The organism is Pseudomonas sp. MF6755 (assembly GCF_016405635.1).
Lineage (GTDB): Bacteria > Pseudomonadota > Gammaproteobacteria > Pseudomonadales > Pseudomonadaceae > Aquipseudomonas > Aquipseudomonas haemolytica.
On the sequence record NZ_JAEKDA010000003.1, the window covers coordinates 1 to 55208 of the forward strand.

Consider the following 55208-nt stretch of genomic DNA (forward strand, 5'->3'; position numbering starts at 1 on the left):
GAGTGGGGTCCGGGTGGCGAAAACGTAAGAAATACTCGTCGAATTGATTGTTTTTTGATCATTTGGCGAGTTTAAAAGTTGCGCTAGGTGGTATGCCGGGGAAATACATGGCTACTTCAGACCATCCCTAACGTCGTGGAATTTGATAAAGCGGTTTTTGTCTTGACTGAAGAAAACTCCGAAACCCGCGGTTTTTTAATCAGCTGTATCTACAAAACAGTGGATGAAAGGTATCTGAAAATGAGGCCAAATACTGGGAATAGGCATGATGAGATTATGTGGATTGTCAGGCCTTCTTCATGGAAGAGGTCGGGTGATTTTTCATCAACAAGAATTTTGGTGTGTGCGGACAAGGCCGAGCGCGGATGTGCATTTTTTTTAAAATGACGAAATGGGGGAGATAAGCTCTGGCCCTTTGTTCCGCACGTTGCCTACAGCTGTGCCGACCTTGAACCACTCGAATACCTCGGAAGGTTCGCCCTGGTGAAGTAATATCTGCTCGGCGCGTTCTTTGGGCGTCGCGGGGTCAAGCCATTCCCGGGCCACGCCTGCAGTCAGTACTACTGGCCGGCGGTCATGAATGTCCACCATGCCGCCGGCACTTTCGGCTGTGATGATCACGAAGCCGTCATCCTCGCCTGGGCCTTCATCGGCGTCTGGTAACTTCCCGATGGCAGCACAAAATATAGGGGCACCATCTCTGCGGCGGATCAGGTAGGGCTGCTTCCTGGGGCTACCCGTATCCACCCACTCAAACCAGCTGTCGATAGGCGTGATTGCCCGGTGCGGCCAGATCGCGCGGAAGAACGGGCCGTGGGCGACTTTCTCAACGCGTGCATTGATCGGTGCGCCGCGATCTTTGGCCCAGTGCGGCCGCCATCCCCAGCGCACCGGATCTGCGTGTAGCAGGTCGCCCTGCAGGTGCAGCAGCGCAACGGCGGTCGTGGGTGCCACGTTGTACTGCTCGATAGGCTGATCACCCACAGAGTTCGCCAGGGCGTTGGGCATACTCAGCGCTGCAACGAAGTCGTGGATTCCCCGGTATTGTGAAAGTCTTCCGCACATGATCAGGCCCTCTAGTCATCCAATCAGACTAGCTGCCACTCGGCGCTTGAGCCTGATGAATTTCTTCGCCACATCCGCTCCGTTTCAATCAGTTCATCGATCGAGGTTTTGACTTGTCGCGATTGAGCCGACGATCTATAGGTGGAGTGGGATTGGCGTTAGTTCTGCAGGAGGCCTGGGAGGATAATTGCGGAGCGGATTCTAAAATTGCGGAGCAGAAAAGATAAGGGCCTGCTCAGGTTTCCCTGGCAAGCCCTTGATATCTATGGTGCCCGAACCCGGAATCGAACCGGGACGCCCTTACGAGCGGGGGATTTTAAGTCCCATGCGTCTACCAGTTTCGCCATTCGGGCGGTAGCGCGGTGTAGCAGGGTTGGGAATATATAGATCCAGGCGCTTCGGCGCAACCTCCAAACGCGCTTTCCTGCACACGGATACTCAAGAAAAAACGTGGCAGATCAGTGATCTACAGGGCCGCCGGGTTAGGTCCTGATGAATTCACGCGGCGTAGGAACAAGCCTCATAAATGACAGTCATAGCGATATGCCATCCCGGCAAATCGCAAAGGAATTAATAGATGCTCAGTGTCCGTAGGCGTTCTTGGATGATGGCCGCAGGCGTAGCGGGGCTGTTGGGTGTGGCAATGGCTGGCCCGCTGCAGGCGGCGAGTGCGGTGCGATGGGGGGAGTTCAGTGCGTCGTCGACAGACAGGTTGACGGGCGCCTCGGTGGAAGCGGGCAATACCTATGTGTTGAAGTCGTCGAGTATTTCCATCGGCGATATCGAGGCGCTGCAAGCTGGGCAGAAGCGTAGCGAAAGCGAGCTGCAAAGCCTGAAAACTACAGTTGAAGGCCAGGATCGGGCGTTTGACGAGTTAAAGCGTAAGGACGGGTCGAGCTCCAGCAGCAGTGACAGTCAGCTGTCGAGCCTCAAGCGCACGTTGGATGAGCAGAAAAGCACGATAGCGCGGCAGAAAGATGAGATCGACGGCCTCAAGCGCAGCCTGGACGATTTGAAACGCAGTGTGGAGACGTTGAGCAATAAGGTGAAGTGACATCGAGGTCAAAGCACTGCTAAACGGGAGCAAGCTCCCTCGCCACGGTGAGCTTGCCTCGCTTTGGGATTTACACGAAAGGCTGTCCGCTGAAGCCCCGCGGCAAACGCTGCAGCCCCGGAAGATCTGTGAGGCGCTGGGTCCAGGCGCTGCGCCAGTCCGTGCTGGTGTGGACCTTGGCTTTACGCGAGGCGCGACGGGTGGCGTTGCGTTGGGTGCGGCGCGCTTCTTTGTAGGCTTCGGTATTGCGGCAGGTACGGCATTTGACTCGATTCAGCTCGGTGCTGGAGGGGAGGTTGGTGCCGTGGTGGCCGCAGGCTAAGTGCCCGGCGACCTTGAAGTGAATGACCATGTAAGCGTCTCCTTCTTATGGGGTGCGCGCATTGGTAAACCTACAACGCACGCGGTGAGGGCGGGCTGCGAAAAATCCCGGCACCTGTAGTTACGACCTCGCGGGCGGAGCGGCGTTCGCTTGATACAGGCCTACGCCGTGTTCAATCAATCAGCGCCAGTAGGTCGGTAGTACCGACATCCACGCCCGCCTGGGTCAGCAGCGTCGTCACCTGGCCCCGGTGGTGGGTCTGGTGGTTGAAAAAATGCACCAGCAGGCCAAAGAACGGCTTCTCGGCGCCCACACCGCGCATGTTGTGATAACGCAGGCGCTGATCCAGATGGGACTCGTGCAGGCTGTTGGCCCAATCGACGATCAGTTGATCCAGCCAGGTGCGATGGGCCGAGAGCTCACCCAGGTTGGCGAAGGCCAATTGCTTGAGATCGGCGGGCGTAGCGATGGTACGTAACGGCACCAATGCCGAAAAGTCAGCCGGGTGCTCGGCAAAGCGCTTGAGCCAGACCGTGTCGCCCAGCATCAGGTGATTCAAGGTGCCTAGGATCGAGCCGAAGAACGCCTTTCGGTCCAGCGCTAATTCCTCGTCCGTCAACGTGCCGGCCGCGTCATAGACCTTGCGGTTCATCCATTGGTTGTAGTGGGCCATCAACGCAATGTGCTCGATACGGTTCACCTGGGTACTCCCTCGACGGTGTGGTGGCGCAATCATAAAGCTTGCCCGCCCGGCGGTCATGGTGTTCCATCTGGGGCGGGCTATGTTTGATAAACGCCACTATTGCGCCCCGGGAGGGCGACACCATGAATACCAGCGATCTACTGGAACAACTGTTGCGTGCAGGGCAGCAAGGCGGTGGCGCTTCGGGCGGCGGCCTGGGCGGGTTGCTCGGCGGTTTGTTGAAAGGCACCAGTACCGGCAATGCTCCGGCCGGTGGCGGCTTGGGTGGATTATTAGGTGGCCTGGGTGGTTTGCTGGGCGGTGCACCGACCGGCGGCACCACCCAGACGCGTAGCGGTGGAGGGATGAATTACGCGGCGCTGGCGTCCCTGGGGATGGCGGCTTTCCAGGCGTATCAAGCCTGGCAACGTCAACAAGCCACTGCCCCGCAGCAAGCCATCCAGACCGTTGACCAGCTTGACGGCCCTGAGGCCGAAGCCCACAGCCATGGTGTATTACGCGCGTTGATCGCGGCGGCCAAGGCGGATGGCACTATCGATGCGCAAGAAAAGCAGATGATCTCCGCCGAGATAGGCCGTCATACCGACGACCCCCAGCTACAGCAATGGCTCGACGCCGAAGTCGCCAAGCCCTTGAATGCCGCAGACTTTGCCGACTATGCCAATGACCCGGCGCTCGCCGCGGAGATCTACCTGGCCAGCGTCATGCTGGTCAATGATCAGCAGGACGCCGAGCGCGAATACCTTGACGAACTGGCCGGGCAGTTGCACATCGACCCGCAGTTGCAGGTACACCTGGAGCAGCAGGCCAAGGCCTAGAACCTCAGCGTCGCCCCAGTGGTCAGCCACTGGGCGCGTTCCCCAATCAGGCTGCGCCCGACCACCAGGTCCACGTCGACAAGTTTGCCGACGTGGAATCGCGGCCCAGCCTGCCATGCCTGCTCGCCGCCTTCCTGGCCATAGCGTTCGCCAATCAGGGTCAGCCACTCTGCAAGCTGATATTCGAAACCCGTGCCCCAGGTCAGGCGATGTTTTTGATCACCGTCGTTATAGGCGTGGCTCCAGCCAGCATTCAGGTTCAGGCGTAATTGTGCCAAGGCCTGCCAGGTCAAAGGAACCTTCAAATCGGCCCCGTCAAACCCGTGCTGGCGATCCAGGGCCACATGCGCCCCGGCTGCAATTGCCAGCTCAAGACCCAAGTCCTCTCGTGACAACACCTGCGCCTTCACCTGCGGGCTGATCTGCGTCTCGCCTTTGCCTGCGGCCGTGGCCCGTGACAACGCGGCGCCCCACTGCACGGCGGGCATGGCGCTGAACGTGCAGGCGGGCGACAGGGTAGCGTTATGGGTACTGCCCGCGTGCCGATTGGCGCTGTACCAGGCGTCGACATTGCATTCTCCCGGGGCGTTGACGGCGCCGTCGTCGACCACATAAGCACCGCCTGCGGCATGGGCTTTTGAAAATAGCGCGATAAGCAAGACAGCGCCCAGGGTCGCACCGATAAAGATCAGGTTGCGCTGCAATGCACGGCGCTTGGCCGGTGGCAACAACAGCAATGTGTGGCGCGCACCGCGATAGTGACGCGCACGGTATTTGGCAAAGCCGTCCTGCCGCTTTGAGTGGTATTTTTTGTGCATGATGCACCTCGCTTGAATTCAGCTTTCTACGGTCAGCACCGAAATGCCGCTGGCTTTGGCCTGGCACACCAGCTCCGAGGTATCGTCACCACCGGGCAGGGCGATGATCACGTCGGGGCGGCTGTCGGCCAGCATGAAGTGGTTGCGCTGGCGTTCCGCCTGTTTGCCGTGGCGTTGCCAATTGGGTGGGTAACGCACCACGTCGATGCCGATTTCCCGCGCCCATTCCTCGATCTCGCTGCCGAGAAACTGGTTGCCGCCGTGGATCAATACCTGCACTGGGTGCAGGCGGTGGTAAGCGTCCAGCACATGGCGGGACTTTTTGGTGTCGGCGTAATGACGACCTGCACAGATCAAGACGCGCATTGGGAGCATCCTTGTATTTCGCGGTGGCGGCCGGGCGACCGCCACCGTTTGAACGGCGGGGCGACCGCCACCGTTTGAACGGCGGGGGGATCAGTACCACTGCTTGAAGCGGCGGATGTAGATCGTCTTCATCAGTTGGGCCACGCAGCAGTACGCCAGCAGAGTGCCCACCAGCCATGGGAAGTACGCCATCGGCAGCGGTTGCAGGCCCACCAGGGTGCCCAGTGGCGAGAACGGCACGTAGATGCCCAGGGCGATCACGATGCAGGTCATCATCAATACCGGCCAGGCAGCGGTGCTCTGGAAGAACGGAATCTTGCGGGTGCGCAGCATGTGCACCACCAGGGTTTGCGAGAGCAGCCCCTCGATAAACCAGCCGGACTGGAACAGCGTCTGCATTTCCACACTGTTGGCCGAGAACACGTACCACATCAGGGCAAAGGTGGTGATGTCGAAGATCGACGAGGTCGGCCCGATCCAGATCATGAAGCGACCAATGTTTTTCGCATCCCACTTACGTGGCTTGGCCAGGTATTCCTTGTCCATCTTGTCCCACGGCAGGGCCAGCTGGGAGATGTCATACATCAGGTTCTGTAGCAGCAGGTGGATCGCCAGCATCGGCATGAACGGAATGAACGCGCTGGCTACCAGCACCGAGAACACGTTGCCGAAGTTGGAGCTGGCGGTCATGTTCAGGTACTTCATGATATTGCCGAAGGTTTCGCGGCCCTTGAGCACGCCTTCTTCCAGCACCATCAGGCTCTTTTCGAGCAGGATGATGTCGGCCGACTCCTTGGCGATATCCGTACCGCTGTCCACCGAGATACCCACGTCGGCATCCCGCAGCGCCGGTGCATCGTTGATGCCGTCGCCGAGGAAGCCAACAGTGTGGCCGTTGGCTTGCAGCGCCTTGAGCACCCGCGATTTTTGCAGCGGCGTCAACTTGGCGAACACCGTGCGTTCCTCTACGCGGCGCAGCAGTGTGGCGTCATCCATCGCTTCGATTTCCACGCCCAGCAGCGGCTGGCCTGGCTCGAGGCCGACCTGGCGGCAGATCTTGCTGGTGACCACCGCGTTGTCGCCGGTCAACACCTTGATCGCCACGCCGATCTGTTGCAGCGCTGCAATCGCCGGGCCTGCGGTTTCCTTCGGTGGGTCCAGGAAGGTCAGGAAGCCCTGGATCACCAGGTTGCGTTCATCGGTGGTGGTGTACTGCTGGCGTGCCAGCGCTTTGGGGATATTGCGGGTCGCCACCACCAGCACGCGGAAACCATCTTCGTTGTAGTCATTAGCCAGTGCCAGCAGGTCCTCGCGCCGGCGATCATCCAGGGGCAGGGCTTCGCCTGCCTCCATGACGTGAGTGGAAATGCTCAGCATCTCTTCCACCGCGCCCTTGCACACCAGCAACTGGTCGCCGGCAGCGTCCTTGACCACGATCGACAGGCGACGGCGCACGAAGTCGAACGGCAATTCATCGACCTTGCTGTAGGCAAATGGCACCTGGAACTTGGGGTTCTGTTCCGAGAACTGCACCACGGCCTGGTCCATCAGGTTCTTCATGCCGCTCTGGTGAAAGCTGTTGAGCCAGGCCAGGGACAGCACCGCATCATCGCGCTGGCCGAAGGCGTTGACGTGATGCTCGAGGATGATCTTGTCCTGGGTCAGGGTGCCGGTCTTGTCGGTGCACAGCACGTCCATCGAGCCGAAGTTCTGGATCGCATTGAGGCGCTTGACCACCACTTTGCGCTTGGCCATGGCCGTGGCGCCCTTGGCCAGGTTGGCGCTGACGATCATCGGCAGCATTTCCGGGGTGAGGCCCACAGCCACCGCCAGGGCAAACAGGAAGGCATCGCCCCAGTCACCTTTGGAGAAGCCATTGAGGAAGAACACGATGGGCACCATCACCAGCATGAAGCGGATCAGCAACCAACTGACGCTGTTCACCCCACGGTCGAAGGCGGTTTGCACCCGCGAGCCGACAATCGCTTTGGCCAGGGAGCCAAAGTACGTGCGCGGCCCGGTGGCGATCACCACGGCCTTGGCACGACCACTGACCACGTTGGTGCCCATGAAGCAGATATTCGGCAGGTCGAGCAGGTTGCCTTGGTCGGCGGCCAGGGCCGAGGCGGATTTTTGCGTGACATCGCCCAGGGTGTCGTACTTCTCCACCGGCAAGGCTTCGCCGGTCAGCACGGCCTGGCTGATAAACAAGTCACGGGACTCGATCAGGCGGATGTCGGCGGGAATCATGTCACCGGCCGACAGTTGCACGATGTCGCCGGCCACCAGCTCGCGCATCGGCACTTCGCGCAGGGTGGGCTGGGCGCCGACCTGTTCGCGGCGCAGCACGGTGGCGGTGGTGCGTACCATGGCCTTGAGGGCTTCGGCGGATTTCGCCGAGCGGTGTTCCTGCCAGAACCGCAGCAGGCTACTGAGCAGGACCATGGTCATGATGATGATGACTTTGGTCAGGTCGACTTCCTCACCGGCCTGCAGCGGCAACCAATAGTCGGTGACAAAGCTGATCCCGCCGAGGGTCAGCAGCACGTAGATGAAGGGGTTGTTCAGTGCCTGCAGGAACTGGACGATGGCGTGTGGCGGCTTGTCATGGGCGACTTCGTTATAGCCTTCCCGTTGCAGACGCGCCGAGGCGTCCAGTTCGGTCAGGCCATCCTGGGTGGCGCGCACATTGGCGAGGGTGGCCGCCAGGCCGTTCTGGGCTTCACGGGCGGCGCGCATCGACAGTTTGGTGTCGGCTGCGGTGCCATTTTTCTTGTGCAGAGGCGTGTTTTTTACGGCGCTCATTGTCTGTACTCCTGTCGCCAATTCTCGACAAAACATACCCGGTACTTACCTGCATACAGGCGAGCGAAAGCATGCCGAGCCGCGGACTTCGCGATCGGTTTAAATAAAGTGTTCAAGTAACTTTTACAGTGCCCGCTAACAGCGCGTTAATTAACGTGCGCGCAGCGGGCTACTACTGGACGTGTTCATAAAGAACTCCAGGGTATTAATAAGAAAGTTGCTGTTTCCAGCCAGGTCAGGCGGCGCGAGCGCTCACGTAAAGACCGAGCATCAAGCTAGCTTGCGCCAGGCTGGAAACCTTGGGTCTCTGCGGGTCTTGAGGGTCGGCGTGATCCCAGTGCTGCACCAGTTGGCCGCTGTCAGGGCAAATACGCCAGTGCGCCAGCGGTGGTGCCGGGCGCACTTGGGGGGAGGGTGCAACAAAGGCCGAGCGAGTGGGCGAAAAGCCCACGGGCGCGCGGCACAGCTTGGCGCGCAAGGCTGCGGCCAGTGTCGGTACATCGGGCAAAGCAATGAGTGGGAAGGTCATAACACACCTCGGGACCGGACAAGCGACCGGTGAGGCAGTTACGGTGGAGCATCGAGCTCTAGCGCAGCTTACCGGACCTGGAAGGCGAGTCCTGTCATATTCTGGGTTTGGCGCCCGATGCCCGCTGATGCGGCGCTCGGACAGCGACTAGATACTGTGTCCATTGGCTTCTTTTGTGAGGTTTAAAAAAGGCCCCAGTTGCGGGCACGGGCAATCTACTCAGACCGTAACAGAATGTCAACGCATGATTAATTAAATTAACCCGTGTTCAGAGTTCATTCAGATTAGAGGCACTCGGAAGTTGCTGGATATATAACTTCATATACCCTGGGCGGCGAGTATTGCCAGGTAGATCAATACCAAACCGCAGGCCGCATAACTGACACGCTGCCACATCGGTGATGCGTTCTTGCGCAGCAGGTTCACCAGCGCGGCGATCAGAAAACACGAGAGCACGGACGCCAGCATGAAACCGGCAAAAAACATCAGGGTCTGCCCGTGGCTGGGCGTGGCGCCGACGATGCCGGACAAGGCACTCCCCAGGGCGCCCCAGTACACGATGTTCTTCGGATTGGCCAAGGAGATCGCGGCGCCGACGGCCAACGCATTTTGCCGGGTACTGGCCGGTGCGTCGTCAGCTGCGGGCAACTGCCAGGCATCGATCAGGCTGCGGATGCCCAGCCACGCCAGGTACAGCGCACAGACGATCGTCAATGGCACCCGCACGGCGTCATGCTGGATCAGCAGCGCGATACCGGTGAGGCCAATCACTGCCCAGACGGCGTCGCCCACCAGCGAGCCGAACTGCACCAGCAGCGCCGGTGTGAAACCGTGGAGCAAGCCACGACGCAGCGTTTCTGCCAGCACCGCGCCGGGGGAGAGGCAAAATACAAAACCGAATACCAGTGCGTAGAAAAAGATCGTCAGCATGCCCGCGTCCTTTCAGGAAAGTGCGAAAGCATACGTCAGCGCGGGGTTAGGAAACCATGCAGATTTGAATGGCCCACAGGGTGATCCAGATTTCTTTCAGGTTCGACTTAAAAACTGTTCGCTTTCAAGGCGATACGCTCGAGTTCAACCTTCAATTCATCCGTGCTGAGGCTTGCAAAGGGCAGCGCAAAAAATGTCTTGCAGCGAACGGCGATAATGTCGAGGGTGGCTTTGAATGCAGCGTCTATCTGGGCTTCATCACCGCGCATGTGCGAAGGGTCTTGCAGCCCCCAATGCGCTTTCACCGCCGCGCCAAAATACACTGGGCATGCTTCCCCGGCCGCGTTGTCGCACACGGTAATGACTACATCCGGCGGGCTGCCTTCAAAGGCGTCATTGCCCTTGCTGTATAAGCCTTCGACGCTGATACCCGCCGACTGCAGCGTGCTCAGGCTGCGGGGCAAGACCTGGCCTTTAGGGAGGCTGCCCGAGCTGATCGCCTCAAAGCCCGCCGGCGCCAAATGGTTGAATACCGCTTCGGACAAAATGCTGCGGCAACTGTTGGCGGTACACATGAACAGCACTTTCATTGCAGTCTCCTTTAGACGCTCAGGCGCAGGGCAAGGGCGGCGAGGGTGATCAACAGCACCGGTAAGGTCAGTACGATGCCGACCTTGAAGTAGTAACCCCAGGTAATGGTGATGCCTTTGCGCGCCAGGATATGCAGCCATAGCAAAGTCGCCAGGCTGCCGATAGGAGTGATTTTCGGGCCCAGGTCGCTGCCGATCACGTTGGCGTAGATCATTGCGTCCTTGATCACGCCCACGGCATGGCTGGATTCGATGGACAATGCACCGATCAACACCGTCGGCAGGTTATTCATCGCCGATGAGAGCAGCGCCGTTAGTACGCCAGTGCCTATGGCGGCGCCCCACACACCGTAGGTGGCGAAGGTGTCGAGCCAGGTCGCGAGGTAGTCGGTCAGGCCAGCGTTTCGCAGGCCGTATACCACCAGGTACATGCCCAGTGAAAAGATCACGATCTGCCAGGGCGCTTCCTTGAGGACTTTGCGCGTAGAAATCTTGTGGCCTTTGGCGGCAATCACCAGCAGCAACACGGCACATGCTGCGGAAATCGCACTGATGGGAATGCCCAGCGGCTCCAAGGCAAAACAGCCGACCAGCAAAATGCCGAGTACCCACCAGCCGGCGCGAAAGGTCGCACGGTCATGGATGGCGCTGGCGGGGTCGTCAAGGTCGGCCGGGTCGTAGGTCTGTGGAATATCCCGGCGGAAAAACCACAGCAGCACCGCCAGTGTCGCGGCGACGCTGACCAGGTTCACCGGCACCATCACGGCGGCATATTCGTTGAAGCCGATCTTGAAATAGTCCGCCGAGACGATGTTCACCAGGTTCGACACCACCAGCGGCAGGCTCGCCGTATCGGCGATAAACCCGGCGCCCATGACGAATGCCAGGGTCGCCGCCGGAGAAAAGCGCAAGGCCAGCAGCATCGACATCACGATGGGGGTCAGAATCAGCGCCGCGCCGTCGTTGGCAAACAGCGCCGATACCAGGGCACCGAGCAGCACCATATAGGCAAACAACCGCCGGCCGCGGCCACGCCCCCAACGCGCCACATGCAGGGCGGCCCAGGCGAAGAACCCGGCCTCGTCGAGTAGCAGGCTGATGATGATCAGCGCGACAAAGGTGCCGGTGGCGTTCCAGATGATGTGCCACACCACCGGAATGTCCGCCAGGCTGATCACCCCGCAGCCCAGGGCCAGGATCGCACCCAGGCTGGCACTCCAACCCACGCCCAGGCCCTTGGGCTGCCAGATGACCAGCACAATGGTGATTAAGAAAATCGCACTTGCGACAAGCATGAATAAACGCTCCGATGGCTCAGCAGCAGGTGCTGGTCCGTTGTGGTCTGTCGCCCATTGCATCCAGACGCAGCGCGTCGTTCTGCAACCATGGCTGGTTGGCTTGCAGGGTGGTGTCCAGCACCTGTGTGACCCAGGTGGGCAGGGCCGGATTGATGCGGTAGTAGATCCATTGCCCTTGGCGACGGTCCAGCAGCAGCCCGCAACTGCGCAATTGCGCCAGGTGGCGGGAGATTTTTGGCTGGCTGTCGTCCAGGGCATGGATCAGTTCACACACGCAAAGTTCGCCTTCGCGCAAGATCAACAGGGTCAGCCGTGCGCGGGTGGCATCGGCCAGGCATTTGAACAAGGAGGGAGGAGAGAGGGAATCCAACATGGCCAAGGCCTATATATATGGTTATCCAAATATACGTATTTCCATATATTTCAGTCAAACCTTGTTTCATTTGATATGGATCAAATGCCCTGGAAACAGCCACAACTGTTTGAAATTAAACTGAAACACAAATGTCCTAAAGTGCCCGCCCATTGCTGAAGAAGGAAGAACCCGCGTGACCCGTGCCACTCGCAACCTGCGCAAGACCCTGGATTCCGTCGCGGAAAATAACGAAACCGCGGCGTTCGACCTGATGCGTGCCGTCGAAAAACTAAGCGATGAAGTGCTGCGTCAACGCCTGCTCCACACCATCCACCGGCTGAACCAGGATGCCTACGAACTGCGCGAAGCGCGGGATTCGGTGGAGCAGGTTTCGGTAAAGCTCGCCTGAGCAAGATCGTTCAAGACAAGCGCTTTAAGGTGCTGGCATGCTTGTCGACTGTCTGTCGATGAGCCGTTTCCATGCCCACTGCATTACCTCATTACGCCTTCACCCGCGGCGCCATCGCCGTCATTCCCTTGTCCCTGGCCTGCGCGCCCTGGGGATTGCTCGCCGGGTCCATGGCCATCGACGCGCAATTTACCCCGCTGCAAGCCCAAGGCTTGTCCGCCATTGTGTTTGCCGGTGCGGCGCAGTTGGTGGCAATCGGCATGGTCAAGAGCGGCGCCAGCCTGATTTCCATTGTGCTGACCACCTTGTTGCTGACCTCCCAGCATCTGCTGTATGGCATGCACATGCGGCCCACGTTGTCTTCGCTCAATACCCGCTGGCGCATGAGCCTGGGTTTTCTGCTGACCGATGAGTTCTTCGCGCTGGTCAACCACTATGACCGCGAGACCTTCAATCGTTGGTACGCCCTGGGCGTCGGCCTGACGTTTTATATCATCTGGAACCTCTTCACCCTGGCTGGCATTGTGCTGGGTAAAAGCATTCCCGGCCTGGACCAGTTGGGCCTGGAGTTCTCGATTGCCGCGACCTTTATCGCCTTGATCACGCCAGTGGTGCGCGATGTGCCCACGGTGGTGTGCGTCGCCGTTTCGCTGCTGTGCTCGGTATGGTTGAGTTACCTGCACTGGGAATCGGCGGTGGTGGTTTCGGGGGTGTTGGGGATGAGCGCAGGGTTTGCCTGCAAGCGCCTGGGAGTGGGGCAGCGATGATCTACTTGATGATTGTGGCCATGGGCCTGGTGGTGTTTTTCAACCGCTATGTGTTTCTCGAACCGCGCCTGCCGGTGCGGCTCAATCGCGGCGCCCGTGAGTTCCTGGGTTTCGCCGTGCCGGGCATGCTCACGGCGATCTGCGGGCCGATTATTTTTCTGGCTGACCATCAGCTCAACCTGAGCCCGACCAACCCTTACTTGCTGGCCGGTATCTGCGCCGTGGCGTTGATGTTCTGGACGCGCAGCGTGTTGATCACCGTGTTGCTGAGCATGGCGCTGTTCTATCTGTTTCGTTGGTGGCTCTGACACCCAGGCAAAAAAAAGCCCGCGGGAGGGCGGGCAGAAGGGACGCTTCTTGAAAATGAGCTTGGCCACTATAGTCGGCGAGTTCGCGCTTCACAGTGAAACAAAGTTCATGGGCGCGTCAGTTGGCGCCAGCACAATGGTAGAGTCACGGTTTTTCCAAGGAAGCAATGGCATGCACAAGGTGGTAATTGGCGCATTGGTACTGGCAGCACTGGCCGGTTGCGCGGGCTCGAAGATGAAAGAGGCACGCGCCGGCAGCCCCTACAAGACTTTGGCATCGGACAAGACCACCCTGGTGGTTGCCCAATGCATCCAGTTCGGCTGGCAGGATGAAAGCGTGTTTGGCATTGACGCCGGCGGTTTCAAGGAGCCCACCGAGGCTGGTGGTTTCACGGTCTACACCACGGGTGGCGACTACTTTGTGGATGTACACAGCACTGGGGCGGGTTCTACCGTCAAGTACTATGCAGCCGAAGACAATATGCCAGCCAAACGCCGCTTGGCTGCCCTCGCCACTTGTCTGTAATACGTTGCCTTAGTCATATTCCGAAACGCCTGGCAGGACAGCCGCCGGGCATTGTCTTATGATTCACTCGCTCGCTCGACGCGATGGCTCTTTACCGGTACACGGATGTCGAGGCTTAAACGTCGGGCGAGCACCTCTTTGTTTCGCCTCAGCGTGGCATGAAACCCAGTTGCCAGCGGCGCGGAATCATCAGTGTCACCAGCCCCAGTAATCCCGCTAATGCACCACTGACCCACAGTGCGCGCAAGCCCATCTGCTGCTCCAGCAGCGCCCCGATCACCGCGCCGATAAACATTCCGGCCCAGGGAATCAATTGCACGCGCCAGCCATTGCGGCGTTCGCCCAATAGCCAGCGCCCCAGCCCGCGACCAAAGCGTGAAAGCGCGCCGGTGACGTAGGTGAGCCCCACTGGCAAACCGTTCACTTCCTCGACGGCCGCGTTGAGCATGCCCATGGCGATAATCGCCGCCAGCAAAGCGGGCAAGGTCTCTGTCGATGGCCACAGCGCCGCGCCGCAGAGCAAGGCACCGATGCACAGCAACAGTGGCAACGCGTGGCGCTTGCTGAAACGGCTGACCACCACGCCCAATGCGTTGCCGACCACAAAGGTGGCGACCAGCAGCACCAGGCGCCCGGTGAGCCCGAGGTCGCCAGCGCTGATGGCCACCGCCAGGCGCGTGGTGTTACCACTCATGAACGAGACAAAATCGCCGCTGGCCATAAAGCCGATGGCATCGGTCATGCCCGCCAGCACTGACAGGCAAGCCACCAGCATCATGCCCACCCGTCCACGCCAGCGCTGTCGATGGGCGAGCGTGACATTGGTGTAAGGCTTGCGGGACGAAGGCAGCATGGGGCCGGTTTCCTCGATGAGATTATCCGGCCACTACCGTAGGACGCTTTGCGTGGGCGCGCAATGACCTCAGGCATGCTCCAGTTGCCAGCCGGTGCTGTACCACGTCAAAAGATGAGTCGGCTCGAGCGCCTGTAGAAACGCCTCGTCGTGGGAAACCGCCAGCATTGCGCCGCTGAAGCCTTTCAATGCCTGTTCAAAGGCGAGCACCGATTCCAGGTCCAGGTGATTGGTGGGTTCATCCAACAGCAGTAACTGCGCGGGTATCTTCCGCCAAAGGGCAACGGCCATCGCCGCTTTCAGACGCTCGCCGCCGCTGAGTTGCCCCATCGGTTGTGTGACCCGCAAGGCATCCAGTTGCAGCAAGGCCAGGCGCGTACGCAGTTCGGCTTCGGCCAGCGGGGTGTCGAGCCGGTTGAGTTGCACGATGATGCTATGCCGGTCGTCCAGCAGCGCCAGGTGCTGATCGAGATAGGCGCCGGGCACCGCCACCGTGCACCCGCCACTCACGGCCTGCCATTGACCTGCGAGCAACTTGAGCAAGGTGGACTTACCGCAACCGTTGGGCCCGCGCACGGCGACACGCGCAGGCCCCGCCAGGTTGATCGTCAGATAGCTTGCGGGCGCCAGCGGATCGAGCCAGGGCAGTTGCGCACGCTCCAGGGCCAGTACTTGCCGGCCATTGGGTACTGCCGAGGCTGGCAAGGCGAGCAGGGTGGGCGTTTCATCCACCACACGCTCGTAGGCGTGGCGCACCTTTGCATCGAGTTGGTTTTTGTGCTCGTGGTGAGCACTGCGCACCGTGCTGACGATCTCCGTAGCGGCGCCTTTCCAGCGCGCTTTGGTAAAGCGGTCGACGTTGGCAGTCTCGGCGTGTTTGCGCGAGCGTGCGGCGTTGCGCTGCAGGCTGTCATGGTCTTTTTGCAGGCGCCGACGCTCACGGCTACGTGTCTGGCGCGCATGCTCCCAGGCGGCGATGGCGGCCAGCTGTTGCGTCTCCCGTTGCTGGCGATAGGCGTCGTAATTGCCGCCGTAGACCTCTACGCCAAGAGGCGACAATTCGATGATGCGCCCCATGGCATTGAGTAACTGCCGATCATGGCTGACCATCACCAGGCCGCCGCGCCAATCGCCCAGCACACGGAGCAGCCAAGCGCGCCCGGCACTGTCGAGGTGGTTGCTGGGCTCGTCCAGAATCAGCAACTGCGGCGCCGCCAGCAACGCACCGATCACTGCGACCCTGGCCAATTGGCCGCCGCTGAGCTGATCGGCCTGTGTGTTGGCGTTGACAGTTGGCAAACCCGCCGCATCCAGTGCCAGGCGCAAGCGCTCGGCCAGGTCCCAGCGATCGTCGATCAGTTCCAGGTCACCGACTTGCGCTTGACCTTGGGCCATACGCTCGAGCGCGGCCAGGGCGGGGGCGGTAGCGGTGATATGGGCAACCGTTTCTCCCGCTTGGACCCTCAACGCCTGGGGCACATAGGCGACGTTGGCGGGTGTTTTCAAGGTGCCGGAGGAGGGCAGCAGTAGTCCGGCCATCAATTTCGCCAGGATACTTTTGCCACGCCCATTGCGCCCGACAATGCCGGTGGGGGTGTGATCAATGGATAGGTTCAGGTCCTCCAGCAAGGTTTCGCCATTGGCGAACTGGAAAGACACGTGTTGCAGGGAAACAAGCGCGGGCAGCCGGTTGACGTCAGTCATCAGCACCTCCAAAAAAATGTCGAACAGGCCAACAAGCGCGCCAGGCGGCTCGTTGCAGATACATTTTGGAAGGCTTAGTTGTTCACGTCGGCGGTCATCCCGTGAGTCAGAAGGGACGCAGAGGCTAACCCACCTTGGCTTTATGCGGCAAGTCTTCGGCCAATTTTTCCAGGAACATCGCCAGGGCCACTTCCTCGGCTTTCAGGCCTTTGCGCACCCGCGGCTTGGGCAGCTTCGACAACTCACCGAGGCTGAAATGCTCAAGCACCGCAGGGTGGATATAGCACTTGCGACACACAGCCGGCGTATTGCCCAACTGCCGGGAGACGTCCTTGACCATCGCCACCACATGCCGCTTGGCGTCGGACTCCGGCTGCCACGCCAACTCACGCAATACCGCCAATGCCATCGCCGTGCCGGCCCAGGTGCGGTAGTCCTTGGCGGTAAAGTCTTCGCCGGTCAGCTCGTGCAGGTAGGCGTTGACGTCTTGGGAACTGACGGTATGCCGCTCGCCATCTTCATCCAGGTACTGGAACAGGTTCTGCCCAGGCAGCTCCATGCAGCGCTTGACCACCCTGGCCAGGCGCCGATCCTTGACGCTGATTTGATGCTCGACCCCGCTCTTGCCACGGAACTGGAACTGGATTTCGCTGCCCTTGATGTCCACATGCCGATTGCGCAGGGTGGTCAGACCGTAGGATTTATTCTCGCGGGCGTACTGGGTATTGCCGACGCGGATCAGGGTGGCGTCGAGCAACATCACCACGGTCGCCAGCACCTTTTCGCGAGTAAACCCCGGCTCGGCGATTTGCGCTTCCAGCTGTTTGCGCAATTTGGGCAACGCAGTGCCGAAGGCCTGCAACCGCGAGTACTTGTCGCTGTCACGTACTTCGCGCCAGCGTGAGTGGTAGCGGTATTGCTTGCGGCCACGGGCATCGCGGCCGGTGGCTTGCAGATGGCCGCGAGGGTCGGCGCAGATCCACACATCGGTGTAGGCGGGCGGCACCGCCAGGGCGTTCAGGCGTTTGATTTCATCGGCATCGGTGATGCGTTCACCTTTTGCATCCAGGTACTGGAACTTGCCCCGCAGCTTTTTGCGGCGGATGCCAGGCTGGGTATCGTCAACGTAATGCAGGTCGCGGGGCAGGTCGGCGGGCAGCGAAGAGTCAGGCATGGTGCGGGTTCCTAGGCAACAAATCAGGCCGGTATGTCTGATTGACCGCAGCCTCTGGCGGTCGTGCCAATTGGTTACGCCAGCACTGCCACCGCCTTGATTTGCGCCCACAACGCTTGGCCCGGATGCACGTGCAACTGGTCCCGGGAGAAACGTGTGATGCGTGCCAGCAATGGCGTGCCGCCTGCGTCCAGGCGCACCAGCACATGGGCACTGTTGTCCGCGGCAATGTCCTGGGTGACGGTCACCGGCAGCCTGTTGAGGATGCTGCTGTGTTCCTCCGCCTGCTGGCTGAGGCTTACATCCCGTGCCTGGACCTTGACCCGCAGCTGTTTACCCACCGCCAGCGGCGCATGGGCCACGCGGATCTGCAACGGACAGTCGGGTAGTTGCAAGGTCAGCAACTGATAGTGCGCGTCATAGGCAATCACGCTGCCGGTGATCACCACGCCGGCATCGTCGCCGAGGGCCAGTGGCAGGTCGAGGCGCGCCAGGGTTTCGCCGATGGGCCCACTGGCCAGCGCCTTGCCGTCGCTGAGCAAGACGATATGGTCGGCCAGCCGCGCGACCTCATCCTGGGCATGGCTGACGTACAGCACCGGGATATCCAGTTCGTCGTGCAGGCGTTCCAGGTAAGGCAGGATCTCGCTTTTGCGTTTGCTGTCCAGGGCCGCCAGCGGTTCATCCATCAACAGCAACCTGGGGCTGGTGAGCAGGGCGCGGGCGATGCCGATGCGTTGGCGTTCGCCACCGGACAGGTGTTGCGGGTGACGCTCAAGCAGGTGGCCGATGCCCAGCAGTTCGGTGGCCTGGGCCATGTCCACACGCCGTTGCTGGCGTGGAATGCGCTTGAGGCCGAACTCCAGATTGGCACGCACCGACAGATGGGGAAACAGGCTGGCCTCCTGGAACACATACCCCAAGGCGCGTTTATGCGCTGGCACAAACAGGCCTTTCTGGCTGTCCTGCCAGACCTTATCGTTGATTTTTACAAAACCCTCGGCGGCGTGCTCCAAACCGGCGATACAACGCAGGCAGGTGGTCTTGCCGGAGCCGGAATGCCCGTAGAGAGCGGTCACGCCACGGCCGGGCAATTGCAGGTCTACATCCAGCGCGAAGGCGGTGTACTTCAGGTGCAGGCGTACATCCATCATCGCGATCAGCTCCAGCCCATCTTGGTTTTACGGCTGGAATACAGCGCCAGCAACACGAGGAACGCGAACACCACCATGGAGCCGGCCAGCCAATGGGCCTGGGCATATTCCATGGCTTCGACGTGGTCATAGATCTGCACTGAGACCACACGGGTCTTGTCCGGGATATTGCCGCCGATCATCAGCACCACGCCGAACTCGCCGACGGTATGGGCAAAGCCAAGAATCGACGCGGTGATAAACCCCGGGCGCGCCAGGGGCAGGATCACCGTGAAAAACGTGTCCCAAGGGTTGGCGCGCAAAGTCGCGGCCACCTCCAGCGGGCGTGTGCCGATGGCGCAGAAGGCATTCTGCAACGGCTGCACCACGAACGGCATGGAGTAGATCACCGAGCCGATCACCAGCCCGGCGAAACTGAAGGTCAGGGTGCCCAGGCCCAGCCACTGGGTGAACTGGCCGAAGTAACCGTTGGGCCCCATGGTCAACAGCAGGTAGAAACCTATGACCGTTGGCGGCAGCACCAACGGTAATGCGACCACTGCACCAACGGGGCCGCGCCACCACGAGGTGGTGCGCGACAGCCACAGGGCAATCGGAGTGCCGATGAGCAACAGGATCACGGTGGTCAGTGACGCCAGCTTGATGGTCAACCAGATCGCGGAAAAATCAGCACTCGATAGGGGCATTTACAGCTCGTAACCGTAGGATTTGATAACCGCAGCAGCTTTCGGCCCTTTCAGGTAGTCAACCAGGGCCTTGGCGGCGGCGCTGTCTTTGCCCTTATTGAGGATCACGGCGTCCTGTTTGATCGGGTCATGCATCGATGCTGGAACAATCCACGCCGAACCGCTGGTGACTTTGCCGTCTTTATAGATCTGCGACAAGGCAACAAAGCCCAACTCGGCATTGCCGGTGGACACGAACTGATAGGCCTGGGTGATGTTCTGCCCCTCGACGAGCTTGTCCCTGACCTGCTCGGTCAAACCTTCCTTGGCCAGCACTTGGGTGGCGGCCAGGCCGTAAGGTGCGGCTTTGGGGTTGGCGATAGACAGGTGCTTGAACTGGTTTTGCTTCAGCACGTCACCCTTGGCGTCCACGTAGCCTTCCTTCGCCGACCACAGCGCCAGGGTGCCGACGGCGTAAGTGAAGCGTGAACCCTTGACGGTATCGCCTTCGGTCTCGAGTTTTTGCGGGGTGGTGTCATCGGCGCCGAGGAATACTTCGAACGGCGCGCCGTTCTTGATCTGGGTGTAGAACTGCCCGGTTGCGCCGTACGCTGCAACCAGCTTGTGGCCAGTGTCTTTCTCGAAGTCGGCGGCAATCGCCTGGATCGGTGCGGTGAAGTTGGCGGCCACCGCCACCTGTACTTCATCGGCATGGGCCGACCCCAAGGCAAAGATGGCAAACAGGGGGGCCAGGCGTGAGACGCGGGTCATCATGAAGCAACTCCTTGGGGATGTACGGTGTGTTCAATTAGAAGGCTTAACCGCTATGTATAGGAATATATAGCGGTTGGCCATTGCCGGTACAGAGCAAAGTTGTCCCTGACGTCAGTTACGCGTCAGCCTGGCCAATGCCTGCTCGGCCAATTCGCGGGTCAGCTCATAAGTGGACAAGTCTTTGCCCAGGCACAGGGCCTGGCCCGCCCACAGGTTACTGAAGCCTGCTTCATCCTTGGCCTTGAGCGGTATCAATGCACCACCGGCTGTGGGGAACGCCGGGGCGGCCAGGTTGATCGCGCCGAGCTCAAGCATCACGCGGTTGACGATGCCCCGGGCCGGGCGCCCGGTGAACAGGTTGGTCAGTGCGGTTTCGCTGGCCTGGGCATGGCGCAGCGCGTGGTGATGGGCGGCGGTCACGCTGGCTTCGGGAGTGAACAGGTACGCCGTGCCAATCTGCACCGCCGAGGCGCCCAGGGCCATGGCCGCGACGATACCGCGCGCATCGCCGATGCCGCCTGCGGCAATCACCGGCACGCTGACCGCATCGACAATCTGCGGCACCAGGGCCATCAAACCGATCTGGCTGTTGAGGTCGTCGCTGAGAAACAGGCCTCGGTGCCCACCGGCTTCAATGCCCATGGCGATAATCGCGTCGCAGCCGTGCTCTTCCAGCCAGAGCGCTTCCTCGACAGTGGTGGCCGATGACAGCACCTTGGCGCCGGTGGCTTTTACCCGGTCCAGCAAGGATTTTTTCGGCAGGCCGAAGTGAAAGCTCACGACCTCCGGCCGGAAGTCTTCAACCACTTGGCAAGCTGCGTCGTTGAACGGTGCGCGATTCGACACAGGCGTCGGCGCGTCAAAATCGGCACCCAGTTCACGGTAGTAGGGTTGCAGCAAATCCTTCCAGCGGCGGTCCCGTTCTTCATCGGCTTCGGGCGGCTGATGACAGAAGAAGTTCACATTCAGGGGCCGTGTACTGGCCTGGCGGATTAAAGACAAGGCATCGCGCAGTTGCTCGATACTCAACGCGGCGGCAGGCATTGAGCCGAGTGCGCCGGCCTGATGGGCGGCGATGACCATGGCGGTGGTCGTCGCGCCGGCCATCGGGGCCTGGATGATCGGCACATCAATGCCCAGCAGGTCGAGAATACGGGTGTCTGGCCAGGTGCTCATGGGGTGCGTCTCCAGCGTTAGTAAGGCATTTCGCTGTTTTAGCAGGGCCCTTGGCAGCCGGCCAGTCTGTTTTATTCACTGGACGACAGGGGTGTTTTGTGGGGCTCGGGTTTCAGCGCTGCGTTTCGCGCTCCAGCAACTGACGCTTGCGCTCGACCCCCCAACGGTAACCCGACAGCTCCCCATTGCTGCGCACCACGCGATGGCAGGGAATCGCCACCGCCAGGTGATTGGCGCCACAGGCCTGGGCCACGGCGCGAAAGGATTTGGGTGCACCGATACGCTCGGCTATCTGCGCATAGCTGGCGGTGCTGCCCACCGGGATTTCGCGCAATGCCTGCCACACTCGCTCTTGAAAGGCTGTGCCGCGCAAGTCCAGGGGCAAATCCAGGCCCAGGGCAGGGGCTTCGACAAACCCCACGACTTGGGCGACCAATTGCTCGAAACCCTGGTCCGCGCCGACAAGTTCGGCCTTGGGGAACTGATCTTGCAGGTCGCGCACCAGTGTGTCCGGATCATCCCCGAGCAAGATTGCACACACGCCAGTTTGGCTCTGCGCCACCAGGATCGCTCCCAGCGAACATTGGCCCACAGCAAAGCGAATGGTGTTATTGGCGCCGCCGCCTTTGTAATCACGGGGCTTCATGCCGAGCAATTGATCAGCGGCTTCATAGAAGCGGCTGTTGGAGTTGAAGCCGGCGTCATACAGCGTGTCGGTCACCGAATGCTGGCCCTTGAGGCCATCGCGGACTTTGCGCGAACGCAGGGCGCTGGCGTAACCCTTGGGCGTCAGGCCGGTGCTGGCTTTGAACACGCGATGGAAGTGGAATGGACTCAACCCCGCCTGGCGGGCTAGCGCTTGCAGGCTCGGTGGCGTTTCGGCCAGTTCGATCTGCCGGCAGGCGTCGGCGACTAACTGCGCATGCTGGGCAGCCAGTTGGGTCTGGTCGCCGGCCGCACGTTTGCTGGGACGATAACCTGCGGCCTCCGCTTGCGCCGGGGTGTCGAAGAATTCGATATTTTCCGGGCGCGGTAAACGCGAGGCGCTGCTGGGCCGGCAATACACGCCAGTGGTTTTCACGCCATAGACAAACAGCGCGTCTGCCTTGGCATCGCGGGTGATGATGGCGGCCCAGCGCGGATCGTGTTCGTTGTTCATGGCCTGCACTCTTGACGGTTCACGGGCAGATTAACCGCGCCGGTCACGTACAACACTCCGAAGCTTGCGGTCAAATTAGCCAGCCGTGCGAAAGGTCAGGTTGATGCGTTGCGGGCCCATGACGGGATGCACGCCGTCCTTGATCGGCATCACCCCATGAAAACGCAGGCGATCAACGCCGCCCCAGACCACCACATCGCCATGGAACAGCGAGACCTTTTGCGTTTTGTCACTGCGCTCATGGCCACCGAACAGGAAAACCGCCGGCAGGCCCAGGGACACCGAGACCACGGGCGCGCTGTAGCAGCGCTCGTTCTTGTCCTGGTGCAGGGACATCTTTGCCCCCGGCACATAACGGTTGATCAGGCAGGCGTCGGGCGAAAAGCCGCTGAAGCCGGCCTCGGTTGCCGCCGCCACGGCCAGTTGGCGCAACGTGTCGGGCATGGCCGGCCAGGGTTGCTGGTTGCGTGGGTCGAGAGGGCTGTAGCGATAGCCGCGGCTGTCGGTGGTCCAGCCCAACTCGCCGCAACTGCTGAGCGCTGCCGACATGGTGAAGCCGCCGGGCGTGACCATCTGCCGAAACGGTGATTGGGCCAGGATACGCCGCAGCTCGGGCTGCAACCGCTCAATCCAGGGCAGGGCGTAGCCCCTTAGCACGTAGGACTCTTCACCAATCTGCTCGCGCCCGGCCGGCTGTTGCAGGGCATCCTCGGCGAACAGATCGGCGGTAGGCCCTGACATGGCTTACAGCGCCTTGCTCACGTTGATGTCGGTGATTTCGTCACTGGCATCATGAATTTTCGCCAGCGCTTGCTTGGCTTCTTCGACGCTGTTGGTTTCCAGCTGGGCAAATTCAAAGCGGCGTTCGCCGTTGAGTTTGTACTTGATGACGTATTTGGTCGTAGGGCTCACTGCTTTTTTCCTGTCAGGTGTTCGGGTCAGCTCAGCTTGGTGCTGGTGCGACGAACGATGCGGATCTTGTGGGACAGCGCCGGCTTGCGCGTCACGCTGATAGCGCGACGGGTCACCACATCCAGGGTGATGTTCCAGAACCCGGTGCTGGGTGCGGTGATCTTGGCCGGGAATTGATCGAATGCGCCACCGTGGTAGGTATGGCGGCCGCCATTTTTGAAGCTGCGAAAGTTCGCATCGCTCATCAGGCGAATGTTGCAGGTTTGCGAGCACTCGATGACAACAATGTCGCCCTCGTTGAGGTGCTCACGCTGGTGGATGAATTTCATGGGGGTGTCTCCAGAAGGGCTTTTTCTGAAAAATCAGAACGATACGTAGGTTAATATGGAGTTTATCAGCCCCAGCGCGTTTATTATCGGGCCGTCGTCGACGACTTCGACAATTTAAAACAGTTATTTACCGTGTTATCAGAGATAAATCCTACGTTGGTGGGAGAAAATTACCATCCCCGCTGTCGTAGGGTCTTTATCGGAGGTTTTAGTATGAAGTGGAGTGTGTTGGTGCTGGCCTTGGCAATAGGTGGGTGTGCTTCGGTTGCAGATATCAAGCAGACCCCGCCAACATTGGTGGTCATCTCAGGGAAGAAGCCGCAGGAATATGCGGCGTGTGTTGTGCGCAAATTGGAGGCAACCCGTCGGCCGCCGCAGATCGAGCCCCATAAAGACGGTTTTCAGGTGATTGTGCCGCAGAAATTCTCGGCAGACCCGTCGGCGATCTTCGAAATCGAAGACCGCTCCAGCGGTAGTAGCATCAAGCTCTATGAGAGCATGTCCAATGTACCGATCCGGCCCGGTGACGTGAAGAAAGCCGGGGAAGACTGCATTTCCGGCTGAGCCCAGGTTCGTCCCACGCACTGCCCCGATAAAAAAGCCCCCATCCTGGAGGATGGGGGCTTTTTTGGTTGTGTGGTCGTGCTGAACGGGCAGGGCATCCGTTAAACTGTCGGGCATTCACTGCAAAGATGCCGCTCAAACCTTGGGTTCGAGCGGCATTTGTCCTTTCTGGAAAGCCCGTTATGAAACGAGAACACGTCAAAGCCCGTCATGCTGAAGGTCAGATTTCGGCGACCCATGTCATCCAGAACCCCGCGGATCTGGGCGAATGGATCGTTTTTTTCAAGAAAAGCGGTGGGCGCAGTTACTTCCTGGTCGATGATCAGGATGAGGTCGAATCATTCCCGCACCTGGATGACCTGATAGAGATCCTGCGGGGCCTGGGTATCAAGTTTGCCGAAGTACACCTGTAGCGCCACGGCTTACTTGCACACCACCACCACGCTGCGACCTTTGAAGTTGCCCACATCCTGGCCCAGGGTCTTGTCGCTTTCCTTGAGGGCAGGCGTGCCATTGGTACCGACGATGCGGTAACCGGTGCCCGCGCAGGAGGCATCGGCTTTTTCGTAGCAACTGGCCCATGAATTGGCCTCGCCCGAACAGTCGATGGTCAAGCCCTGCTCGCCATTTTTCAGGAAGGTGTCGGAGGTGGTGGTGCAGCCAGCCAGCGCCAGTACGGCAGTCAGTGCCAGGAGTTTGTTCATGTTGGGGTCGTCGTCAAGGGTATTGGAGGGGCACGCTGACACTGTCGTGGGGCGTTTGTTGAAGATTATAGCGAACTGCCATCTAGGTACAGGCAAACACAAAAAAGCCCCTTGTATCGGGGCTTCATGCGCAGGGCCATGTGCCTTACTTGCCCTTGGGCCGTTTGCTCGACGCATGGCCCGCTTCATCTACAAAAACCTCGGCTACCGCGATCGCCAATTGCTCGGTTGGGAATGTCCCGGCGACGCTGTCGCCGTGGAAGTTGATCAGGTGCCAGCCGTCTGCTCGTTGCGTGATCAGGTAGCCGTTTACGCCTTTTGGTTCTGACATCTATTAACAATCTCGTGGTCTGGTTCAAGCCGTCAATGATAGCGCCAAATGGTACTGGGGCGTGCAAGTTGTTGCAGGTTAGTGCCGGACTCGGAAAAGCGTGCTAAAACGGTTTGGACCCTTTTAAACAAGGTATCAAGCTTTGTATCGGTTGGCCGTCGGTGCCGCCCTTTGTAGGATCAGCGGAACTTACGCCGACATTTTTTCTCTATGTTGCTATCGCAACGCCAGCAGGACCCATTGTAAGGTGACTGCGGCCTGATTAGACTGCGCCGAATTCCGTACGCACAGCCCTTTGTAAGGACTCATATGATCAAGAAATGCTTGTTCCCAGCAGCCGGTTACGGCACTCGCTTCTTGCCAGCGACCAAAGCCATGCCCAAAGAGATGCTGCCGGTGGTGAACAAGCCACTGATCCAGTACGGCGTCGAAGAGGCCCTGGATGCCGGCTTGAACGAGATCTCCATCGTGACCGGTCGTGGTAAGCGCGCGCTGGAAGACCACTTCGACATCAGCTACGAGCTGGAAAACCAGATCAAGGGCACCGACAAGGAAAAGTACCTGGTCGGCATCCGTAAATTGCTCGACGAGTGCTCGTTCTCCTACACCCGCCAGACCCAGATGAAGGGCCTTGGCCACGCCATCCTTACCGGGCGCCCGCTGATCGGTGACGAGCCGTTCGCTGTAGTCCTGGCCGATGACTTGTGTGTGAACCTGGAAGGCGACGGCGTACTGACCCAGATGGTCAAGCTTTACCAGAAATACCGCTGCACCATCGTTGCGGTCATGGAAGTCAACCCAACCGAAACCAATAAGTACGGTGTCATCGCCGGTGACGATATTGGCGACGGCCTGATCCGCGTACGCGACATGGTCGAGAAGCCAGCGCCGGAAGACGCGCCGTCGAACCTGGCGATCATCGGTCGCTACATCCTGACCCCGGACATCTTCAAGCTGATCGAAGAAACCGAGCCAGGCAAGGGCGGTGAAATCCAGATCACCGACGCCCTGTTGAAGCAGGCCAAAGACGGTTGCGTGATTGCCTACAAGTTCAAAGGCCAGCGTTTTGACTGTGGTGGCGCCGAAGGCTACATCGAGGCAACCAACTTCTGCTACGAGCACTTCTACAAGACTGGCAAGGCTTACTGATTCACGCTTGCCTGCCTGTTTCAAGAGAAAGCCACCTCCGGGTGGCTTTTTCGTTTTTCAGCCCCATGTAAGTCGGTATGCTGGCGTCCTGCCGAGGAGAATGAAATGGCCTACGATTTTGACCTGTATGTAATTGGCGCCGGTTCCGGCGGCGTTCGCGCGGCGCGCTTTGCCGCGGGCTTTGGTGCCAAGGTGGCCGTGGCGGAGAGCCGCTATCTGGGCGGCACCTGTGTGAACGTCGGCTGCGTGCCGAAGAAGCTGTTGGTGTACGGCGCGCATTTTGCCGAGGATTTCGAACAGGCCAGCGGTTTCGGCTGGTCCTTGGGTGAGGCGAACTTTGATTGGGCGACCCTGATTGCCAACAAGGACCGCGAGATCAATCGCCTCAATGGCATCTATCGCAACCTGCTGGTCAACAGCGGCGTAACCCTGCATGAGGGGCATGCACGTCTGGTTGACGCGCATCAGGTAGAGATCAACGGTGAGCGTTTTACCGCCAGGCACATCCTGATCGCCACGGGTGGCTGGCCGCAGATTCCTGAAATTCCAGGGCGTGAGCACGCCATTGGTTCCAATGAGGCGTTCTTCCTGAAAGAGCTGCCTAAACGTGTACTGGTGGTGGGTGGTGGTTACATTGCAGTTGAGTTTGCCGGCATCTTCCACGGCCTGGGTGCGCAGACTTCCCTGCTATATCGCGGCGATTTGTTCTTGCGCGGGTTTGATGGCTCGGTGCGCAAACATTTACAGGAAGAACTGACCAAGCGCGGCCTGGACCTGCAGTTCAATGCCGACATCGAGCGTATCGACAAGCAGGCCGATGGCAGCCTCAAGGCAACCTTGAAGGATGGTCGCGTGCTGGAAGCCGACTGCGTGTTCTATGCCACTGGCCGGCGCCCGATGCTGGATAACCTGGGCCTGGAAAACACTGGCGTCGAACTGGATGAGCGCGGTTTTGTCGCGGTAGATGATCTTTACCAGACCGCCGAGCCCTCAATCCTGGCGATTGGCGATGTGATTGGTCGTGTGCAACTGACGCCGGTTGCCCTGGCTGAAGGCATGGCCGTGGCGCGGCGCCTGTTCAAACCCGAGCAATACCGTGCGGTGGATTACACCAACATCGCGACGGCGGTATTCAGCCTGCCGAATATCGGCACGGTTGGCTTGACGGAAGAAGAGGCGCGCAAGAAAGGGCACAACGTGCAGATTTTTGAAAGCCGTTTCCGGCCGATGAAGCTGACCCTGACCGACTGTCAGGAAAAGACCCTGATGAAGCTGGTGGTGGATGCCGACACTGACAAAGTGCTGGGTTGCCATATGGTCGGCCCGGACGCCGGTGAAATCGTGCAAGGCCTGGCGATCGCGCTCAAGGCGGGCGCGACCAAGCAGCATTTCGACGAGACCATTGGCGTGCATCCTACGGCGGCGGAAGAATTCGTCACCATGCGCACGCCTGTGGCCGACTGATCAGGCCTGCTCCGTTGCCTCTGGCGCCGTTGCAACGACGGCTGCCAGGCGCAACGCTTCGATACTGCTCTGGGCCTTGACCAGTTCCAGTTCAAGCGCCTTGTTGTGCTGCTGGTGTTCAAGTAATGCCTCCTGACGTGACTGGCTGTCCTGGACGGCCACCCGCAGGCGTTCCTGGAGCAAGGTGCGCTCACTGTCGATCCGACTGAACTGTTCGTTCAGCTTGAGTTGTGCGGCCTGATCCTTGCGGACCTGTTCTTGCAGCGCATTCAGTTCCTTGGCCGTGACTCGCTGCTCAATCAACAGGCGTTCATTATCCCGATGCAGCTGGGTGATCTCATCCTGGCGTACCAATGCGCTTTGCTGGGCCTGGCGCAGCTCAGCCTGCACCTGTTGCAACTGGCCTTCATGGCGTCGCTGTTCCTGCTCACGCTGCTCCTTGATTGCATTGCGGTAATGCTCAAGGGCATCGCGGGCGTGCAGGTGCTTTTCTTCCAGGGAGCGAATCTGCTCGTCCTTGTCGCTGATCCTCAGCTCGTAATCGCTGCACGCCTGGCTTAGCCCGGCGTTACGGGTTTGCTCAGTCTGCAGGCTGGTGCTGGCGGTTTGCAGGGCGGCGCTTTCATCTGCGAGGGCGGCGGCCTGGATATCAAATTGCTGCTTGAGTTGATGGTGCGCCTCTTCAAGGGCTTCAACCTGGGCGAGCAGGGCGGCTTTGTGTTGCTCGAAGTGCGCCAGTGCCAGATCAATGGGCTCCTGGGCTTTCTCTTTCAGGCGCTGGGCCAGGCGTGCGACCAGTTCGCCAAGCTCGTCATCAATCGGCGCTTGAGTGATCGTCAACCGGGTTTCGCTCTCGTCCAGCTCCTTTAAGTAGCGATGAATCGTGGTTTTCGAGCCGGTATTGCCCATTTCGATGCGCACGGCATCGATGCTGGGGTTTTCGCCACGAGCGAGGATCGCCAGGCGTGCCGTTTGGACTACTGCTTTGTTTATGCCGCCGCGAGCCATGGGGTCTCCGTCGATTTAGTACTGTGGTACATGGTATGTATATACGTACTATATCACGGATAAAAACTCGTTGAAATTCATGATTTAACAGATGGGATATTGGCGTATTATCCCGTGTCATAGCGGTTTTCAGCGCCAATCCAACTATCAGCGGTACGAAAAGCCCCCCATGAGCGACCTGGATCGATATCTCAACGCCGCCACCCGCGACAACACGCGCCGCAGTTACCGTGCGGCCATCGAGCACTTCGAAGTGAGTTGGGGAGGGTTCCTGCCTGCGACCAGCGACAGCGTTGCGCGTTACCTGGTGGCACATGCCGGGGTGTTGGCAGTGAACACGTTGAAGCTACGGCTCTCGGCCCTGGCGCAGTGGCATACCAGCCAAGGGTTTGCCGACCCGACCAAGGCGCCGGTGGTGCGCAAGGTGCTCAAGGGCATTCGTGCCGTACACCCGGTACGTGAAAAGCAAGCCGAACCCTTGCAGCTCAAGCAATTGGAACAGGTGATCAGCGCTCTTGAGGTTGAAGCAAAACACGCCATCGAGCACCAGGACCAGCCCCGATTGCTGCGCGCCAAGCGCGACACTGCGCTGATCCTGCTGGGCTTCTGGCGAGGGTTTCGCAGTGATGAACTTTGCCGATTAAGTATCGAGCATGTCCAAGCCGTGCCCGGGGCGGGCATCAGCCTGTATTTGCCGCGTAGCAAAAGTGACCGGGACAACCTCGGCAAGACCTACCAGACGCCGGCACTGCTGCGCCTGTGCCCGGTGCAGGCCTACAGCGAATGGCTCAGCGCCTCGGCCCTGGTGCGCGGCCCGGTCTTCCGCGGGATCGACCGCTGGGGCCACCTGGGCGAGGAGGGGTTGCACCCCAATAGCGTGATTCCGTTATTGCGCCAGGCCCTTGAGCGCGCAGGTATCCCCGCCGAGCTATACACCAGCCATTCCCTGCGTCGAGGTTTCGCCACCTGGGCTCATCGCAGTGGCTGGGATCTGAAGTCGCTGATGAGTTACGTCGGCTGGAGCGACATGAAATCCGCCATGCGCTATGTTGAAGCAACGCCGTTTCTCGGCATGACCCTGGCGACCCAACCGCTGATTTGAGATTTCTTCTATTAATACAGTCACCTGATAGGGAAAACCAATCGTCAGCATCAGGTTTGCCAATGAGCCATCGACCGAGAGAGCCGGTAGGATTTACCCCATCAACTTCTTAACCCCTGACGGAGAGTCAACGATGCCTATCATCAACAGCCAAGTAAAACCGTTTAAAGCGACCGCTTTCAAAAACGGCAGCTTCGTCGATGTGTCCGACGCTGACCTGAAAGGCAAGTGGTCGGTCGTGTTTTTCTACCCAGCCGACTTCACCTTCGTTTGCCCAACCGAACTGGAAGACCTGGCTGACAACTACGCCGAATTCCAGAAACTGGGCGTCGAAATCTACAGCGTTTCCACCGACACCCATTTCGCCCACGCTGCCTGGCACAACACTTCGCCAGCCATCGGCAAAATCCAGTACACCATGATTGGCGACCCAACCCTGACCATCTCCCGCAACTTCGACGTGCTGATCGAAGAAGCTGGCCTGGCAGACCGCGGTACTTTCGTGATCAACCCAGAAGGTCAGATCAAGATCGTTGAACTGAACGACGGTGGTGTTGGCCGCGACGCTTCCGAGCTGCTGCGCAAGATCAAGGCCGCTCAGTACGTCGCTGCCCACCCAGGCGAAGTGTGCCCAGCCAAGTGGAAAGAAGGCGAGGCCACCCTGGCTCCGTCCCTGGACCTGGTCGGCAAGATCTAAGTCTGTGAAGACCTATCAAGGGCGGGAATCCGCACTTAAGTAAGCTGCATCCGCCCTCAAAACGCCCGGGCGAGATTCGCTCGGGCGTTTTTTTGTCTGCAATAAACCGAATGAATAGGAAATCGCCCGTATGTTGGACGCCAATCTTAAAGCTCAGTTGAAGTCATACCTGGAACGGGTCACCCAGCCGATCGAGATCGTCGCCTCCCTCGACGACGGCGCGAAATCCCAGGAAATGCTCGCCCTTTTGCAGGACGTAACCAGCCTCACCACGCTGATTACCCTGAAAACCGATGGCGATGATGCGCGCATGCCATCGTTCTCCATCAACCGCCCGGGTGCCGATATCAGCTTGCGTTTCGCCGGCATCCCTATGGGCCATGAATTCACTTCGTTGGTGTTGGCCCTGCTGCAAGTCGGTGGCCACCCCTCGAAGGCCAGTGTCGAAGTGATTGAACAGATTCGCGCCCTCAAAGGCGAGTTCAGCTTCGAGACGTATTTTTCGCTGTCATGCCAGAACTGCCCGGACGTGGTCCAGGCGCTGAACCTGATGGCTGTGCTGAACCCGAACATCCGCCACGTCGCCATCGACGGCGCTCTGTTCCAGGCCGAAGTCGACGAGCGCCAGGTCATGGCCGTGCCGAGTGTCTACTTGAACGGCGTGAACTTCGGCCAGGGCCGCATGGGCCTGGAAGAAATCCTCGCCAAGCTCGACACCAGCGGTAGCGAGAAAGCTGCCGAAAAAATCAGTGCCAAAGAGGCGTTCGACGTATTGGTTGTCGGCGGCGGCCCAGCCGGTTCTTCGGCTGCCATCTACGCAGCCCGTAAAGGTATCCGTACCGGTGTGGCGGCTGAACGTTTTGGTGGCCAGGTGCTTGATACCATGTCCATCGAGAACTTTATCTCGGTACAGGAAACCGAAGGGCCGAAACTGGCCAGCGCGCTGGAAGCGCATGTGCGCCAGTACGATGTGGACATCATGAACCTGCAGCGCGCCAGTAGCCTGATCCCGGCGAAAAACCCCGGTGAATTGCACGAGATTCGCTTCGAAAGCGGTGCGACCCTCAAGTCCAAGACCGTGATCCTGGCCACTGGCGCCCGCTGGAGAGAGATGGGCGTACCCGGTGAGCAGGAATACAAGGCCAAGGGCGTGTGCTTCTGCCCGCACTGCGATGGCCCGTTGTTCAAGGGCAAGCGTGTGGCGGTGATCGGCGGCGGTAACTCCGGCGTGGAAGCGGCCATCGACCTGGCCGGCATCGTCAGTCACGTCACCTTGCTCGAGTTCGACAGCAAGTTGCGCGCCGATGCGGTGTTGCAGCGCAAGCTCTACAGCCTGCCGAACGTGGATGTGATTACCAGCGCGCTGACCAGCGAAGTCAAAGGCGATGGCCAGAAAGTCACCGGCCTTGCTTACAAAGACCGCGACAGTGGCGAGTTCAAGACCATCGAGCTGGAAGGTATCTTTGTTCAGATCGGTTTGCTGCCCAACACCGATTGGCTCAAAGGCACGGTAGAGTTGACCCCGCGCGGCGAGATTATCGTCGATGCCCGTGGCGAGACCTCATTGCCAGGCGTGTTTGCTGCCGGTGACGTCACTACTGTGCCTTACAAGCAGATTGTGATTGCGGTGGGTGAGGGCGCAAAAGCCTCGCTGAGTGCCTTTGATCACCTGATTCGTACTTCGGCTCCGGCATAACCTGGCCGCTGGAAACCAAAAAGCCCCGTGAGTGATCATGGGGCTTTTTTCGTTCTTGCTGTGCGCTTACATCGGTGCTGGCTGGATGATCTCGACCCAGTAAGCATCCGGATCCTTGATGAAGGCCAGGCTCTTCATGCGGCCATCCGTCAGGCGCTTCTGGAAATCACAGCCCAAGGCTTCGAAACGCTCGCACGCAGCGACAATATCTGGCACCGAGATGCAGATGTGACCAAAGCCACGCGGGTCGGTGTTGCCATTGTGGTAGGCAAAGTCGGCATCGTTTTCGGTGCCATGGTTGTGGGTCAGTTCCAGAATGCCAGGGATCGACTTCATCCACTGGGTGCGCTCGGCGGCGTCGGCCGGGATCTGGGCCTTGTCCACCAAGGCGAGGAAGTACAGGCTGAACTCGGCTTCCGGGAAGTCGCGTTTTTCAACCAGGGAGAAGCCCAGGACGCGGGTGTAGAAATCCAGCGACTTGGTGATGTCCTTGACCCGCAGCATGGTGTGGTTGAACACGAAGTTCGAGGTTGCGGTGTCAGGTTGGGCAGTGACGCCCGGGAAGGTGTTCAGTTCGTGCAGGCTCATGGGCCCTCCAGAAAAAATGGGGCAAAGCGGTCCCTTGGCGTGCGGCAGCCTCCTTGCAGCCGAGCCATGATACGCAAGGCCCGCCGCCTGCGCCAAATGAAAAAGCGCACAAGGCCCTTGCGAGCGTCAGGGGCTGGGCTGCAAACTTTGGCGCTTGAGCCTTGGGTATTTTTCGCAATGATCGAGTTTCGTAAACCGCTGTTGAGCGCCGTGTGCGTGTTGTTGTCCAGCCCGTTCGTGCTGGCCGCCGAGCCTGAGATCCACTGGCCGAGCGGCTGGCAGGTCGAGGAGATCGTGCCTGACGGCGAAACGCCCGCAAAACCGCAAGCGGTGTCGCGCCAGCGAGCGATCAAAAATGATGAAAATGGCGCAACCTTGATGGTGATGGAGTTAACCGGCACACCGATTGAAGCTGGACATAAAGTTAATCTTCCCGGCGTACTGCTGGAAATGCGCAAATCCATCCAGAAAGACTTTGCCCAAGGCGGTTATCAAAGTGTGTGCAGCAAGATGCACCCCACCACATTGAGCCGTCTTGACGCACTGGAAACTACATGTGTGATTACCGAGAATGGGCGGCATGTGCTGTCGCAAACATTAGTGGGGGCGGTGGATGTCGATAAAGCCTATGTATTTTCATACGCAGGCCAGGCGCAAGCTTACGAGGCGAGCAAGGATGAAGTCAGCTCGGTGCGCAACAGCCTGAAATTATAAGCGGATTAAGTTGAGCGAATCTGAACAAAATGAACTATTAGTTAAGTTCGCTTGCGAACCTGCAAACAAAAAGAGCCCCGCGATTGCGGGGCTCTTTTTGTTTGCGTGTAGATCAGCCGCGCAGCCAGGAGTCTACAGTGGCGGCGCCATACTCTTCTTTCCAGGCTTTCAGGCCGCGGTGGTTGCCGCCTTTGGTTTCGATCAGTTCGCCGGTGTGCGGGTTGTGGTAAACCTTGACCACGCGTGCACGCCGCTGTTTAGGTGCTGCGGCGATCGGGGCGCCCGCTTTACGTGGCGTCGGATCTAGAATGGAGATGACGTCGCGCAGGGTCTTGCCGTAGCTGTCCATCAGCTTCTTGAGTTTTTCTTCGAATTCGATTTCTTTCTTCAGGCCTGCGTCGTTCTTCAAGGATTCCAGCTGGGCAAGCTGCTCTTGAAGGGCTTTTTCTGCTGCACGAAATTCGGCGAGTCTGGACAAAATCTTTACTCCAATAATGTAGTTGCTGATATCAACTGCAGACAAAGCTATGAGCCAAGAGCGTGAAGGCTACTCAACAAAAATACCGCTCTGCGAGTTCTGCACAGGCAGGAAAAATTGTAGTAGTTAATGCATCTCGAGTAAATCATGTCTTCTGCCGGGAGTGCAATCTCTCATCCAAAGCAGTCGCGGCTATTCAACGGCTGCCCAGTGATTTAATGAATTCATCGCAGGGTAACGGTCGGCCGAACAGATAGCCTTGCAAGAAATCCACGCCTTGGGCTACGAGGTATTCACACTGTTCGGCTGTTTCTACACCTTCTGCAACAATGCCAAGGTCCAGTTTGGCCGACAGTTCTATGATGCTGTCAAGAATATGCCGTGACAACGCATCAACACCGATCATGGCGACAAAGCTTTGATCAATCTTCAAGTAGTCGACATTGAAGTTGCGCAAGTAACCCAGGCTGGAGTGGCCGGTACCGAAGTCATCAATCGCGATCATCACGCCCAGTTGATGCAGCGCGTCGAACAGGCTTCGGGTGGTCTCGGTGGGCTCGATCAGCTCGCGCTCAGTCAACTCCAGCACCAGGGTGACATGGCCTGGCGGGAAGGCGGCGAGGAATTCCCGGCAATCGGTCACCAGTTCGAGGTCCTGGCAGTGGCGTGCGGTGATATTCACGCCGACATGGAAGCCAGGGCTGAAGCGCTCGGTATGGGGCGCCAGTTGCGCGGCAGTCTGGCGCAGCAGGGCACGGGTCATCGGCACAATCAAGCCGGAGTCTTCGGCCAGGGGAATAAACAGGTCTGGGCGCACCAAGCCCTCTTTTGGATGTTTCCAGCGCATCAGCACTTCACAACCGGCCCACTGACGCGTGTCACCGCGCACTACAGGTTGGTAATACGGGATGAATTCGTTGGCACTCAACGCACGTTGCAACTCCTGGGTGGGCGCCGATGAGCGTTTTTGCAGCCAATGAGCCAGGACGCCGGCCAGCACACCAAAGAACACCACCAGGCTGAAGAGTGCTGGATAACGGGCCTGCATATACCGCCAGGTTTCACCCTCTGGCATGCCGGCGTCGACGCTGTAGTGATAACGCCCGGACGCCAGGTGATGATGGGCCACGGCAAATACTGGCACGGCGTTGTCATGCACTTTGCCGTTAGCGTCCAGCCAGTTAGGCCCCACTTGCAATATCAGGTAGGCGTAACGACTGATCAGGCGCAAGGCATTGGTCAGGTGGTAGCTGTCAACCGAGGCAAACGCGCCTTGGTCTCCCTCCACCAGCCGATACACCAGCAGTGCGGTATCGGGCGTGACGGGGTTGCCGTTCATCAACCACAGCGAACCGTCCACGTAGTCATCCGGGTTGACCGGGGATTGGTAATTGCCACCAAACAGCGAACTGCAATAAATGTTTTTCTGCCAGGACAGCGTAGTGGCGCGCACGAAAGGGCGGCGCGTGACCTGTTCGCGCAGCGCCAACTGCACCGCGTTATCACAGGGCTGGCCAGCCAGCGGAAGCAAGGCCCGGGCGGCGAGGGCAGTGTTGTCGAGCATCAAGTCAAACTGGCGCACCGCTTCCTGGGCTGTCTGTGCAGTGCTTTGTTCAAGGGTGCGCTGGGCTTGCCAATACAGAATCACAACCCCCAGCAGGACGGGCAGCATGCCGCTGATTGCACTGATGAAATAGCGTGCAACTCGGCTTCGTGGGCCTTTGGAGGTCAGGGGCATGGGCGCAGTCAATCGCAAAAAAAGAGTGGGGTATGCCGATGATAGATGGCATTGCACGGGGGCGCTCACTTGTTTGAAGCGGATTGACCTAGCCGTTCGGTCAGTTGTGGCGGGCACTTCAACTTGGCAACATAAACTTCGTTGCAAGAAGTAAGAGACTCAGGCGCACTCATCCCTACAGCCTCTTTCACAGCCACTGAGCCCAATTTTGGCGGGAAGGTTAAGTCTCGTCTTTCGATCAGTGAATGCTGGCTTGTAATTTTTTAATGATCTAACGAGGAAATATCAGCAATGAACAAAATCGCACTGGCCGTTGTATTTCTGGCGGCTACCGGCGTTGTCGCGCTACCCGCTCTAGCGGTAGACGGCACAATTACCGTGAGCGGCGAAATCAGCGGCACAACCTGCAGCATCAGCGGCGGCTCGGGCTCGACGCCTGGGGCCAGCCCGGACTTTGCGGTTCCACTGAGCAAGGTCCAGGTCAGCGCGCTCAAGTCAGCAGGCCAGACGGCCGGCGCAAAGCCCTTCTTCATCCAAGTGGGCGCTTGCCCGAAGGATACTGTCGTGGCCGTGTTGTATGAGAGCAGCAGCCCTGCAATCAACCCGGCTACCGGTAACTTGATCAACCGGGCACCGGCGACGCCGAAACCGGCCTCCTTCGTTGAAGTACAGATTGTGGACGGCGCCACCAACAAACCGATGGACCTTCGCCTGGGCCTGAATTCGAGCTCCGCCACCGTTCCCGCCAGCGGTGCGGTGACGTTGCCGTTTGCCGCCCAATACATCGCGACGGGAACCGCCACTCCAGGCCCGGTGAGTACGCAAGTGCTGTATTCCGTGACGTTCCCCTGATCGAGGCCAAGTGCCTGGCTGTTCGCTGGGCGCAGGACAACGCCTCGAAGGATAGGCCCATGCTCGCCCGAACAATGCTTTTGCCCCCCCTGCTAAGTGCGATGTTGAGCGGTATCGGGTTGTCATCCGCTGCCGTCGCCGGGGTTGTGATCGACGGCACGCGGCACATCTATCCGCAGCAGCGCCGTGAAATCACGCTACGCCTGACCAATGATGACCCGCGTGTTCCGCGGCTGGTCCAGGTGTGGTTGGACCAGGGCACCCCGGCGCAAGATCCGTCGCACAGCGATGTGCCTTTCAGCCTGGCACCGCCGGTGTTTCGCTTGGACCCAGGTAAAAGCCAGGTGGTGCGGTTGGTCTATACCCAGGACCCACTGCCGACCGATCGGGAGTCGTTGTTCTGGCTTAACGCCCTGGAGATTCCTCCCAAGGTCGATGCGGCGCCATACGGCTCGCAAGAGCACCAGTCGAATCACCTGCAGTTCGCCTTTCGTATCCGCACCAAGGTGTTCTTTCGCCCGGCCCAATTGCCGGGCACGGCGGACGAGGCACCTACCCAATTACGCTGGACCCTGCACCGGAGTGCCCAGGGGCCTTTACTGGAAGTGCATAACCCCTCGGCCTACCACGTGACGTTCAATGAGGTGGCGCTGGCCATGGGCCCGCAACCCGATGCGCGGCTGTTGCCGGCGGAAGCGGGCATGGTGCCCCCCGGTGGCAACTTGAAGCTGCCCGTGCGCGACATCGTGCAAGCGATCCCGGCGGACGCCCAGGTACATTTCAAATACATCAACGATTACGGCGCATTTTCCGTGCCGCAGCGTGCTCCCCTGAAGTACTGACCATGTTTGCCTTACTGCAATTATCGCTTCATCGCTTCACTGCCAGGCGGGCTTCCCATTCCAGGTTTGCATTACTGCTAGGCCTGCTCGGTTCGCTATTGATCTCGGCTGAGGCCGCCCCTTTGCTGTTTGACCTGGAAGCCTTTGCCAGCGGCCTATCCACGTCCGCGGATATTTCGCGGTTCAATGTCAGCAATGTGTTGGCGCCTGGCATCTATCGTGTCAATGTCATGCTCAATGGGCAATCGATGGGGCGCCGCGAAATCAACTTCGTCGCCCGAGATCAACAGGACGATGCACAGCCTTGCTTGAACACGGCAGAGTTTGCCCGGCTCGGGGTAGCACTGCCAACCGTCGAACACGACGCCGATACCACTTGCCGCGAGATCACCCAATGGATCCCCTTGGCCAGCAGCCACATGGAGATCGAGTCCCTGACGCTGAACGTCAGCATCCCGCAGGTCTATATCACGCGCTCGGTACGCGGCTATGTTGATCCTGCCCAGTGGGACAACGGCGTTGACGCCGCGCTGCTCAATTACAACCTCAGTGCCGCGGCGGCAACGTCAGGGTCAGGGGAAGACCGCAGTTACCTGGGCCTTAATGGTGGCTTCAACCTGGGCAACTGGCGACTGCGTCATCAAGGAGGGTTAGCCTGGACATCCCGGCAAGGCGTGTCGGCGTATCAACACACTGCCACCTACCTGCAGCGCCCCCTTGCCGACTGGCGCTCACAATTGACCATCGGCGACAGTTTCAGCAGCGGCCAGATCCTTGATGGCGTGCGTGTGCGCGGCATTACCCTGGCAACCGATGACCGCATGCTTGCCCAGTCGCAGCAGGGCTATGCGCCGCAGGTGCGCGGTATCGCCGACAGCAACGCCACGGTGACGGTGCGCCAGAACGGCTACACCATCTATGAAACCACGGTGGCCCCAGGGCCGTTTGTCATCGACGACCTGTACCCCACCGGCTACGGGGGCGATCTCAACGTCAGCGTCATCGAAGTGGGTGGGCGACGCACCACCTTCGTCGTGCCCTACTCAGTAGCACCGTACCTGCTGCGTGACGGCGCCAGCCACTACCGCGCGACCTTGGGGCAAGTCCAGCAACGTGGGGTGAGTAGCGCCAGCCCTGGAGTATTTCAAGGCACGCTCCAGCTTGGCCTTACCGATCGCCTCACAAGCTACGGTGGCGCCACCTTTTCCCAGGGCTACGCGCAGGGCAAGGCCGGCCTGGCAATGAGCACTCCCATGGGCGCGTTTGCCCTGGACAGCACCCATTCGCGCACACAGATGCAGGGCTTGGGCGTGGTGGACGGACAAAGCTGGGGCTTGGCCTATAACAAGAACGTGCCGTTTTCGGGAACGCATTTTGCGTTGGGCGCCTATCGTTTTTCTACCGCTGGCTACCTGAGCCTGCCTGACGCGCTGAACGTGCGGGAACTGGGGCACCGGGGCGGAAACATTGACCATTACGCCCGGCAGAAAAGCCGCGTTGACCTGACGATCAGTCAGCAGTTGGGAAAAGGGACGTTAAGCGTGTACGGCAGTTCCATTGACTACTGGGCCGGTCAACAAGGGCGCCAGACCTCATTCACCGTCAGTTATGGGTCCAGCTGGAGAAAGCTCAACTGGAACCTATTGGCGCAGCGCTCCAGAGTCAGTGAAACCCACCAGTTGAGTGAACGCGAACGCAGTGACGAAATCTTCTTCGGCCGCTCAATGCACATGGGGCGTTTGGATAATCGCCTGGTACTGACCCTGTCCGTGCCGTTGGGCGAAGGCGTGCGAGCACCGAACCTGAGCAGTTCAATGTCCCGAGAAACCGGTGAGTCACGCGGCAGCCAGCAACAAGTCGGCATCAATGGCTTGCTGGGCGACTCAGCCCAAACCCACTACGGCCTGGTTGGCAGTCGGGGCACGGGCAGTCAGGACGGTGCAAGCTTGAATGCCTACGCCGGTTATCGCGACAGCGCCGCCAACCTGCGCGCCGGCTATGGCCAGAGCCGCGACAGTTCGCAAGTGTCCATGAGTGCCGACGGCGGGCTTATTGCCCATCGGCGTGGTGTCACATTCTCGCAAAACCTCGGTGAGGCCTCGGCCCTGGTGTATGCGCCTGATGCCCAAGGCGCGCAGCTCGGTGGTTCCGGGGCTCGTATCGACAAACATGGGTATGGGGTGCTGCCTTCCCTCAGGGCCTACCAGCGCAATGAAGTGGATATCGATCCGGAAGGCATGCCCATGGACGTGGAACTCAAAGAGTCAAACCAGTCCGTGGTGCCGACGCTGGGTGCGGTGTCGCTGATCAGGTTTGAGACCGTCAGCGGCCGGGCAGTGGTGATCAAGGCTACTCATCTGGACGGCAGGCCGCTGCCGTTTGCCGCCCAGGTATTCGACGAGCACGGCAGCGAGGTCGGGGTGGTCGGGCAGGCCGGCAAGGCGTTTGTCCGCGGGGTGGCCGACCAGGGGCGGCTGACCGTCCAGTGGGCGCAAACGCCAGCTGACCGTTGTTATATCCATTACCGCCTGCCACCCCGGGAGCCTGGCCAACGTCAGGAGGCTGCGGACCAATTAGTCAGCCAGTGCACGGCCGACACACGGGCGCACGAGGAGAACAGTTGATGAAACGAACGCACGCCCTGCGCCGGGCGCTCCTTGTTGTCTTGACCTGTTCTGCCATTCTGGTCGTAGAGCGTGTTCAGGCCAAGGCCACCTGTACACCCGCAGCACCCACGGTGCTTTCGGTGCCGCGTATAACGGTTCCCACCAATCCGGTGGTCGGCCAGGTGTTGGGCAGCCCGGACGGTTACCCCATCGAGGTGACACATGGGCTGAGTTGCACTTACGACCCCCATGTCATTATTGAGTACTGGTCGTCCATCGGCATCTCCAGGGATATTCCTTGGTCCGGTCACTATTTCGGTCATTCCGGGCTTGCCATGCCGGTCTATCTCACTGGCGTGCCGGGCGTCGGTTTTGCGTTTATGGCCGAAGATCGTGACAGCGGGCCGATGAAGATCGTGACCACCGGCGTGACGGTATTGCACGGGCCGGTGTACCCCGGGCTGCCCACATGGGGGGCACGCGGTCGGGTGTTTTTTGTGGTGATCGGAGCGGTTTCGGGAGGCACCGTCATACCTCGTACCTTCTCAGGCCTGAACCTGTACACCAATGCCACCTTCCATGCCATCAACTTCGGCAGCATTGAAATAGGCCCGCCGAGCAAGCCCACCTGCACCGTGTCGACACCCTCGGTGGCTATACCGCTTGGCACCGTGGAAAGCCGGGCGTTCACCGGCATCAACAGCGTGGCGGGCAATGCCACAGGCACTATCACTTTGCAATGCGCCGGGGGCAGCGGAGGGCGCCTGGATGTCCTGGTGGCCTTGACCGACCAGACCCAACCGAGCAATCGCAGTGACCGGTTGACACTCACAGCCACCTCGAAGGCCAGGGGCGTGGCCCTGCAGCTGCTTTTCGGTGACCGAGTGATCAGCTACGGCCCCGATTCCGCGACGGTCGGCGCGCCCCATCAATGGTTGGCAGGCAGTACCGACAATGGCACTTTCCAGATTCCGTTGACGGCTCGTTTTATACAGACGAGCAAGAGTATCCATCCCGGCCCGGCCAATGGCCTGGCGACGTTTACACTGACCTATCGGTGAGCCACATGAGAGCCAGCGGCGTGTTGAGGGCGGTGCTCAGCCTGATCGTGGCGGTTCAGGTATTGCCGGCCAACGGGGAAATTGTCATTGATCGAACCCGTATCATCTACGCGGCCGCCGCTTCGGGGGTGACGGTCAACCTGCACAACGAGGCCGACGGCCCGCGCCTGGTGCAGGTATGGATCGATGAAGGCGACCCGCAGGCCCCACCGGAGTTGAGCGATGTGCCATTTACGGTAACTCCACCCATCCTCAAATTGGAGGCAGGCAAGGCCAAGGCGCTGCGGGTGGTTTACCACGCCGCGCAACGGCCAGCGATGACGCCTTCCCAGGAGTCGGTTTACTGGCTGAATGTCTTGGGTATCCGGCCCAGTGCTGAAACGAACAATCATCTGCAATTTGCTTTTCGCACGCGCATCAAACTGTTCCTGCGACCCGCCGGCCTGCCGGGACGTGTGGAAGACGCCGTGCAAGCGCTACAGTGGCGGCTGGATAACGACAAGCCGGTACTGCTGGTGCGCAACCCTGGCGCCTATCATGTGACGCTGTCCAGCATCGTACTGCTCCATGAGGGCAGCGAATATCGCAGCGAAGACCCACCGATGCTTTTGCCACAGACTGCGGTGGCCATTGCAATGCCCGGCAGGGAAACCCCGTGGCAAGGCCCTGCCACGTTGCGCTTCACCACCTTGGATGACCATGGCACCACGCGTGAGCATGGCGTGGCCTTAAGCCCAATGCGATGAAGGCCAGGGTGGCGGGCGGTGCGGTCATCCCGCCAGGTCGCTACCTGTGCAACAAACCCCTTGCGCAGGGCAGGGTAATGGGGATTTGATAAGAGTACGGACAAACCTGGTTACGCTGTGTAGAATCGGTTTACGCATACAAGAATATGGACTTGCGCTCACGCAAGCCTCGGCCGTCAGAGACTGATGACACCATGAAGCTACTCGGCTCCCCCCTCATCTTTGGTGACTTCCTCGCCCGCAGCGTGCGGGGTCTTTCCTGTGCGCCACCCTCCGGCCTCATCCTTGCTCGCAACTAAACAATTGCTACCAACAAGAATGATGAGGCACCGAACATGACCGACCAATACGAAAACCCAATGGGCCTGATGGGCTTTGAATTTATCGAATTCGCATCGCCGACCCCAGGCACCCTGGAGCCGATCTTCGAGATCATGGGCTTCACCAAGGTGGCGACCCACCGTTCCAAGAATGTGCACCTGTATCGCCAGGGCGAGATCAACCTGATCCTCAACAACGAACCGGGCAGCCTGGCTGCCTACTTCGCGGCCGAACACGGCCCGTCGGTGTGCGGCATGGGCTTTCGCGTCAAGGATTCGCAGCAGGCCTACAACCGTGCCCTGGAACTGGGTGCCCAGCCGATACACATCGAAACCGGCCCGATGGAGCTGAACCTGCCGGCGATCAAAGGTATTGGCGGTTCGCCGTTGTACCTGATCGACCGTTTCGGCGAAGGCAGCTCGATCTATGACATCGACTTTGTCTACCTCGAAGGCGTCGACCGCAACCCGGTAGGTGCCGGCCTCAAGGTTATCGACCATCTGACCCACAACGTCTATCGCGGCCGCATGATCTACTGGGCCAACTTCTACGAAAAACTGTTCAACTTCCGTGAAGCGCGTTACTTCGATATCAAGGGCGAATACACCGGCCTGACTTCCAAGGCCATGAGCGCGCCGGACGGCAAGATCCGTATCCCGTTGAACGAAGAATCATCCAAGGGCGCCGGGCAGATCGAAGAGTTCCTGATGCAGTTCAACGGCGAGGGCATCCAGCACGTGGCATTCCTTACCGACGACTTGATCAAGACCTGGGACGCGCTGAAGAAGATCGGTATGCGCTTCATGACCGCGCCGCCGGACACTTACTACGAAATGCTTGAAGGCCGCCTGCCGAACCACGGTGAACCGGTGGATCAACTGCAATCGCGTGGCATCCTGCTGGATGGTTCGTCGGTTGCAGGCGACAAGCGACTGCTGTTACAGATCTTCTCGGAAACCCTGATGGGCCCGGTGTTCTTCGAGTTCATCCAGCGCAAGGGTGACGATGGATTTGGCGAGGGCAACTTCAAGGCGCTGTTCGAGTCGATCGAGCGAGACCAGGTGCGTCGTGGTGTCTTGACCGCCGAGTGATTCACTGGATAACGAAAAAGCCCGGTTTTTACCGGGCTTTTTTGTGCGTTTTACATCGTGTCGTAATTAGCGTTCGGCTCACTTGGAACAGTTGTTTCGCCAGATATCACTTAGGGAGTTGGACGCAGGAAAAGTCCTGCGCCTCAATAATTAAGAGGCCTACATTATGACTGTGAATTTTCCCGCCACTCAACCACAGATCGGCGCATCGGTATCATCGAACCAGGCAGGCCCAATCCGTGATATCCGCTCAACCGCTGAAGGGGATCCAATCGATCAGGCGCGCCAACGCTTTCTCGACGAGGGTGAAGAACAGTTCGGCAGTGGTGACTTAAGCCCCAAGGGGCATGAGCTTGTGAAGGCGGTGGTGAACCCTGGTAAACCGGGGGCGCCCGGCGTACAGGTGTCTACCTTTGCTGTCGATGGTGTTCAATCCAAAGACATGCTGGTCATCAAGCGAGTGCCGCCCACGGCCGACGGGCCCAATTTTCTCGTGTATATGCCGGAAGAAAAAGTATTGTCGTTTCATGAGTTCAACACCGCGCAAGAGATAACTGAATGGGTAAAGGGTGTGGCCAAAGACCCGGCCGAACGAGCACGCTTTGCAGATCACTTTTCCAATCCCGACGCGCCTAAACAGATGGCGCGGGTGAGCGATAAATTGGGCGCGTTTGCCGATGGCGACATCAATGCCGTGGTGGGAAGTTTCGGTTACGAAAAGGGCGATATTTTCGCGCGTTTGGACAAAGGTGCCAGCGTCCCGCCCGCACCCGTCAATGGGTTGGTTCGCACGCAACTTTTCAAGTTGGAGCCTGATGGTAGGGCGACCTATATCGGGTATCGGGAGGATGGGCAGAAAGTGCTGTATAGCTATGACGCTTATGGAAACATGCACGGCAGCAGCGGCAAGGATTGGTACTTCGTTCAAAACGGGCTGAACGAAAACAAGCCGCTTGAACCGATGACGCTCCATCAATACACCCGCAAAGTCACCAGCGTTTCCCTGGACAATGTGGGCGCCAACGATATGCGCGGGCTTCTGGACGAATTCCTGAAACAACTCCGGAACCCGGGACACGGCCTGGGGACGGCGCTGAAAGCGCTGGGCGTTCCTGACGATATAGCCAACTCCATCGAAGAGATCCTCAAAAACCCGGTCACAGGAACGCTGCTTGAACTGAACCACGATAATCGGCTGGGCAAGCTGTTTGGTATTGATAAGGAGACGATGGATAACTACATCACAACGATAGGCGGTGCAGCCCAGAGCAGTATTCCCATCTATGGCACATGGAGGGATAGATTGAACACCGCGGCCGACACCATTGAGCATGCGGCCGGCGCGCCCGAAGAGCCGACGACCGAGGTGAGGGTCTGAATCAGCCCATGCTGTAGCAAAGAGGGGTATGGATGCCCCCGCCACCGACATCCATCCCGGCCTGCCACTCAGGCCCGTCGCTGACGCACCAGATGCTTGAATCCCTCATACACCAGCACCATCACGGCCAGCCAGATTGGAATGTAAGTCAACCATTGGCCGCCCTTGATCCCTTCTCCCAGCAATAGCGCTACCGCCAGCAACAACACCGGTTCCACGTAGCTGAGCAGCCCGAACAGGCTGAAGGCGAGCAAGCGGCTGGCGATAATGTAGCTCACCAGCGCCGACGCGCTGATCAACCCCAGCATCGGAATCAGTGCGTACAGCTTGGGGTATACATCGAGCACGGCAAAACCCTGCTCGCCGCTCTGCACAAACCACCACGCCACCGGCAGCATCAGTGCCATGTCCAGCCACAAACCGCCCAGATGATCGGTGGTCAGGTACTTACGGACCACGAAATAGACCGGGTAGCCGATGATCACCACCAGCGTCGCCCAGGAAAAACCACCGGCCTGATACAACTCGTTAAGAACCCCGAGGACGGCGAAAAACACCGCGATCTGTTGCAGGCGCGACAACCGCTCGCCATACACCAGGCGCCCCGTCAGCACCATGGTCAGCGGCAACAGGAAATACCCCACCGACACATCCAGGCTGCGCCCGTTCAGCGGGGCCCACATGAACAGCCACAACTGCACGCCAAGCAAGGCAGAAGACACCAGCACACCGCCGATCAGGCGTGGCTTGGACGCGAGCATGCGCAGCAATTCCCACACACGACGCCATTCTCCGCTGACGATCATGAACACTGTCATACAGGGCACGGTCAGCAGCATGCGCCAACCAAAAATCTCCAGGCCGCTCAGAGGGGTGAGCAACGACGTGAAGTAATACATCACGGCAAACAACACCGAGGCCAATACCGATAACACAACACCTTTAGACACGCTGTCCTCGCGAAAACCGACTGATACACAAAGAGGGAAACTTCAGCAGGGGATTATGGTGCTTTTAGCGCAAAAGTTTTTCGGTTTCGTCGCATCATGTGGCGAGGGAGCTTGCTTGCTCGCTCGCCACTAAGTGCGTGCCACGCGGCCCGAGACGAAATGACCGACATCATTGAATCCCGGCGTGGACGAATGCCCCGGTGTGACCAACGAATCAATAAAGGCCTCATCCTCTGGCGTAATCCTCACCGCCAGGGCGCCTGTATACGCATCCCACTGCGCCTCGGTACGCGGCCCGACAATCGCCGAACTCACCGCCGCGTTGTTCAGCACCCAGGCAATCGCGAATTCCACGATCCCAACGCCGCGCCCCTGGGTGTATTGCTGGATCTGCTGGGCGATACGCAGCGACTCCATCCGCCATTCGGTTTCCAGGATGCGCTTGTCCTGGCGCGCGGCGCGGCTGCCAGGCTCGGGTGTGACATCAGGCGCGTACTTGCCGCTGAGCACCCCACGGGCCAGCGGGCTATAAGGCACTACGCCCAACCCATAGGCCGCCGCTGCAGTGATCTGCTCCGTCTCGGCCTGACGGTTGACGATGTTGTACAGCGGCTGGCTGATGATCGGTTTATCCACCCCCAGACGCTCGGCCACGCGAATCACCTCAGCAATGCGCCAGCCCCGGTAGTTGGACAGGCCCCAGTAGCGGATCTTGCCTTGGCGGATCAGGTCACCGATGGCCGACACCGTCACTTCCAACGGGGTGTCGTGGTCTTCACGGTGCAGGTAGTAGATGTCCAGATAATCGGTATCCAGGCGCGCAAGGCTGGCCTCCAGCGCATTGAAGACGCGCTTGCGGCTCAAACCACTGCGGTTGGGCAAGCCATCGGCAGGGCCGAAGCCGACTTTGCTGGCCAGTACCCAATCCTGGCGATTGCGCGCAATGGCTTCGCCGACGATCTCTTCGGAGCGCCCGGCAGTGTAGACGTCAGCCGTGTCGATAAAATTGATGCCCTGATCCCAGGCCTTGTCGATGATCCGCAGCGAGTCTTCGGTGCTGGTCTGTTCGCCAAACATCATGGTGCCAAGGGTCAGTGCGCTGACCCTCAACCCGGACTGGCCCAATGTGCGGTAAATCATGCAAAGCTCCTCATGGCAGGTAAACATGAGTGATGCAATACCAGACCCGACCGCTCTGGAACAAGCCCGGGGCGCGTTTATTCATGCGCGCAGCAAAGTCTGGCAGCGTTGTTGTAGAAAACGATGCAACACTTTCACGCGCTCCGACACTTGCAGGCGGTGAGGGCACATCAAGTTGAACGGGGTTGGCTCGCCTTGCCAGTCGGGCAACAGGGCCACCAGCCGGCCGGCCTGGAGATCACGTGCGATGTCCAGGTTGGCTTTATAGGCGATGCCGTGGCCCGTCAAAGCCCAACGCCGCACAATTTCGCCGTCATCGCTGAGGTAGTCACCGCTGACTTCGACTTCCTGGAGCAGTGCGCCTTGGCGAAAATACCAGGTGTTATTCGCCTGCCCCCGACGCATGTAACGCAACGTGCTGTGTCGTGCCAAGTCTGCTGGCGTACGTGGCGTGCCATGGCGCGCCAGGTATTCGGGGCTGGCGCAAGGAATGCGCCGGTGGTCGGGCACCACCGGCAGCGCCACCAGGCTCGAATCCCTCGGTACGCCAAACCGCAAGGCAATGTCGACGGTGTCGCGAAACAAATCGGCATTGGTGTCGTTGAGCAACAGTTGCAGGCGGATATTCGGGTGTTCGAGCTTGAACTCGTCCAGCCAGCCCAGCAGCACATTGCGGCCAAAATCCGAGGGCGCCGCCAACTGCAATAGGCCGCTGAGGCTTTGGCCTTGTTGCTTGATGGCGTGTTCGCCTTCCGACAAGGCTTCCAGTGCCACCCGCACGCTGTCCAGATATCGCCGGCCTTCTTCGGTCAGGCGCATGCTCCGCGTGGAGCGGGCGAGCAAGCGCATGCCTAGCCGGGTTTCAAGGCGCTTGAGCGCAATACTGGCCGCCGCCGGGGTCAGGCCAAGCCCACGGGCGGCGGCCGTCAAGCTGCCGGTGTCGGCGCTGCGCACGAAGACTTCAAGGTCGAGGATCGAACTCATTAATAAAAATCCTTTAAAGATCTTGTCGTTTTACCGGGATTTTTCGCTGATTGCCAAGCTGGGAAGATGAACACTCACGTTCTCACCCAGGTAGTTAGCCCATGACATCTTCCCTCAACGGTAAAACCGTCATCGTGATTGGCGGCAGCAGCGGTATAGGCGCCGCCGTAGCCCTGGCCGCCATCGCTCGTGGTGCGCAGGTGGTGCTGGCCGGGCGTCGCTTGATGCCCGGTATCGACAACGGCGTACGCAGCGAACCAGTGGACGTCACTGACAGCGCCTCCCTGCAGAGATTGTTCGAAACGGTGGGGCACTTTGACCATCTGGTCTACACCTCGGGGCCCTCGGTGCGGGCCAAGACCTTGATCGAAACCGACCTGGACGAAGCCCAGGACAACTTCAACGTGAAACTTTGGGGGGCGCTACGTGCGATTCAACAAGCGCTGCCGTTTCTGCATGAACACGGCAGTATCATCCTGACCTCGGGCCAGCTGGGGCGCAAATTGGCTGCGGGGCAGTTCATCAAGACCGGCATCAATGCAGCGACCGAAGCGCTGGGCAAGCAACTGGCCAAAGAGCTGGCACCGCGTCGGGTCAATGTCATCAGCCCCGGCGTGATTGATACACCGGCCTATGCAGGGCTTTGCGAGGAGCAGCGTTTGGCGATGTTTGCCAAGGCTGGTGGAGCCTTGCCGGTTGGCCGGGTAGGGCAGGCTGAAGAAGTGGCGGCGGGTTATGTACTGGCCATGGAAAATGGCTTTATGACCGGCGCTGTGATCGATATCGACGGCGGTGGTCAGCTGTAGACACTGGGCAAAATGTGGGAGCGGGCTTGCTCCCACACGTGTTGTTATACCTTCAAGGTACGCGTCATACGCAAAGCCAACACACTACCCGCGACAATCACCCCCGCCAGCAGATACAGCGCCACATCCGTAGACCCGGTGGCATCCTTCACAAACCCCACGATATACGGGCTGAGAAAGCCCGCCATCTGCCCCATGGAGTTGATCAACGCCAACCCTCCCGCCGCGGCGCCCGCGCTGAGCATCGCGGTAGGCACCGGCCAGAACATCGGCAAGCCGGTGAGGGCGCCCATAGTGGCGATGGTCAAGCCGAGAATGGCAATGGCCGGTGTGGTGGCGAAATTCACCGCGATCACCAGGCCGACTGCCCCCATCAACATCGGCACCACCAGGTGCCAGCGACGCTCCTTGCGCATGTCAGCGGAGCGCCCCACCAGCAACATGAACACCGCCGCCAGCAGATACGGGATCGCGCTGAGCCAACCAATCACCAGGTTATCGCTGAAACCCAGGTTCTTGATGATCGACGGCAGCCAGAAATTGATCGCATATACGCCACTCTGGATGCAGAAGTAGATCAGCCCGAATGCCCAGATCGCCGGGTTCTTGAACACTTCGGCCAGGGAGTCGGTGGTGGTTCGGGGCTTGTTCGCCAGGTCCGTGGCCTGGTCGGCTTCCAGCACCGCACGCTCATGGGGCTTGAGCCACGTGGCGTTGGCGAAGCTGTCACTGAGCAGGAAGTAGGCGAGGGCGCCGAGGATCACGGTCGGGATGCCTTGCAGCAGGAACATCCACTGCCAGCCCGCCAAGCCACCTTGACCGGCGGCAAAGTGATTGAGGATCCAGCCGGAAAACGGGCTGCCGAGCAAGCCGGACACCGGGATTGCCGACATGAACAGTGCCATGATCCGACCACGTCGGAAGGTCGGGAACCACTGCGAGAGATACAGCACCACACCGGGGAAGAAGCCGGCTTCCGCAGCACCGGTAAACAGGCGCAACGTGTAGAAATGCGTGGGCGTGGTCACAAACAGCAGGCACGTGGACAGCGTGCCCCACACAATCATCATCAATGCGATCCAGCGCCGTGGGCCGAACTTGGTCAGCGCCAGGTTGCTCGGCACGCCACACAGCACGTAGCCGATAAAGAAAATCCCGGCACCCAGGCCGTACACGGTTTCGCTGAACTTCAACGCATCGAGCATCTGCAACTTGGCAAAGCCAACGTTCACCCGGTCCAGGTAGTTGAACAGGTAGCAGATAAAGATGAAGGGGATCAGGCGCAGGGTGATGCGCTTATAGATGGCATTTTTATCGTCATCGCTAGCCAGTGCGGCAGTGGCGCTCTGTGACATGGGAATCTCTCTTTATTATGATTTTTCGCGGTGCGAGGGTAACGTTGACCGCCCCAACAGTCTCGGTGACGTGATGGGCGACTGTCTTTGTGCTGGCGCACAGTGAAGCAGGCTTTGCGCTGTGCCGGTGAACAACCCGTTTTTTAGGAAATTAGCCCCATGTTCGAGCTTGATCATGACTTGGCGCAGGAGATTGTCGATCGCACCATGGCAATCCTGCCCTATAACGTCAACGTCATGGACAGCCAGGGCCTGATCCTCGGCAGCGGCGAGCAGGAGCGTATCAATACTCGCCACGAAGGCGCGCAACTGGTCTTGGCCAATGGTCGCGTGGTGGAAATCGACGGGCAGACCGCCAAGCACCTCAAGGGCGTGCAGCCGGGCATTAACCTGCCGCTGCTGCATGATCAACGCCTGATCGGCGTGCTTGGTATCACTGGCGAACCGGATGGGCTGCGCACCTATGCCGAACTGGTGCGCATGACCGCTGAAATGCTGGTCAGCCACCGCCACCAGCAAGCCGAGCAGCAATGGCGGCGTCAGCGTTGCGATGACCTGCTGGCCTTGCTGCTGGCCGACAGCGGCGACTCACCGCGTCTGGTCGACGAAGCCCAGCAACTGGGGCTCAAGCCGCAGCTGGCGCGCACGCCGTATCTGTTCGAGCTGGGTGCGGGCCAATCAGCGGAGGCCCTGAGCGCATGGCTCACCAGCCGTTACCCGGACAGTTGGTGTGTCAGCTGCGCGCAGTTTTCCCTGCTGTGGTGCCGACCCGCTGCGGTGCAGGTCGACAACCCTCGCTTGCTGGAAAAACTCGACGGCCTGGGCTGGAACATCCTGCGCGTTGCCGTCGGCGGGCAAGCGGAGGGCTTGGCGGGGCTGCGCCGCTGTTATCGCCGGGTGGGTGATCTGCTCGCTTACGGTCGCGATATCCTCCCGCAATCGCGGCTGTTGACCCTCAACCGCTATCGGCTGCCGGTCATGCTCTGGCGTCATCGCAACGACGACGCGCTGGACGAATTGCTCAACCCGTTGCGCAAGGTGCTGACCAAAGACAGCAACGGACAACTGCTGGCCACCTTGCGCAGTTGGTGCGAACACGACGGGCAAAGCCAGGCCTGTGCGGATGCCTTGGGCATTCATCGCAACAGTCTGCGCTACCGCATGGAGCGGATTGCCGAACTCAGCGGCGTTGACCCGCTGACCCTCGACGGCATGCTGGCCTTGTACCTGGGTGTGCAGTTGTTGCCCCAGGCTTTGTAGCAATGAACAACAAACCCCACCCACACTTGTGCATCGGACCGGCGTCATTACCCAAGCCAACTGGCAGCATGGGCGTTATAAAAACCGGAGAAACCCCATGAAAATCATCATCGCCCCCGACTCGTTCAAGGATAGCCTGAGTGCCGCAGGTGTCGCCCAGGCGATTGCCGCGGGGTTGGCGCAGGTCTGGCCGGATGCACACTTGGTTCAGTGCCCGATGGCCGATGGCGGGGAGGGGACGGTGGATGCGGTGCTCGCCGCGTGTAATGGCGAGCTGCGCCGGCAAACGGTCCGAGGGCCATTGGGCGGCACCGTTGAGGCGCGCTGGGGTTGGTTGGCTGACAGCCATACCGCGATCATTGAGATGGCCGAGGCCAGCGGCTTGCAACTGGTCGCGCCGGGGCAGCGCGACGCATGCTCTAGTACGACCTACGGCACCGGCGAATTGATCCGCGCCGCGCTGGATTCTGGGGCGCAGCGCATCATCCTGGCGATTGGCGGCAGTGCCACCAACGACGGCGGGGCGGGTGCGATGCAGGCCCTTGGCGTGCAACTTCTCGATGGCGAAAGTCAGCCACTGCCCCCTGGCGGTCTGGCGTTGGCGCGCCTGTCGCGTATCAGCCTTGAAACGCTCGACCCGCGCCTGGCACAGGTGCGCTTTGAAATTGCCGCCGACGTCAACAATCCGCTGTGTGGCCCCCACGGCGCCTCAGCGATTTTCGGCCCGCAAAAAGGCGCGAGCCCCGAGCAAGTGGCACAACTGGACGCCGCCCTCGGCCACTTCGCTGACCACTGCGCCCAGGTGTTGCCCAACGATGTGCGCGACCAACCCGGCAGCGGCGCCGCCGGTGGCCTTGGCTTTGCCGCCAAGGCATTTCTCGGTGCGCAATTTCGCCCGGGGGTGGAGGTGGTCGCCGAACTGGTCGGCCTTGATGAGGCGGTGCGCGGTGCCGACCTGGTGATCACCGGCGAAGGCCGCTTCGACGCCCAGACCCTGCGCGGCAAAACCCCGTTTGGCGTGGCGCGCATCGCCCAGCGGCATGGAGTCCCGGTCATTGTGATCGCGGGCACATTGGGCGACGGTTACGAGCAGATGTACGCCCACGGGGTGGACGCAGCATTTGCCTTGCCATCGGGGCCGATGAGCCTGGAGCAGGCCTGCCGCGAGGCACCGCGGCTGTTGCGCGAGCGGGCTGCGGATATCGGGCGGGTGTGGCGCTTGGCAATAAACCAAGCCCAGGACTGACGTGGGGGGCGGAATTTCATTGGTCGCAAAAACCTAGGGACCTGTTAGTTATGACAGTAGACGCAGAATGCCCTTAGGCGTTTATTGAGTGCTCCCTTTGGTTCGAACAAGGGGATGCAATCGTCTATGCCACTCCGTCAAAAGGGCTCATGTCATGAACGAACCACTCAATAACCGGCTCAATGTAAACGTCGAGATTACGAGTTCCACGTCGGCAAAGATCACATGGGACGGTAATAGCGCAGCACAATACACCGTTGCATACTGGGAGTTTCCTCAGGGCGACGAGAGCATTAGGCTCGTACAAGGCAATGAAACTGGCTTCTCCGGGCTGAAAACCGGCGTGAGGTACTCAGTTCGGGTCACAGGCGGTAGCCGCCAGGGGGGTACGACCTTTGTTCCCTATGAGGTTCCCGACAAACCCGAAAAACCCAGGAAAATCAGATTTGTTGGCGTTGACTTCAACGATGTGCCCGACGGAATCTGGGTACATTGGGCGATGGCAAGTGGCGAGGTCGATGGCTATAAACTCACCTATTATCCGGTGGGTGACCCTGACGACAAAACGACAGTCGCCCGCAATAAATATCAAACGGCGTATCCCGCTGCTGGTTTGAGCCGTGAGGGGGACGGGAAATACATTTTCAGTGTCGTTGCCTGCACTCCAGACGGCGAGAGCGAGCCCACACAGGTATTGACGTCGACGTTAAGCGAACATCGTCCAAGTCAATTAGGCGGCTTGGAGACATCGGAGCAAGGGCGAACGTCGATCACCATCCGCTGGGAAAAGTTACCTGACGCCGCTACCTATGAAGTCTCAAGTGAGGATATGGAGAGGCCCAATATCCAAGAAGAAACCACCGCCACTTTTGACAACCTGGAGCCGGGTACCAACTACGTCTTTCGAGTGGCACCGCTCAGTTCAGCGGGAGTCATGGGCGAGGGTAGTTATTGGACAGGGCGCACCCAGTCCTGATCAGGCTACCTGTCATTTATGAAAGTAGAGGTTTGGCGCATGCGGGACAGTCGGTAGCTCCTTGCGCCAAGCGCTCCACCCACTGCTCCTGAAACCCCAACAGCGCCGCACCGGGCTGCTGCAACTGCACAAACTCCAGCATCGGGTCGTCTACCGCCGTGCGCACGCCGCTCAATTCCTCCAGGGTCGCCAACCCGCAAAACGGCACATAGGCTTCGCTGTAGCCACCTTCGTGCACCAGCACCAGGCGCCCCTGACACAAGCGTTCGGCAGCCAGGCACAGGGTGCGGGTCATCAGCCGGAACGACTCACTGTGCAGTAGCATGCGCGCCAGCGGGTCGACGGCGTTGGCGTCATAACCGCAGGCGACGATGATCAGCTCTGGTTCGAAACGCTCAAGGGCTGGCACTACGATGCGTTCCATCGCCTGCAAATAGGTGGCGTGACCACTGCCCGGCGGCAAGGGAATGTTGATGTTGGCACCCAGGCCGGCGCCGCGGCCTCGGTCCTGCTCGCCGCTGTAGCCGGGCGGGTAGCATGCATCCTGGTGCAGTGACACCGTCAACACATCAGCGCGCTCCTCGAAGATCGATTGCGTGCCATTACCGTGGTGCACATCCCAGTCGATCACGGCGACTTTGCCGAGCCCGTTATGGGCCTTGGCCGCTTCGATGGCGATGGCAATGTTGGCGAGAAAGCAGAAGCCCATGGCGCTGTCTGCCAGGCAGTGGTGCCCCGGTGGCCGGGACAGCGAATAGGCATTGTGCGCCTGGCCCTTGAGCACGGCGTCCACGGCGGCGAGGGTCAGGCCGGCGGAGAGTCGGGCGATCTCGTAGCTGCCCGGCCCAATCGGCGCCTGCGGGCCAAGCTCGCCGCCGCCGGCATCGCTCAGGGCCTTGAAGCGTTGCAGGTAGGCGCTGGTGTGGACTCGCAGCAAGTCCTCTTCTGTGGCTGACGGTGCGCTGCGCAGGTGCAGGTGGCGGCTTAACCCGGACACGTCCAACAAGCTCTTCAAGCGGCGCTTGGTCTCAGGTGATTCGGCATGCCCGCTGCCGGCCGGCGGCTGTACCCAGCCGCCCACGGGCAAGGTCAGCGCGTGGGCGCCGGCGCTGTGCCAAAGGCTCATTTCATCGAAAAAAAATGCGGTGGTTCGGTTCATACCGGCTCCAGTTCAGCAGGGTAATTGGGACGGCTGGCGAGGATCATCACCAGGGACAGCAGCGTAATAACGGCAGCCCCAAGCAGCAGCAGGGTGAACCCACCGCTGGCCTCGATCAGGCGGCCGGCAATGGCGGGGCCGATAGCCAGGCCGCCGCCGATCACCAGGTTCGAAGCGTTCATCAGCTTGCCGCTGTGATCGAGGTCGGCAAGACAGGCCAGGACCAGCGGCAGGATGAAGGTCCAGGTGAACTTGAACAGCAGCGCTGCCAGTGCAAACCGCAGCAGAGCGGGCTGGCCGAGTAAAAGCAGGACAGCGGCAGCCATCAGCGCATAGCCCACAAATAACAGCACTCCACGTGGCAGGCGCGCGCCGATCAGCGATGCACTTGCGGCACCGGCAATCCCCATTGCCGTGGCGATGGCGAGTACTTCGCCGCTGTGCTGCGCAGAGATCCCGACACTGGCGCCCAAGGCACCAATAAAGGTCCAGACGCCACCGAGGCTGATGTAAAAGGCCAGCACCGCGCCGATTCCCAGCGCGGCTTTCCAGCGTGAACGGGGCAATGGAGGGCCGTCGCTCGCCTGTGTCGCAGAGCTGCCGACGGGAAACGCCCGGGCCAGGGGCAACAGCAAGGTC

The 55208-nt window shown here is 59.8% G+C and carries 59 protein-coding genes and 1 tRNA gene (1 of these 60 running past the window's edge); 25 read left to right on the plus strand and 35 right to left on the minus strand.

Annotated elements, in window-relative coordinates:
* Nucleotides 1-378: 378 nt before the first annotated feature.
* Complete coding sequence (locus JFT66_RS04175; RefSeq protein WP_153839658.1) at nucleotides 379-1065, minus strand: SOS response-associated peptidase family protein; 687 nt, start codon at nucleotides 1063-1065, stop codon at nucleotides 379-381.
* A gap of 266 nt (nucleotides 1066-1331) precedes the next feature.
* A tRNA-Leu gene (locus JFT66_RS04180) sits at nucleotides 1332-1418 on the minus strand.
* A gap of 224 nt (nucleotides 1419-1642) precedes the next feature.
* Here JFT66_RS04180 and JFT66_RS04185 point away from each other — a divergent pair.
* Nucleotides 1643-2119 (plus strand): hypothetical protein, encoded by a 477-nt coding sequence (locus JFT66_RS04185; RefSeq protein ID WP_198858814.1) that lies wholly within the window; start codon nucleotides 1643-1645, stop codon nucleotides 2117-2119.
* A gap of 70 nt (nucleotides 2120-2189) precedes the next feature.
* Here the strand turns inward: JFT66_RS04185 and JFT66_RS04190 are convergent, their stop codons facing one another.
* Complete coding sequence (locus JFT66_RS04190; RefSeq protein ID WP_034119675.1) at nucleotides 2190-2471, minus strand: hypothetical protein; 282 nt, start codon at nucleotides 2469-2471, stop codon at nucleotides 2190-2192.
* Between the two features lie 142 nt (nucleotides 2472-2613).
* Nucleotides 2614-3141 (minus strand): DinB family protein, encoded by a 528-nt coding sequence (locus JFT66_RS04195; RefSeq protein ID WP_034119674.1) that lies wholly within the window; start codon nucleotides 3139-3141, stop codon nucleotides 2614-2616.
* A 125-nt stretch (nucleotides 3142-3266) separates the two neighbouring features.
* Here JFT66_RS04195 and JFT66_RS04200 point away from each other — a divergent pair, with 125 nt between their 5' ends.
* The gene (locus JFT66_RS04200) at nucleotides 3267-3962 is read left to right on the plus strand and encodes a tellurite resistance TerB family protein (RefSeq protein WP_198858815.1); all 696 of its coding nucleotides are present in this window, start codon (nucleotides 3267-3269) and stop codon (nucleotides 3960-3962) included.
* Here the strand turns inward: JFT66_RS04200 and JFT66_RS04205 are convergent.
* The 8 genes from JFT66_RS04205 to JFT66_RS04240 all read right to left on the minus strand — a co-directional run bounded on the left by JFT66_RS04205 (nucleotide 3959) and on the right by JFT66_RS04240 (nucleotide 11671).
* Nucleotides 3959-4780 (minus strand): hypothetical protein, encoded by an 822-nt coding sequence (locus JFT66_RS04205; RefSeq protein ID WP_198858816.1) that lies wholly within the window; start codon nucleotides 4778-4780, stop codon nucleotides 3959-3961. The genes JFT66_RS04200 and JFT66_RS04205 overlap by 4 nt on opposite strands.
* Before the next feature lie 18 nt (nucleotides 4781-4798).
* Nucleotides 4799-5146 carry a DUF2493 domain-containing protein gene (locus JFT66_RS04210; protein ID WP_034119671.1) on the minus strand — a complete coding sequence of 116 codons (348 nt, stop codon included), beginning with the start codon at nucleotides 5144-5146 and terminating at the stop codon, nucleotides 4799-4801.
* Between the two features lie 90 nt (nucleotides 5147-5236).
* Complete coding sequence (mgtA, locus tag JFT66_RS04215) at nucleotides 5237-7951, minus strand: magnesium-translocating P-type ATPase (RefSeq protein ID WP_198858817.1); 2715 nt, start codon at nucleotides 7949-7951, stop codon at nucleotides 5237-5239.
* 235 nt (nucleotides 7952-8186) lie between these two features.
* On the minus strand, nucleotides 8187-8480 hold the full coding sequence (locus JFT66_RS04220; protein ID WP_153839663.1) for a hypothetical protein: 294 nt from the start codon (nucleotides 8478-8480) through the stop codon (nucleotides 8187-8189).
* A 318-nt stretch (nucleotides 8481-8798) separates the two neighbouring features.
* Entirely contained in the window at nucleotides 8799-9410 is a 612-nt protein-coding gene (locus tag JFT66_RS04225) for a LysE family transporter (protein ID WP_153839664.1), read from the minus strand.
* Between the two features lie 107 nt (nucleotides 9411-9517).
* Complete coding sequence (locus JFT66_RS04230) at nucleotides 9518-10000, minus strand: arsenate reductase ArsC (protein WP_198858818.1); 483 nt, start codon at nucleotides 9998-10000, stop codon at nucleotides 9518-9520.
* Nucleotides 10001-10011: 11 nt separating this feature from the next.
* On the minus strand, nucleotides 10012-11295 hold the full coding sequence (locus JFT66_RS04235; RefSeq protein WP_198858819.1) for an arsenic transporter: 1284 nt from the start codon (nucleotides 11293-11295) through the stop codon (nucleotides 10012-10014).
* 19 nt (nucleotides 11296-11314) lie between these two features.
* Complete coding sequence (locus tag JFT66_RS04240) at nucleotides 11315-11671, minus strand: metalloregulator ArsR/SmtB family transcription factor (protein ID WP_198858820.1); 357 nt, start codon at nucleotides 11669-11671, stop codon at nucleotides 11315-11317.
* A gap of 175 nt (nucleotides 11672-11846) precedes the next feature.
* Here JFT66_RS04240 and JFT66_RS04245 point away from each other — a divergent pair, with 175 nt between their 5' ends.
* The 4 genes from JFT66_RS04245 to JFT66_RS04260 all read left to right on the plus strand — a co-directional run bounded on the left by JFT66_RS04245 (nucleotide 11847) and on the right by JFT66_RS04260 (nucleotide 13663).
* Nucleotides 11847-12062 carry a hypothetical protein gene (locus JFT66_RS04245; RefSeq protein WP_198858821.1) on the plus strand — a complete coding sequence of 72 codons (216 nt, stop codon included), beginning with the start codon at nucleotides 11847-11849 and terminating at the stop codon, nucleotides 12060-12062.
* A 71-nt stretch (nucleotides 12063-12133) separates the two neighbouring features.
* Nucleotides 12134-12829 (plus strand): AzlC family ABC transporter permease, encoded by a 696-nt coding sequence (locus tag JFT66_RS04250; RefSeq protein WP_034119663.1) that lies wholly within the window; start codon nucleotides 12134-12136, stop codon nucleotides 12827-12829.
* Nucleotides 12826-13137 (plus strand): AzlD domain-containing protein, encoded by a 312-nt coding sequence (locus tag JFT66_RS04255; RefSeq protein WP_153871921.1) that lies wholly within the window; start codon nucleotides 12826-12828, stop codon nucleotides 13135-13137. Before JFT66_RS04250 ends, JFT66_RS04255 begins: the two co-directional genes overlap by 4 nt.
* A 172-nt stretch (nucleotides 13138-13309) precedes the next feature.
* The gene (locus JFT66_RS04260) at nucleotides 13310-13663 is read left to right on the plus strand and encodes a hypothetical protein (RefSeq protein ID WP_153839667.1); all 354 of its coding nucleotides are present in this window, start codon (nucleotides 13310-13312) and stop codon (nucleotides 13661-13663) included.
* Nucleotides 13664-13811: 148 nt separating this feature from the next.
* Here the strand turns inward: JFT66_RS04260 and JFT66_RS04265 are convergent, their stop codons facing one another.
* The 11 genes from JFT66_RS04265 to JFT66_RS04315 form a co-directional block, all read right to left on the minus strand.
* Nucleotides 13812-14516: a YoaK family protein gene (locus JFT66_RS04265; protein WP_153839668.1), complete on the minus strand. Its 705-nt coding sequence runs from the start codon at nucleotides 14514-14516 to the stop codon at nucleotides 13812-13814.
* 69 nt (nucleotides 14517-14585) lie between these two features.
* A complete protein-coding gene (locus JFT66_RS04270; protein WP_198858822.1) occupies nucleotides 14586-16220 on the minus strand; it encodes an ATP-binding cassette domain-containing protein in 1635 nt (544 codons plus the stop codon).
* Between the two features lie 124 nt (nucleotides 16221-16344).
* Nucleotides 16345-17394: a DNA topoisomerase IB gene (locus JFT66_RS04275; protein ID WP_198858823.1), complete on the minus strand. Its 1050-nt coding sequence runs from the start codon at nucleotides 17392-17394 to the stop codon at nucleotides 16345-16347.
* A 74-nt stretch (nucleotides 17395-17468) separates the two neighbouring features.
* Entirely contained in the window at nucleotides 17469-18548 is a 1080-nt protein-coding gene (gene modC / locus JFT66_RS04280; protein WP_198858824.1) for a molybdenum ABC transporter ATP-binding protein, read from the minus strand.
* A 5-nt stretch (nucleotides 18549-18553) separates the two neighbouring features.
* Nucleotides 18554-19234: a molybdate ABC transporter permease subunit gene (modB, locus tag JFT66_RS04285; RefSeq protein ID WP_198858825.1), complete on the minus strand. Its 681-nt coding sequence runs from the start codon at nucleotides 19232-19234 to the stop codon at nucleotides 18554-18556.
* Nucleotides 19235-19987 carry a molybdate ABC transporter substrate-binding protein gene (gene modA, locus JFT66_RS04290; RefSeq protein ID WP_198858826.1) on the minus strand — a complete coding sequence of 251 codons (753 nt, stop codon included), beginning with the start codon at nucleotides 19985-19987 and terminating at the stop codon, nucleotides 19235-19237.
* A gap of 111 nt (nucleotides 19988-20098) precedes the next feature.
* Nucleotides 20099-21163, minus strand: coding sequence for an NAD(P)H-dependent flavin oxidoreductase (locus JFT66_RS04295; protein ID WP_198858827.1), 1065 nt, complete (start codon nucleotides 21161-21163; stop codon nucleotides 20099-20101).
* A gap of 112 nt (nucleotides 21164-21275) precedes the next feature.
* Entirely contained in the window at nucleotides 21276-22322 is a 1047-nt protein-coding gene (gene ada, locus JFT66_RS04300) for a bifunctional DNA-binding transcriptional regulator/O6-methylguanine-DNA methyltransferase Ada (protein WP_198858828.1), read from the minus strand.
* A 75-nt stretch (nucleotides 22323-22397) separates the two neighbouring features.
* Nucleotides 22398-23063, minus strand: a complete 666-nt coding sequence (gene alkB / locus JFT66_RS04305) for a DNA oxidative demethylase AlkB (RefSeq protein WP_198858829.1) — start codon at nucleotides 23061-23063, stop codon at nucleotides 22398-22400.
* 3 nt (nucleotides 23064-23066) lie between these two features.
* Complete coding sequence (locus JFT66_RS04310; protein ID WP_198858830.1) at nucleotides 23067-23234, minus strand: hypothetical protein; 168 nt, start codon at nucleotides 23232-23234, stop codon at nucleotides 23067-23069.
* A gap of 26 nt (nucleotides 23235-23260) precedes the next feature.
* Nucleotides 23261-23563: a DUF1883 domain-containing protein gene (locus tag JFT66_RS04315; protein ID WP_034119651.1), complete on the minus strand. Its 303-nt coding sequence runs from the start codon at nucleotides 23561-23563 to the stop codon at nucleotides 23261-23263.
* A gap of 213 nt (nucleotides 23564-23776) precedes the next feature.
* Here JFT66_RS04315 and JFT66_RS04320 point away from each other — a divergent pair, with 213 nt between their 5' ends.
* Both JFT66_RS04320 and JFT66_RS04325 read left to right on the plus strand, forming a co-directional pair.
* Complete coding sequence (locus JFT66_RS04320) at nucleotides 23777-24127, plus strand: hypothetical protein (protein WP_034119649.1); 351 nt, start codon at nucleotides 23777-23779, stop codon at nucleotides 24125-24127.
* Nucleotides 24128-24309: 182 nt separating this feature from the next.
* Nucleotides 24310-24540 (plus strand): hypothetical protein, encoded by a 231-nt coding sequence (locus tag JFT66_RS04325; protein WP_034119648.1) that lies wholly within the window; start codon nucleotides 24310-24312, stop codon nucleotides 24538-24540.
* A gap of 9 nt (nucleotides 24541-24549) precedes the next feature.
* Here JFT66_RS04325 and JFT66_RS04330 read toward each other — a convergent pair whose 3' ends face one another.
* Both JFT66_RS04330 and JFT66_RS04335 read right to left on the minus strand, forming a co-directional pair.
* Nucleotides 24550-24831: a hypothetical protein gene (locus tag JFT66_RS04330; protein WP_034119647.1), complete on the minus strand. Its 282-nt coding sequence runs from the start codon at nucleotides 24829-24831 to the stop codon at nucleotides 24550-24552.
* 145 nt (nucleotides 24832-24976) lie between these two features.
* A complete protein-coding gene (locus JFT66_RS04335; protein ID WP_034119646.1) occupies nucleotides 24977-25162 on the minus strand; it encodes a hypothetical protein in 186 nt (61 codons plus the stop codon).
* Between the two features lie 309 nt (nucleotides 25163-25471).
* Between JFT66_RS04335 and galU the strand changes: the two genes are divergently transcribed.
* Together galU and gorA are read left to right on the plus strand one after the other, a co-directional pair.
* Nucleotides 25472-26311, plus strand: coding sequence for a UTP--glucose-1-phosphate uridylyltransferase GalU (gene galU, locus JFT66_RS04340; RefSeq protein WP_003173830.1), 840 nt, complete (start codon nucleotides 25472-25474; stop codon nucleotides 26309-26311).
* Nucleotides 26312-26416: 105 nt separating this feature from the next.
* Nucleotides 26417-27775 carry a glutathione-disulfide reductase gene (gene gorA, locus JFT66_RS04345; protein ID WP_034119645.1) on the plus strand — a complete coding sequence of 453 codons (1359 nt, stop codon included), beginning with the start codon at nucleotides 26417-26419 and terminating at the stop codon, nucleotides 27773-27775.
* Here gorA and JFT66_RS04350 read toward each other — a convergent pair whose 3' ends face one another.
* Nucleotides 27776-28783, minus strand: coding sequence for a DNA-binding protein (locus tag JFT66_RS04350; RefSeq protein WP_198858831.1), 1008 nt, complete (start codon nucleotides 28781-28783; stop codon nucleotides 27776-27778). It lies immediately after the preceding gene.
* Nucleotides 28784-28952: 169 nt separating this feature from the next.
* On the opposite strand from JFT66_RS04350, the gene JFT66_RS04355 reads away from it, so the two are divergent.
* The 3 genes from JFT66_RS04355 (at nucleotide 28953) to ahpF (ending at nucleotide 32278) form a co-directional block, all read left to right on the plus strand.
* On the plus strand, nucleotides 28953-29885 hold the full coding sequence (locus JFT66_RS04355; RefSeq protein ID WP_034119643.1) for a site-specific integrase: 933 nt from the start codon (nucleotides 28953-28955) through the stop codon (nucleotides 29883-29885).
* Nucleotides 29886-30018: 133 nt separating this feature from the next.
* On the plus strand, nucleotides 30019-30582 hold the full coding sequence (ahpC, locus tag JFT66_RS04360) for an alkyl hydroperoxide reductase subunit C (RefSeq protein WP_034119642.1): 564 nt from the start codon (nucleotides 30019-30021) through the stop codon (nucleotides 30580-30582).
* 130 nt (nucleotides 30583-30712) lie between these two features.
* Complete coding sequence (gene ahpF, locus JFT66_RS04365; protein ID WP_198858832.1) at nucleotides 30713-32278, plus strand: alkyl hydroperoxide reductase subunit F; 1566 nt, start codon at nucleotides 30713-30715, stop codon at nucleotides 32276-32278.
* 66 nt (nucleotides 32279-32344) lie between these two features.
* Here ahpF and gloA read toward each other — a convergent pair whose 3' ends face one another.
* Nucleotides 32345-32866: a lactoylglutathione lyase gene (gene gloA, locus JFT66_RS04370; RefSeq protein WP_034119640.1), complete on the minus strand. Its 522-nt coding sequence runs from the start codon at nucleotides 32864-32866 to the stop codon at nucleotides 32345-32347.
* A gap of 177 nt (nucleotides 32867-33043) precedes the next feature.
* On the opposite strand from gloA, the gene JFT66_RS04375 reads away from it, so the two are divergent.
* Nucleotides 33044-33580: a DUF4946 domain-containing protein gene (locus tag JFT66_RS04375; protein WP_153839740.1), complete on the plus strand. Its 537-nt coding sequence runs from the start codon at nucleotides 33044-33046 to the stop codon at nucleotides 33578-33580.
* A 112-nt stretch (nucleotides 33581-33692) separates the two neighbouring features.
* Here JFT66_RS04375 and JFT66_RS04380 read toward each other — a convergent pair whose 3' ends face one another.
* Both JFT66_RS04380 and JFT66_RS04385 read right to left on the minus strand, forming a co-directional pair.
* On the minus strand, nucleotides 33693-34058 hold the full coding sequence (locus tag JFT66_RS04380) for a histone-like nucleoid-structuring protein, MvaT/MvaU family (protein WP_034119638.1): 366 nt from the start codon (nucleotides 34056-34058) through the stop codon (nucleotides 33693-33695).
* Between the two features lie 196 nt (nucleotides 34059-34254).
* A complete protein-coding gene (locus JFT66_RS04385; protein WP_153839676.1) occupies nucleotides 34255-35796 on the minus strand; it encodes an EAL domain-containing protein in 1542 nt (513 codons plus the stop codon).
* Nucleotides 35797-36087: 291 nt separating this feature from the next.
* Between JFT66_RS04385 and JFT66_RS04390 the strand changes: the two genes are divergently transcribed.
* The 7 genes from JFT66_RS04390 (at nucleotide 36088) to JFT66_RS04420 (ending at nucleotide 44693) form a co-directional block, all read left to right on the plus strand.
* Nucleotides 36088-36648 carry a fimbrial protein gene (locus JFT66_RS04390; protein WP_034119636.1) on the plus strand — a complete coding sequence of 187 codons (561 nt, stop codon included), beginning with the start codon at nucleotides 36088-36090 and terminating at the stop codon, nucleotides 36646-36648.
* 59 nt (nucleotides 36649-36707) lie between these two features.
* Entirely contained in the window at nucleotides 36708-37490 is a 783-nt protein-coding gene (locus JFT66_RS04395) for a fimbrial biogenesis chaperone (protein ID WP_153871938.1), read from the plus strand.
* Nucleotides 37491-37612: 122 nt separating this feature from the next.
* A complete protein-coding gene (locus tag JFT66_RS04400; protein ID WP_233097010.1) occupies nucleotides 37613-40114 on the plus strand; it encodes a fimbria/pilus outer membrane usher protein in 2502 nt (833 codons plus the stop codon).
* Nucleotides 40114-41157 (plus strand): fimbrial protein, encoded by a 1044-nt coding sequence (locus JFT66_RS04405; protein ID WP_153871940.1) that lies wholly within the window; start codon nucleotides 40114-40116, stop codon nucleotides 41155-41157. The genes JFT66_RS04400 and JFT66_RS04405 overlap by 1 nt, the downstream gene beginning before the upstream one ends.
* Nucleotides 41158-41162: 5 nt before the next feature.
* Complete coding sequence (locus JFT66_RS04410; RefSeq protein ID WP_198858834.1) at nucleotides 41163-41903, plus strand: fimbrial biogenesis chaperone; 741 nt, start codon at nucleotides 41163-41165, stop codon at nucleotides 41901-41903.
* A gap of 335 nt (nucleotides 41904-42238) precedes the next feature.
* Entirely contained in the window at nucleotides 42239-43315 is a 1077-nt protein-coding gene (hppD, locus tag JFT66_RS04415; RefSeq protein ID WP_034119633.1) for a 4-hydroxyphenylpyruvate dioxygenase, read from the plus strand.
* A gap of 166 nt (nucleotides 43316-43481) precedes the next feature.
* Complete coding sequence (locus JFT66_RS04420; protein ID WP_233097011.1) at nucleotides 43482-44693, plus strand: dermonecrotic toxin domain-containing protein; 1212 nt, start codon at nucleotides 43482-43484, stop codon at nucleotides 44691-44693.
* A gap of 68 nt (nucleotides 44694-44761) precedes the next feature.
* Here the strand turns inward: JFT66_RS04420 and rarD are convergent, their stop codons facing one another.
* The 3 genes from rarD to JFT66_RS04435 form a co-directional block, all read right to left on the minus strand.
* Complete coding sequence (gene rarD / locus JFT66_RS04425; protein ID WP_162524978.1) at nucleotides 44762-45643, minus strand: EamA family transporter RarD; 882 nt, start codon at nucleotides 45641-45643, stop codon at nucleotides 44762-44764.
* Between the two features lie 129 nt (nucleotides 45644-45772).
* A complete protein-coding gene (locus JFT66_RS04430; protein ID WP_153839681.1) occupies nucleotides 45773-46783 on the minus strand; it encodes an aldo/keto reductase in 1011 nt (336 codons plus the stop codon).
* 81 nt (nucleotides 46784-46864) lie between these two features.
* The gene (locus JFT66_RS04435; RefSeq protein WP_198858835.1) at nucleotides 46865-47767 is read right to left on the minus strand and encodes a LysR family transcriptional regulator; all 903 of its coding nucleotides are present in this window, start codon (nucleotides 47765-47767) and stop codon (nucleotides 46865-46867) included.
* Between the two features lie 101 nt (nucleotides 47768-47868).
* On the opposite strand from JFT66_RS04435, the gene JFT66_RS04440 reads away from it, so the two are divergent.
* Complete coding sequence (locus JFT66_RS04440) at nucleotides 47869-48573, plus strand: SDR family oxidoreductase (protein WP_034119629.1); 705 nt, start codon at nucleotides 47869-47871, stop codon at nucleotides 48571-48573.
* Between the two features lie 44 nt (nucleotides 48574-48617).
* On the opposite strand, the gene JFT66_RS04445 is transcribed toward JFT66_RS04440, so the two are convergent.
* Nucleotides 48618-49928: an MFS transporter gene (locus tag JFT66_RS04445; RefSeq protein WP_198858836.1), complete on the minus strand. Its 1311-nt coding sequence runs from the start codon at nucleotides 49926-49928 to the stop codon at nucleotides 48618-48620.
* A gap of 159 nt (nucleotides 49929-50087) precedes the next feature.
* Between JFT66_RS04445 and JFT66_RS04450 the strand changes: the two genes are divergently transcribed.
* The 3 genes from JFT66_RS04450 (at nucleotide 50088) to JFT66_RS04460 (ending at nucleotide 53410) form a co-directional block, all read left to right on the plus strand.
* Nucleotides 50088-51188, plus strand: coding sequence for a sugar diacid recognition domain-containing protein (locus JFT66_RS04450; RefSeq protein WP_198858837.1), 1101 nt, complete (start codon nucleotides 50088-50090; stop codon nucleotides 51186-51188).
* Nucleotides 51189-51285: 97 nt separating this feature from the next.
* Nucleotides 51286-52434, plus strand: coding sequence for a glycerate kinase (locus tag JFT66_RS04455; RefSeq protein ID WP_198858838.1), 1149 nt, complete (start codon nucleotides 51286-51288; stop codon nucleotides 52432-52434).
* A gap of 154 nt (nucleotides 52435-52588) precedes the next feature.
* Nucleotides 52589-53410, plus strand: a complete 822-nt coding sequence (locus JFT66_RS04460; protein ID WP_198858839.1) for a fibronectin type III domain-containing protein — start codon at nucleotides 52589-52591, stop codon at nucleotides 53408-53410.
* Between the two features lie 16 nt (nucleotides 53411-53426).
* Here the strand turns inward: JFT66_RS04460 and JFT66_RS04465 are convergent, their stop codons facing one another.
* The gene (locus JFT66_RS04465; RefSeq protein ID WP_198858840.1) at nucleotides 53427-54569 is read right to left on the minus strand and encodes a class II histone deacetylase; all 1143 of its coding nucleotides are present in this window, start codon (nucleotides 54567-54569) and stop codon (nucleotides 53427-53429) included.
* Nucleotides 54566-55208 carry the 3' portion of an MFS transporter gene (locus tag JFT66_RS04470; protein ID WP_198858841.1) on the minus strand. It continues 512 nt past the right edge of the window, so only the last 643 of its 1155 coding nucleotides appear in the window; its start codon lies off the right edge, out of view; it ends in the stop codon at nucleotides 54566-54568. The genes JFT66_RS04465 and JFT66_RS04470 overlap by 4 nt, the downstream gene beginning before the upstream one ends.

Bases quoted from the DNA above. Each gene is read 5' to 3' on its own strand.
- JFT66_RS04200 (WP_198858815.1), top strand. From the start codon at position 3,267: ATGAATACCAGCGATCTACTGGAACAACTGTTGCGTGCAGGGCAGCAA.
- JFT66_RS04250 (WP_034119663.1), top strand. From the start codon at position 12,134: ATGCCCACTGCATTACCTCATTACGCCTTCACCCGCGGCGCCATCGCC.
- JFT66_RS04225 (WP_153839664.1), bottom strand. From the start codon at position 9,410: ATGCTGACGATCTTTTTCTACGCACTGGTATTCGGTTTTGTATTTTGC.
- JFT66_RS04270 (WP_198858822.1), bottom strand. From the start codon at position 16,220: ATGACTGACGTCAACCGGCTGCCCGCGCTTGTTTCCCTGCAACACGTG.
- JFT66_RS04375 (WP_153839740.1), top strand. From the start codon at position 33,044: ATGATCGAGTTTCGTAAACCGCTGTTGAGCGCCGTGTGCGTGTTGTTG.
- JFT66_RS04465 (WP_198858840.1), bottom strand. From the start codon at position 54,569: ATGAACCGAACCACCGCATTTTTTTTCGATGAAATGAGCCTTTGGCAC.
- gloA (WP_034119640.1), bottom strand. From the start codon at position 32,866: ATGAGCCTGCACGAACTGAACACCTTCCCGGGCGTCACTGCCCAACCT.
- gorA (WP_034119645.1), top strand. From the start codon at position 26,417: ATGGCCTACGATTTTGACCTGTATGTAATTGGCGCCGGTTCCGGCGGC.
- JFT66_RS04275 (WP_198858823.1), bottom strand. From the start codon at position 17,394: ATGCCTGACTCTTCGCTGCCCGCCGACCTGCCCCGCGACCTGCATTAC.
- JFT66_RS04390 (WP_034119636.1), top strand. From the start codon at position 36,088: ATGAACAAAATCGCACTGGCCGTTGTATTTCTGGCGGCTACCGGCGTT.
- mgtA (WP_198858817.1), bottom strand. From the start codon at position 7,951: ATGAGCGCCGTAAAAAACACGCCTCTGCACAAGAAAAATGGCACCGCA.
- JFT66_RS04350 (WP_198858831.1), bottom strand. From the start codon at position 28,783: ATGGCTCGCGGCGGCATAAACAAAGCAGTAGTCCAAACGGCACGCCTG.
- JFT66_RS04410 (WP_198858834.1), top strand. From the start codon at position 41,163: ATGAGAGCCAGCGGCGTGTTGAGGGCGGTGCTCAGCCTGATCGTGGCG.
- JFT66_RS04455 (WP_198858838.1), top strand. From the start codon at position 51,286: ATGAAAATCATCATCGCCCCCGACTCGTTCAAGGATAGCCTGAGTGCC.
- JFT66_RS04420 (WP_233097011.1), top strand. From the start codon at position 43,482: ATGACTGTGAATTTTCCCGCCACTCAACCACAGATCGGCGCATCGGTA.
- JFT66_RS04240 (WP_198858820.1), bottom strand. From the start codon at position 11,671: ATGTTGGATTCCCTCTCTCCTCCCTCCTTGTTCAAATGCCTGGCCGAT.
- JFT66_RS04445 (WP_198858836.1), bottom strand. From the start codon at position 49,928: ATGTCACAGAGCGCCACTGCCGCACTGGCTAGCGATGACGATAAAAAT.
- JFT66_RS04185 (WP_198858814.1), top strand. From the start codon at position 1,643: ATGCTCAGTGTCCGTAGGCGTTCTTGGATGATGGCCGCAGGCGTAGCG.
- ahpC (WP_034119642.1), top strand. From the start codon at position 30,019: ATGCCTATCATCAACAGCCAAGTAAAACCGTTTAAAGCGACCGCTTTC.
- JFT66_RS04315 (WP_034119651.1), bottom strand. From the start codon at position 23,563: ATGAAATTCATCCACCAGCGTGAGCACCTCAACGAGGGCGACATTGTT.
- JFT66_RS04325 (WP_034119648.1), top strand. From the start codon at position 24,310: ATGAAACGAGAACACGTCAAAGCCCGTCATGCTGAAGGTCAGATTTCG.
- JFT66_RS04450 (WP_198858837.1), top strand. From the start codon at position 50,088: ATGTTCGAGCTTGATCATGACTTGGCGCAGGAGATTGTCGATCGCACC.
- JFT66_RS04265 (WP_153839668.1), bottom strand. From the start codon at position 14,516: ATGCTGCCTTCGTCCCGCAAGCCTTACACCAATGTCACGCTCGCCCAT.
- JFT66_RS04205 (WP_198858816.1), bottom strand. From the start codon at position 4,780: ATGCACAAAAAATACCACTCAAAGCGGCAGGACGGCTTTGCCAAATAC.
- JFT66_RS04335 (WP_034119646.1), bottom strand. From the start codon at position 25,162: ATGTCAGAACCAAAAGGCGTAAACGGCTACCTGATCACGCAACGAGCA.
- ada (WP_198858828.1), bottom strand. From the start codon at position 22,322: ATGAACAACGAACACGATCCGCGCTGGGCCGCCATCATCACCCGCGAT.
- JFT66_RS04430 (WP_153839681.1), bottom strand. From the start codon at position 46,783: ATGATTTACCGCACATTGGGCCAGTCCGGGTTGAGGGTCAGCGCACTG.
- JFT66_RS04320 (WP_034119649.1), top strand. From the start codon at position 23,777: ATGAAGTGGAGTGTGTTGGTGCTGGCCTTGGCAATAGGTGGGTGTGCT.
- JFT66_RS04395 (WP_153871938.1), top strand. From the start codon at position 36,708: ATGCTCGCCCGAACAATGCTTTTGCCCCCCCTGCTAAGTGCGATGTTG.
- modB (WP_198858825.1), bottom strand. From the start codon at position 19,234: ATGCCCCTATCGAGTGCTGATTTTTCCGCGATCTGGTTGACCATCAAG.
- JFT66_RS04230 (WP_198858818.1), bottom strand. From the start codon at position 10,000: ATGAAAGTGCTGTTCATGTGTACCGCCAACAGTTGCCGCAGCATTTTG.
- JFT66_RS04220 (WP_153839663.1), bottom strand. From the start codon at position 8,480: ATGACCTTCCCACTCATTGCTTTGCCCGATGTACCGACACTGGCCGCA.
- JFT66_RS04260 (WP_153839667.1), top strand. From the start codon at position 13,310: ATGCACAAGGTGGTAATTGGCGCATTGGTACTGGCAGCACTGGCCGGT.
- JFT66_RS04460 (WP_198858839.1), top strand. From the start codon at position 52,589: ATGAACGAACCACTCAATAACCGGCTCAATGTAAACGTCGAGATTACG.
- JFT66_RS04385 (WP_153839676.1), bottom strand. From the start codon at position 35,796: ATGCCCCTGACCTCCAAAGGCCCACGAAGCCGAGTTGCACGCTATTTC.
- JFT66_RS04330 (WP_034119647.1), bottom strand. From the start codon at position 24,831: ATGAACAAACTCCTGGCACTGACTGCCGTACTGGCGCTGGCTGGCTGC.
- JFT66_RS04435 (WP_198858835.1), bottom strand. From the start codon at position 47,767: ATGAGTTCGATCCTCGACCTTGAAGTCTTCGTGCGCAGCGCCGACACC.
- ahpF (WP_198858832.1), top strand. From the start codon at position 30,713: ATGTTGGACGCCAATCTTAAAGCTCAGTTGAAGTCATACCTGGAACGG.
- JFT66_RS04175 (WP_153839658.1), bottom strand. From the start codon at position 1,065: ATGTGCGGAAGACTTTCACAATACCGGGGAATCCACGACTTCGTTGCA.
- JFT66_RS04235 (WP_198858819.1), bottom strand. From the start codon at position 11,295: ATGCTTGTCGCAAGTGCGATTTTCTTAATCACCATTGTGCTGGTCATC.
- modC (WP_198858824.1), bottom strand. From the start codon at position 18,548: ATGATGGATGTACGCCTGCACCTGAAGTACACCGCCTTCGCGCTGGAT.
- JFT66_RS04255 (WP_153871921.1), top strand. From the start codon at position 12,826: ATGATCTACTTGATGATTGTGGCCATGGGCCTGGTGGTGTTTTTCAAC.
- modA (WP_198858826.1), bottom strand. From the start codon at position 19,987: ATGATGACCCGCGTCTCACGCCTGGCCCCCCTGTTTGCCATCTTTGCC.
- alkB (WP_198858829.1), bottom strand. From the start codon at position 23,063: ATGTCAGGGCCTACCGCCGATCTGTTCGCCGAGGATGCCCTGCAACAG.
- JFT66_RS04355 (WP_034119643.1), top strand. From the start codon at position 28,953: ATGAGCGACCTGGATCGATATCTCAACGCCGCCACCCGCGACAACACG.
- JFT66_RS04295 (WP_198858827.1), bottom strand. From the start codon at position 21,163: ATGAGCACCTGGCCAGACACCCGTATTCTCGACCTGCTGGGCATTGAT.
- JFT66_RS04210 (WP_034119671.1), bottom strand. From the start codon at position 5,146: ATGCGCGTCTTGATCTGTGCAGGTCGTCATTACGCCGACACCAAAAAG.
- galU (WP_003173830.1), top strand. From the start codon at position 25,472: ATGATCAAGAAATGCTTGTTCCCAGCAGCCGGTTACGGCACTCGCTTC.
- JFT66_RS04405 (WP_153871940.1), top strand. From the start codon at position 40,114: ATGAAACGAACGCACGCCCTGCGCCGGGCGCTCCTTGTTGTCTTGACC.
- JFT66_RS04440 (WP_034119629.1), top strand. From the start codon at position 47,869: ATGACATCTTCCCTCAACGGTAAAACCGTCATCGTGATTGGCGGCAGC.
- JFT66_RS04190 (WP_034119675.1), bottom strand. From the start codon at position 2,471: ATGGTCATTCACTTCAAGGTCGCCGGGCACTTAGCCTGCGGCCACCAC.
- hppD (WP_034119633.1), top strand. From the start codon at position 42,239: ATGACCGACCAATACGAAAACCCAATGGGCCTGATGGGCTTTGAATTT.